A 57,671-nucleotide genomic window follows, 5' to 3' on the forward strand; every position below is an offset into this window, starting at 1 on the left:
AGCCGGGAGGGCAACGCTACTTCGAGCAGTGCAAACCCCTCTTGAGCCTCTCCCCGCCCTGGGGCGACGCCCGGGCCGCGCAGGCCAGATGAGAGCCACACGACCAGCGTGGGCAGCCGCAAATAGAGCGACAGCCCGGGCGCCTCGACCGAAGCCTGGCCGGGCCACGGTCGCAGGTCAATGAAACAAGTAGCCGCAGATCGCGCGACTCCCGCGCTCGGTACGGCCGTCCGCGTAGCCGGCGATCTGGCGTGTGGGCTTAGCCTGAATCCGTGGATCGGGCTTCTGAACGAGTTTGAGCTGATCTTGCCGGTTTGAGGGTGTGGTTGGTCCGCTGGTTGTGGTCCAGCTTGCTCAGTGCTACTCGTCGGGCGGCGGTGGGTGTTGCGCGTGGTGCGTTCAGTGGTGGTGGTCGAGGTCAGGTGAACACGGACTGCCAGAGGGTGGACCATGCGTTGGCGCGGGGCCAGTGGGTGGGTAGGTGCAGTACGGGTCGGCGTTGAGGTCGAGCCAGCCGGGCGGGCACGTTGATCAGGTGGGTGCGCAGGGTGGCGCCTCGGGCGACGGTGTGGCGGGTGGTGCCGCTGAGGGTGCCGGCAGCGCGGAGCAGGTTGTGACAGATCGCGGCGAGGATGCTCCAGGCGGTGTTGGCGGGGAACGAGCCGGAGGGTTGGTGGGCCCAGGGGCCGTCGATGAGGTCGGACCAGACGGTTTCGCAGATGGCGTGTCGGCGGCGGGTGATGTCGGCGTGGTCGAGGGGTTCGGTGTTGTTGGTGAAAAACGGGTGGTAGCGCCAGACCGGGAACAGCGGGTCCTGGGTGTTGGCGTCTAGGACGCGGCGCACGATGAGCCGGCCGGTGATCTGGTGGCGGGTGCCGGCGAACGCGGTGTATTCCACTTCGGATACGTTGGCGTTGGAGATCAGGTGGCCGGTGTCGGGGTCGACGACGGCGCCGGGGTAGTGCACGGGGGTGTACTGCTCGTCGCTGATGTCGCTGATCGCGGCGTCGACGGCCGGGTTGCGGGTGATCGCGAACGAGAATGCCGCACCGGCGGTGACGACCTTGCCGCTGCAGTACGCGCTGTCGCCACGTACCAGGATGGTGTCCGCCTGCGCGCCGGTCTCCTTGGTGGTGTTGATCGCTTCGGTGACCATCGGCGCCGCGCCTTTGGCCGATCCGGCGCGTCCGGCCCGTAACCGCACCCCGGCCAGCACCGGCGCCGCGATCGGCGTGCTGATCGTGACGGCCAGGGGTGACAGGCCGCGGCGTAGCACCGTCTTGCCCGCGATCTTCGTGTGGCCGAACGAGGCGCCCTGCTTGGCGTGCCCGTATACCGGGCGTAGCAGCGAGTCGATGTCGATGAACGCACGCTGACCGATACCGGCCAGTACCGGGGTCCCCTGCGCGAGGGCAACCAGGTGCCGCCGCAGCACCGCCGACAACTGCCGGGCGTGGCCGTGGGTGAACTCCCGCTACAGAATCCCCAACGTCGAGGCGGCGTAGACCCCACCGAACAGCTTCTTCATCCCACCGGCGCGGATGACACCCAGGTCATCGATGCTGTCCGCGCCGGTGAGCATCCCCGCGATGATCGAGGTCAGCTTCGGCGTCGGGTTCGCCGCACCCGACGTGACCTGCTCGTCGGTGAACCGGACGTGCTCGTCGAGCAGCCGGGACAACCCGGCCCGCTCAGCCAGTTCCAACACCGGCACAAGGCCCGCGTGCGACACGATGTTGTCTTCGTCGAACACCGCGCCGTCCGCGCGTCACCCATGAGATCGTTGCACCGAGAGTGTCCTTCCAAGCCGCGCACATCAGGTCCTAGACAAACCCGATCATCGCAGCCCAGAAGGGCACTTTCGTTATCTACACGCCAACTCGGACACCGCTACAAGCCGACCCGATCCACGGATCCAGGCTAAGACACTGATCCCACCCGCGAAGCGGTGACCCGCGCATCCGCTGTGGTGACCTCGTCGCCGAACCCGAAGTTGTTGTCCTCGATTGAGCGTGGGGAGCCTTGGGGTCGGTTCGTCGTTTCCGACTACCCTGATTGCGCTGACGTGATCCATGGATGTCCGAGGACCACGGCGTTCTCTAACGTGCGTGGGTCGATGCTCCATTGACCTGCGATCGTGAGCACGGTTTCCTCATCCGGCCACAGTGAAGTTTCGTCGTCATCCCACGGTTCGTCCTCGTCGTAGGCGGTGCCAACCCCGAGCGCTTGCTCTTCGACCGTGCGCTCGCCAAGGTCGAACAGCACCTCGCCACGTTCGCCGAGGTAGGCGAATGCTCGCTCCACAGAGCCGTCCCTGGCGCGTCCCCACCCGTGATATTCGACGACGCGGTGAGTTCCGAAGTACTGCACCTCGCCCAGTAGAAGGCTTAGCGCCGCCAGCCAAGCGGCAAACCGGTCGTCTTCGGGTACGGGAACGTCTCTCGAAGCGGCGAGCGTCCAGTGATCGAGCGGCGGTGTGAGAAGCCAGTGGCCGTGGTCGTCGTAGGCGGCGGCGACCGCATCCCGCCAGTTGGCTGGAGTGGGACGGCTAAGGTTCAGTGCGGCAGCGACGGCGTCGGCGTCTCGGTCACGCACAGCGAGCCACTGGAGTTTGTAACCGAAGCCGAGCGCGGCGTTCGTCATCGCGTCATCGTAGGTGACTGCAGAGAGGGCCTCGCGCCATCCACTGCCGGCTTCGCGACTTCATCCGTAGCTGGGCTCCGCTCGGCAGGTGTGTGTTGTCGAGGTGAGTGCCCGGTAAGGGCTACGCCCATGGCGGGACGTATCGGCCGACGTAATCGCGAGCACGGGGGAGCGGATCACGCCAGTACTGGTTCGGCATGCGGTGGTGGTACTTCTCGCAGAACTCAGCGAGACCTTCTGTGATCTTGAGGCGCGTGAGCGGTTGGCCTTCGAAGTCTGCGTTGACCGCCAGCAGTTGCGGCTCGGGATTCCAGCCTGAGTGGTCGAACGCCCAGCCGTCCCAGGCGGCGTAGGTGTGGAAGACCTCCCGCTCACCTGGGAGGTGCACCGCGGTTATCTCGATAGACCTGTCTGGATAGGAATCCCGGCAGACCCAGGCGAGGATGTGACAGGCTCCGGCAGCGAAGAAGGCTTGGTCTGTCCGGTCCCATGCGACCCGCTGGTCTGACCGCTCGATCGGCGTCCGACGAAACGCTCCCGCTGCGATGGCTGCCATAGCCCGGACGGTAGTGGATGAGCCGACACATCCGATCATGCCGCCGCCCGGGAGTCGCGATGAGTAACCGGCTGTGGCGCCGAAGCCGTCCGGTCATGTCGATGGGCGGATGCTGTCCCGGTCAGGTGCTCGAGGGACTGCCTAGCCCGTTGGGGCGTGGGCCCGTTAACCGTCACCGAGCAGCAGGCGGGCGCCTTGGCGGACAACGTTCCAGTCGGTCTTCTGGGAGCGGTGGAGGTTCTTGGTAAGCCAATGCCGCCGGTCTTCGTGTTCCCGCCGCAGTTGGTCGAGGTCGAGGTCCACGCCAGGTAGCCCGCCGCGGCTTTCCAACTCCTCGACCCGCTGCCCCATGGTGTCCATCAGCTCGCGGTTGAGGGTGTGCACGGCCTCAAGGTATGCGGTGGTCGGGACGCTGAGCCGGACTGTGGGGTTGGCGGTGAAACCGATCTCGCCGTCGTCCTCGTGCCGCCAATCCACGGTGATCTCGTCGCGCTCGTCACGGGTGGTACGCCAGCACCGGAGCTGGGGAGGATTGCGCAGGTAACCGAAGTCCAGGTAGTGCTCGCCGTGCCAGATCGCGGCCGTGACGACTGGATGGTCGGGCACGTCCGCGTTCCCATCGTCAGTCCGTTCCTCATCCGGTTCGGCCACGAACTCGAGCGGGTCACACGTCCACTGCGTGGGGTGGGAGGCGATGAACGGCTGCAGATCGTCGGGCACCGGCTCCAGCACCTCGGGCGTAAGGGCGATGACGTCTTCCCAGAGCCGGGCCAGGTAGTAGTCCACGTAGGGGATGCGGGTGGACTTGCCGGCTGCGGCGCAACAGTTCCTGCCCGCTTGCCTCGAGCCAGTACCAGCCCTCGGTGAGCCCGAACCAGTGGAGCCTCGGCTGGTCACCGCCCCACGGCGACACCTCGTCCAGTGGGTACAGCTCGAACTGGAACCTGATCATGGAGACAGTATCCCGTAACGTCCGGCGGTCGATCGAGAGCCCGGATTGCCGCGTTCCCTGCAACCCCGCCGCGGCCGCGCGCGCATGGCGATCCCCGCAGTTAGTCCTGACCGGTGCCCGCCTGGGTCGAGATGGCAAGCTGCTGTGGTGTTTGCGGAGCCGCGCGGCGACTACTCCTAGCTGTTTGACCTGGTGGCGATCGATCCGGTCATGCGCCACCATGCGCTTGCTCGTCATCAGGCACTGCTCGTTGCGGCGAGCGACGCATTGCACCGGTCGAATGGCCTGTGGGCCGCCCATTACCGGTCGAGGTCCAGCCAGACTCGGCTCGCCGCGGCGGTAGACCAGGCGCACGCCGACTTCCGGTGGCATGAGGAGCAGACAATCTACGGACCTCTCCATGCCTTCCGGGACGCTACGGACGGCGATCGTGCCGCCCGCGCGCTCTGGGCGCCGTTCGCCGCCCTGTACCTGCGGTGGGAGGCGGATGCCCTAGCGGCTGCGGTACCAAAAAGAACGCTGACTGGGGCGCGGAGAACCACAAAACTAGCACCAAGGCCAAGCGAGGCAAGTACGGGCCACAGTCGACGTCCATGGTTGACCTAATGCTTGATTCCATCGGTCGCCGGAACCCCAAACCCAAGATTGACCTTACGGTCGATGCCATTGGCCGAAACCCCCGTATAAACAAGGCGTTGCTAGATACCTCAGGCGGGCGTCAGCAGGTGCCTCCTGCCGCTTCCGAGGGCTGCTGGGCGGCTCGGCCAACTGATTGCGACGCCATGGAACCTCTGTTTGGCAATGTGAAGATGCAGGGTTTATGCCTGACTGGATCTGCAGCTGCATTCCTGGGTGGCGGCGGAACGGGATGCGTCGTGTACGACCGAAGGGGAGTGGGTTGGACCTTAACCAAAGGCGTCGACGTCGGCCCCAACGCTGGGTGGTTCGTCGGTCCTGGCTCGGTCGCATCTAATGGAAACATTGATGACCAACCTGGTAAATCGTTGCACGGGCAGATGTCCTCTGGATTCGAATACTCCGGTAACCTGTCATTTTCAGTCGGTACGGGTGCGCAAGGCCAGCCAGTGCACAGTTTCGGAGCTGCTGGTGGTATAGGATTGGGTGGTGGCGATGCGGACGGAAACTCGTATACTTCGTCGGGGCGTTGGTTTGATTGGTGATATCGCGACGGGTCTGTGGGGATGATGACAAGCTCATATCGCCAAAACATCAGGGCGACGAGGAATCGTAAGTCCTATCGTCTGCTCGTTCTGTCATGGCGAATCATGTTCCTGGCGGCTGCTTTCGGCGCTCTAACTCAGATCGTCTGGGCCAATCGTCTGATCACTCACCCAGTCTTGGTTGCCTTGATCGTGCCGATGATCATCGTTTTTTGCGCCTCCATGATAACGGTAGTTATAACGGGTGCTATCCAGGTCGCCCATTTTTCAGTCAACCCACTCGGGAGAGGACCGATTCAACGTCAAATTCGGTTCGTTCGCATGTTCGTCGTAGACCTAATTACGTTCCCGTGGAGCCTAACCGAGAGCCCTGAGGGGATCTCGGATCCGCGCGACTTGTAAATGTTTCGAGAGCCGGCCCAGGTGTTGGCCTGGGCCGGTTCGGCGTCGCTGGTTAGGTGGCGACCCGGCGGAGCGCTTCAATGTCGTTTAGCGCATAAATGGGGCATCCTGACAGATTTCAGAGTCGGGCTGTCTCGCTAACGGCTCTGTTTCGCTATTCGGGGTGGCGGTGTATGACGCTTGACTGATCAGGACACGGTGTCGCAGCAGGGTGAAGCTGGGCATAGACGCTTTTGTGGGTGCCGCGGCGGATTTTCTGGTCGGTAAGGAAGCCGAACCAGCGTTCAACCTAGTTGATCCATGATGAGCCGGTCGGGGTGCATGTGGAACCGTGGGTGCTTTGCCAGCCAGGCGCGTACTGCCGGCGTTTTGTGGGTGCCGTAGTTGTCGCAGATCAGGTGCACGTCGAGCTCGGCCGGGGCGCTCTTGTCGATGGTGATTAGGAATTTCTTGAACTCGGTCGCCCGGTGCTGACGGTGCAGCTCGCTGGTGACCGAGCCGTCGGCGATGTCGAATGCGGCGAACAGGCCGGTGATCAGGTCCCCGGCAAAGTGGTCAGGTGATGCCGAGTAGTGCCAGCGGGCGGGTGCTGTCGCAGGGCAATCGCAAGGTCGGGGTTTGACCGTTTGGTGATGTTTGGTGTAGTCACGCCGGTTCGGGCCGATACGTAGAAGAGCGCTCTTCTGGCGATCATTCAGGTGTCTAGGCTGGATGATCGAGAAGGACCGCGCTCGTGGAAGCATCATCGTTGATCGGCGGGTTGTCCGCACGTTTGCACGGCGTGTCGCTCCTTGAGGAGCAGGACACATTGGGGTTGTTGCAGGTACTGGCGCAGGTGCCGGACCCGCGGGACCGGCGGGGCCGGATCCATTCATTGCCGGGCCTGCTCGCGGTCGCGGTCGCGGCGGTGGCGTCAGGGCAGAGCCGGATTGTGGAGATCACCGAGTGGGAGGCGGACCTGCCGGACGCGGTCTGGGACCGCCTCGGCGCGGCCCGGGATCGGTTCACCGGCGCCCGGCGGGTGCCTGATGACAGCACGCTGGGCCGGGTCCTTGCCGGTATCGACGCCGACGCCCTGGATGCCGCGGTGTGTCGTTGGCTGATCAGCCGGGCAGGCTTCGGCGGTCCGGGCCGGCGGGTGATCGCCGTGGATGGCAAGACGTTGCGGGGCAGTGGTCCGGCCGGTGCGCAGGTGCATCTGCTCGCCGCGGTGGATCACCAGGACGGGATCGTCCTGGCCCAGAGCGACGTCGACGGCAAGACGAACGAGATCACCAGGTTCGTACCCATCCTGGACACTCTCGACCTGGCCGGGGCGGTCATCACGGCGGATGCGTTGCATACCCAGCGAGAGCATGCCCGCTGGCTGGTCGAGAAGAAAGCCGGTTACGTCTTCGTCGTCAAAGGTAACCAGAAACGTTTGTACCGGCAGGTCAAGGCCCTGCCTTGGGCGAAGATCGAAGCCCTGGACCAGACCCACGACCGTGGACACGGCCGCCATGACATCCGCCGGTTGCAGGCGGTCACCTGTCTGGGCGCCCTCGCCCTGGACTTCCCGCACGCCAGCCAGGCCCTGCGGATCCGCCGCCGCCGCTACAACCCAGGCACCGACCGCTGGTCCACCGTCACCGTCTACGCGATCACCAACCTCACCGCCGAGCAGGCCGGACCCGCCGATCTGGCCGACTGGCTCCGCGGTCACTGGTCCATCGAGGTCCTGCACCACATCCGCGACACCACCTACCGCGAGGACGCCAGCCGCCTACGGACCGGCAACGCACCCCGAGCCCTGGCCACCCTACGCAACACCGCGATCAGCCTGCTCCGCCTGGCCGGCATCACCTCGATCGCGCAAACCCTGCGGCGAAACAGCCGGAATCCGTACCGATCCCTACAACTACTCGGACTCGACTAAACGGGCATACCTCTACCTTGCGAACGCCCTGTCCCCATGGTGGGGGAGTGGGGCGCGGTGGGACCCAGCGCTGTCCTGTCGACCGGCCCCCGTTTACCCCCCGAAACCCCCGCCTGCCGTTGACAATCAGTGACAAGAGGCGGCCAGTGTTTGATCGTGTCTGTGCAGCTCAACGCTTATTTCTGACAATCAATGACAAGGTCGGGATGATTACGGACGGTAACAAGGGTTCGTCGGTTCGAATCCGGCCGTCCCGACAGCGTGAGGGTTTCCGCAGGTCAGTGACTTGCGGAAACCCTCAATTTGTTGTTCTGGCTCTATGAAGTGGCGTGCGAGGCGCTGCTGGAACCCTTAACTCGGGTGGTTTTGCGAGCCGATCTTGGTTGCCTTTGCGGTGAATCGCCTGGTAGGCGCGTCCTCTACGCCGTTCTCTTCAGCGCTCTCCCGCTTGTGCTGCATTGCAGGAACTGGTTTTCGGTCGAAGTCACCGGTCCGGCACTTGGGCTCGTCGAGAAGGGGCGATTGGCCGTCCTCCCGTGGCAGGCGATCCAGTCGGCGACGGTCCGCCGTCCTGGCCCGTTCGCCGTCCTCCAGGTCACTCTGCGCCCAGGATCGGTCGCGCCGTCCGCCACGACGCTTCGTCCACCGACCCGTGCCGGTGAGCCTGTCCACACGTTGTTGCTCAGGAGTTTCGCTGAAACGAGGGTACCCCGTCGTACTCGCCCGATCCGGTGCCGGTAAGTCGTACTTCATCAAGCTCGAAACCCTGCGCTCCCTCTACGACGGAGTGCAGGTCAACGTCATCGACCCCGAAGACGAATACCTGCGACTGGCCGAAGCGGTCGGCGGCACCGTCATCCAACTCGGCGCACCCGACGTCCGGCTCAACCCGCTGGACATCGCCGCCGACGACAACCGACCCGACGCCCGCAACCGGCGCGCCCTGTTCGTGCACACACTGATCAACGTTCTGCTCGGCGCGTTCACTCCAGAGCTGGCCCATCAACTGGATGCTGGCGCGGGGTCAGGTCTGTCCGGAGACGTTCGAGGACAGTGCTCGTTACGCTCATGCTCATGAAAACGTGCAGGCTTGTGGCCGTTGCCTGCCTGGCCTTGCTGGTCACATCGGGTTGTGGCTCCGAGCGGTTCACAACCGCTGCAGGCACCCCGACGACCTACACGTGTTGCGATGGCGAGGACGTCGATACGGTCTACCAGCCTGGCCAGGACATGACGGTTAACTGGATCGTCAGGCCGGGGACTGACCCCGCCGCGAAGCCGGCACAGGTCGAGCTGACAGCGCGTCTGACCGGCCCGTACGGGGATTTCAGCGAACTGAAGAGCGCTGCAGGGGGTACGGTGCGGCCCGCTTCGGGAGAGGTGACGTTCGAGGCCCGGCCGGTGCGGCCATCCGGTGCGGCGGGCGAACGACCGGTCAGCGTCATTCCCATCGCGGAGGACGCGCCGCCCGGTTATTACAACCTGATCTTTGCCGTACATGAGGATGGCGGAGTCGTGGGCGGAGCGAGCGTCGTCCGGGTGGCACCCAAAGCCTGAGCCCATCGCATACTCAGGCCGGGGCGGCGCTGTTCTGTCCGGTCGGCGGGGTACGCCACGGGTCGTTGCGTTCGTTCCTCCTGCTGTTGCGGGCCGTCGCCGACGATGACCCGTCGCGGGTTCGCCTCGACTGCCGTTGCTCCACCGCCATCTCGCGTCGCCCGCGACCCGCGGCAGATCAGGACGCTTGACTCGGGAGGGGGTTCATGACGAGGCAAGCTGGCGGCACGCGACCCGGCTGTGTGGTAGCCCAGCTTGCGTAAAGACCAAGCGGCAGCTTCCGTTCTTCGGATCCCAGAGGTGGTCGTTGGCGGCCAAGGCCCGAAGCAGCGCACGCTGCGGGTCGGTCAAGGGGCGGCGCTGTCCGTACGGCTCGGCGAAGGCGAAGCGCACCAAGGCGCCCCACCCCTTGTCGAATCCGGTCCAATCGTCCCGCCTGGCAACCTCGCAAGCGGCCGTTTCGATCATGTCGAAGGTGGAGGCGACGCGAATCGCGGCGGCGACGATTTCAAAGTGATGCAGGCTTGGAGGCGGCGGATTGCCCAGCGCGGCGCGGATCAGGTGTTGGCTTCGCGGATCGTCTTCGTGGGCCAACGCGGCTCGCAGCCGGACCGCAGGGTCTGGGTCGAAGAGCAGGCCACGGACGTCGACACCGAGCTGGCCGAGGCAGCAGACCCACGGGGCTCGCGGGCCAGGCCCGCGTTGCAACCAGACATGGATCAGGGCGGCAAGTTCCTCGCGCCGGTCGACCAGTGGCGCCAACTGGGCGATCACCACAAGATTTTCCGCGTAGAGCCGGGCGTGGTCCGGGATCGATGTCTGCAGTAGCGGAAGCACCACCGGGTATGCCGCCACCACGGCATCAGCGACGTCCGGCAGATCCTCGGCGAAGTACGGGTTCACCCCCAGATTGGTCACACTCAAGGCGGCGTCACCCAGGAACTCCACGAGTGATCCGACCGTGGCCGGGTGCGCCCGACCCTCGGCGAGCAGTACGGTCACGGCCCGTATGGCCGGCGCGGTGGCTGTCTCGGGGAAACCCTGGTGCAGCACCGCGACTTGGAGATGGTCCAGTGCTGCCTCACGGGCTGCGGTGTCACCGAACTCAACGCGTGCAGATGCCCCGGGGTGTCGGTAGCTCGGCCGTACGCGTGCCGCAGCCCCCCACCAGTCAACCGTCATCTTGGCCCCCGAGTCGCTGAGTGAACACCGATATTGGCAAGGACCCTTCAACCATGCCAATCCGTTAACGCGCGTTCCTCGCCACGTGTGCGCGTCGCCACCCACCAGGAGCTCGCTCCGCGACGCGCGGCTCGCGGCCATGAGTGCGTTCGCCGCGGCCGGATCCCGCATCGCGCCGAACGGTCGGCGCCCGACGCTCCCCCGCAGAGGGCTGCCGTGAGGAGGTAGATCAACGCCTCTCGAGCTCAGTGGCGGTGCCGGCGGTCAACGCCGACCGGGTCACCTTGTGCAGCCGGCCCGCGCCCGGGTCACCGGGCAGCGAAGTGTAGCTGAGCTGCCACGGCTCCTCGGCGACCGGCTTGATGACGCTGAGGATCCGCTGGCGGTGTAGTCGTAGGTGTCCCAGAGGTGCCGCATGGTGCCGGCGTCGTTCCAGTCCAGGCGTGGGTCCCAGCTGGCTCGCAGCTTTCCGGCGTTGGGCGACAGCCAGGTGCCGCGTCGGGAGGCGAAGATCGCGTCGTGGGGGTTGTCGGCGGCGACGAGCTTGCGGGCCATGATCATGCCGACGGCGAACCGGGGCAGCACGACCATCCGCCAGCCGGCGTCGCTCTTGGTCCAGGGTTGGCGGAAGAAGTCCTGGCCTTTGACGAAGACGAGCGTGCCGCAGATCGTCACGGTGGGTCGTTCGGCGCCGAGGTCGAGGTGCCTCCTTCCGAGCGGACAAGCACATGTGTACGACAGCAGCCTGCCTGCCCACGCTCGCATGTCCGGGCTGGATTCGATGCGGAGACGTGCCGGCAGCCGGCGCCGCAGGAACGGTCTCTGGATTGGACGATCACGCCGCTGGGGCCGGAACCCTAGACCATGATCACAGTGTCGGGTAGGTGATGCTGGACGCGTTGCCCCTAATTATCACCAAAGCTAGTCTGCTTCCGGGTTTGCGGGCTGATGCCGCCAGAAATCACCGGTTCACGCGCGACCATCCACGATGGTCGGTTTCGCCGTGGCCACGGAGGGTGCAGTCGAAAGTGCCTGGCGGCTTCGTTCACACAATCATCGAACAACGAGAACTGTGAGGATCAGTGGAAACGTCACCAAACGGTTCCGGGGCCCTGCTGGTGGACGTCACCAGCCCGGAGGCGTCGCGCCAGACCCAGCAGGGGGCCGAAACGGTGGCTCGCATCAAGCACCATGTCCAGGTCATGCACATGGCATGGGGACTGGCCTGGCTCATCGGGTACGGGCTGCGCTTCCTGGACGACGGTCCGGGCGGGCGCGTCTTTGTGGACCTTCCGGACCGGTTGCCCCTGATCGTACTGCTCGTGCTCCTGGCCGGAGCCGGTGCGACCACCGCGATCCTCGGTGTCCGGGCATTCGGCCGTGGTGCGACCGACCCTCGATCGACGCAGCAGGCCAAGCGGTACGGCACCGCCTGGCTCGTCGGCTTCGTGGGCTTGATCATTACGATCGGTAAGATCAGTAGTGATCTCTCGCCGCACCAGTCCGAGCTGCTCTGGGGTGCCACCACCACCGGCCTGGTCGGGGCACTGCACATGAGCGGCAGCGCGATCTGGGGAGACCGGGAGCAGTTCAGGATGGGGCTCTGGCTGACCCTGGTTAACGTCATCGGGGTCATCGCCGGGCCGGGCTGGCAAGCCTTGATCATCTGCCTCGGCGCCGGTGGAGTCACGGTGGTCCTCGCTACCCACAACCTGCTCCGGCTCGGCCGGAATTCGTGATCTCCGCCCAATAGTCCCAGCCCTCAGGTGCCGCGACCGCTTTCCACCGGAGCCGACACCCACCGCCCTCGAAAGGCAAACTACGAGAATGCGTCTGATCTTCGCTTCGATAGGCGCGTACGGCCATCTCATTCCGCTGCTTCCGCTGGCCGTCGCCGCCCGCGACGCGGGACACGAGGTGACCTTCGCCACCGACAAGCGGTTCCACCCCATGCTGCACGACGCTGGCCTGACTCCCGTCGCCGCCGGATCCACCGTTCGGGAGGCGATCGCCACGGTGCGGGCGGAGGCTCCCGCCGGTCAACCGTTCGACGCTTCCCCCCGGGCGTTCGGCAGCGTCCTGGCCCGACGCATGGTCGCCGACCTCGCGCCCGTACTCAAGGAGCAGCGGCCCGATCTGATGATCTACGAGGTGCTGACTCCGGGCGCGGGGATGGCGGCGAAGCTGGCCGGTATCCCCGCGATCTGCCACAGCATCGGTCGGCTCACCGGCGGGCCGATGTGGAATGCCATGTCTGCCGCATGGCTCGCCACGGCCGCCGAGTTGGGAATCGAAGCCCCCACCCGGGACGCCGATTTTCTCGGCAACCGATACCTGGACGTCTGCCCGCCCTCTTTCCAGCTCCCCGGGTTCGCCACCTCGGCCGAGCGGATCCTGATGCGGCCGGGCACCTGGCGTCAGTCTGCCGATCTTCCCGCCATGGTGCGGGAGCGTGACCGGCGTCGTCCGCTCGTCTACCTGACGCTCGGTACGGCCTTCGGGACCCCGGAACTGTTGCGACAGACCATCGCCGGGCTCTCGAAGCTGCCGGTCGACCTGCTCGTGGCCGCCGCCGGCCCGACCGGCGGGAAGGGCGCCCTGGGTGACCTGCCGCCGAATGTCGTGGTCGAGAGTTGGGTGCCGCAGGGCGACGTGCTTCCCCACGTTGACCTCGTGGTGAGCCACGGCGGCGGCAGTACCGTCCTCGAGGTGCTGGCGAACGGACTGCCCCATCTCATGCTGCCCCAGGGTGCCGACCAGTTCAGCAATGCTCGGGCGGTGGCGGACATCGGGGCTGGCCGGCAGGTGCTGCCGGGCGAGTTCAGCGCCGAGGTGGTGTTCAGCCAGGCGGAAGCGCTCCTGGCCGACGAGCAGGCGCGGGCCTGCGCCGACAAGGTGGCCAGTGAGATCGGCGGAATGCCGTCTCCCGAAGAGACGGTCGGCCGGCTCGTCGACGCTGCCGCCTGATCGGCCGTCGGTGATCGAGCCCGGTGGGACGTCGTATGGCTCGGGTCCTCCGCTGCTGGCCATCGACCCGACGGCACTGACAGTAGATGCCAGTGCCGAGGACCAGGGGGTTCAGGCGTGTGAGGGTCTCAGTCCAGATCCATCGCACGGCTGAGCTTTTCCCACCGGGTCAGATCGCCGCGCAGCAGTTCATGGTGGGCAGCGATGCTGTCGACGGCGTCGCTGCCCAGCGCCAGGCGCAGCGGCGGCTCAGGGCTGTCCAGGACCTCCAGAATGGCCCGGGCCGCCTTACGTGGGTCGCCTGGCTGAGTGCCGTTCATGCCGTCGACCGCAGCGCGGGTCGGACCGGTCGACTCCCCATACGCTTCGATGACCAGCGACCTGTGCATCCGCTGCCCACCGAACTCGGTCCGGAACGCACCGGGCTCCACGATCAACACCCGGACGCCGAACGGCGCAACCTCCGCCGCCAGCGCTTCGGACAGACCTTCGAGCGCGAACTTCGCCGCGCAGTACGCCCCGAAGCCCGGCATGCTCAACTGTCCGCCCATCGAGCTGAGCTGGACGATTGCTCCGCTGCCCTGTGCGCAGGTGCGGCAGGACGGCCTTGGTCACCGCGACGGCGCCGAAGAACATCACGTCCATCAGGGCCCGCAGGTCTGCGAGGTCGAGTTCCTCGACGGCGCCGACGCTGCCGTGGCCGGCGTTGTTGACCACCACGTCTATCCGGCCGAACTCGGCCAGGGTCTGCGCAACCGCGGCGGCCACCTGCTCCTCGTCGGTGACGTCCAGCGGCGCGGACCGTACCCGCCCCCCGCCGGCCGCGACGAGATCCGCGAGCCGCTGCGGTTGCCGTGCCGTCGCCGAGCACCTCACCTTCAGCCGCGCCGCAAAGCACCTACACCTCGCCCAGCAGTCACTGTCGCAGCAGATCGGCGCGCTCGAACACGGTCTCGGGGTACACCTGTTCGACCGTGACACCCGTGGCACCCGCCTCACCGACCTGGGACGGGCGTTCCTGCCGGAGGCCCGCGCCGTCCTCGCCCGTGCCGACGCCGCCATCGCCGTCGTGCAGCGCGCCGCGCGAGGCGAGGTCGGCCACCTCAGCCTGGCGTTCCTCGCCTCCACCGCCAACTACATGCTGCCGCCGGTCGTGCGAGCCGTCCGGGAACGGTTCCCCGACCGGGACTTCGCCGCCGCCGGGTTCACCCCGCGGGTCGTCCAGCGAGCCGGCGGGGCGTCGAACCTGCTCGGGCTCGTCGCCGCCGGCGTCGGGGTGACCCGGTTGGCCCGCTCGGCCAGCAGCATCCGCCGCACCGGGGTGGTATTCGTGCCACTGGCCGGCGACCGAGCCGAAACCGTCGTCGCCTGGCTGCCCGCACGCGACGGGCCAGCGCAATGCAATCTGCTCGACATCGCTGCTGACCTCGCCGCAACTGGCGACCTGACATGCTGGGGCTGACATCAGCCGTCGACAATCGACATCCGGACATCGGCCATCAGCGTGCACGTGATCGCGTCGTGTGCAGCCGGACCACCCCTCTGTCATGCGCGGTAGCGGACGACGAAGTTGACGTAGGCATTGTCGGGACGCGTTTCTGCGTCGCCGCCGGAGGTGATGAAGTGCTGGTGTGACCCTGCGGAGCCGGTGTTCCCGCCGTTTTCGTTCCAGATGGCGCGGTGCGATCCGGCGATGGGGGTGGACGACTTGTCCTGGGGCACGCCGTAGACCTCGTGGCTGTGGTCACCGTCGCTGTCCAGGGTGAACGCCTGTCTGGGCCGGCCGGTGGCGGTCTTCTGCGTGGAGCCGCAGCGGTCACCGGTGGCACCGCCGGGCGCTGGCTCGCTGCGGCTGCCCGCGTCCGGGTCACGCCCCGCGCCGTCGTCGACGCCGCGCAGCAGGTAGCCGCGGAAGTCGGGCAGGTTGAACGTGGTCGTTCCGTCCCCACCGCCGTGCAGGGTGCCGATCACCGCGAAGAGATCAGGGTAGTCGGCGCGGCCGACCAGCCGTCCGTCGCAGTACATCCAACCCTGCTCTTCCAGCCCGTACTGGTCGAGTGGGTTGCCGGCACCGTAGGCCAGCACCGCCCCGATGACGAAGTGACCTGTCGGCACGACGGGCAGGTCCTGCTCACTCATCTGGTGCTCCTCACGAAGGGGTGCCGTAGAAGATCAGGTAGTTCTGGTAGAGGTTCACCGGGCAGCTGTCCTGGTCGCCGCCGCTGAGCCCATGGGTGTGCCAACCGTTGTTGCTGGTGTTGCGGCTGCCGTCGTTCCAGTCGGCGTAATGCGATCCGGCGGCCCAGGGGTGGGAGTTGTCGTCCGGCAGGTTCGGCACCCAGTGGTGGTGGTCCTCGCTGTGATTGGTGGCGAAGCAGTCGCCAGCTGGCAGGCCGGTGGCCCTCGGTTGGACCGAGCCGACGCGGTCGCCGCTGAGACCTCCGGGGTTCGCGGGGGTGCGGGTGCCGGCGTCGGGGTCGCGCCCGCTGCCGTCGTCGACGCCGCGCTGGAACCGGCCCCGGTAGTCGGGCAGGTTGAAGGTGCTGGTGCCGTCCCCGCTGCCGTGGATGTCGCCGAGGATGCTGTAGAGGCAGGCGTACGTGGTTCGGGACACGGCGCTGCCGTCGCACAGCAGCCAGCCCGGTGGGGCGGGATCGTTGCCGGAGACGACGGCCCCGTAGCCGACGACCGTGCCGACGAGCACACCGGAGACGCCGATCACCCCGGCCGGTTCTGTTTTCGAACTGGTTGTCATGGTCACCTCATCCGTCGAACTTGATGACGAAGTAGACGTACGTGTTGGTGGGGCGGGTCTCGGCGTCGCCGCCGGCGTCGACGTAGTGGGTGTGCACGCCGGTGCCCCAGATCCACCGGCTGTCCTGCCAGATTCCGTAGTGGCTGCCGGTTACCGCCGCTCCCGTCGTGTCGGCCGGCATGTGCTCGACGGGGTGCGTGTGGTCCCCGCCGCCGTCGACCGAGAACGCGGTGCCTGGCAGGGCGGTGTACCAGTCCTGGGCGGAACCGGGATTGTTGCCGGCGAGCCCGCCGCGCCCGGAAGGGGCGCGGGTGTTGGCGTAGGGATCCCGCCCGGCACCGAGATTGACGCCCCGGGCGAACCGCCCGCGCAGGTCCGGGAGGCGGAACCTGCCGTTGCCCGCGCCGTAGTTGCCACCGATCACGGCGTACAGGGCGGGATAGTCCGCCTCATCCAGTTCGGCGCCGTCGCAGTAGAGCCAGCCCTGCGGCCGCAGCCACGAGACGTCGAGCCGGCCGGCGAAGGCGGTGATGGTGCCGATGGGCACCGGTGACGGGTCAGCTGGCATCCAGGAGTCCTCTTCTCACGCTTGGTTCGGCATCCGCTCGCCGATGGTCGTGGCCCACAGCTGCAGCAGCGTGGGAGAGCGCACCCACAGCGGCGGGTGCAGGCCCGCCTCCCGGAGCACTCCGCTGGCGTAGGTGGTGCAGTTGTTGGTGAAGACCGAGAAACGACCCGCCGCCGCCTCCGCGCTCCTCTGCGCGAACTCGTCGGCGGCCTGCACGTTCTGTCCGGGCAGGTGGATGCGGCGTACGTAGCGGCGGGGGATGCCGTTTCCACTCATGGGTTCGTAGTCCACGTTCCGGACGTTGATCGTGGTGCGCTGCCCACCACGGAAGGTCGCCTTGACGTTGCCGAGCTCGGCGTTCAGGTCGCTGATCCTGGTGGTGGCCGCGCCCGGCGCGCGGGTGCCGATCTGCGCGTGCCAGACGCTGCCCTGGTCGTAGTTCATGACGTAGGCGGCCCCTGCTTCGCCGGCAGCCTGTGCCCGACGACCGGCGCTCACCGTCATCCGCGTGCGCAGCATGTTGCCACGGCCCAGGACACCGCCGAGGGCCCCGCCGGCGGCTCCGCCGAGCGCGCCCAGCACGGTCGACAGGCCGGCGCCGGCGCCAAAATCCTGGCCCTGAAGGTGGTTGGTGACGCCGTTGCTGATGAATCCGTCGAGGGCGCCGAGACCGGTGCCGATGAATGTCTCGATGCCGAGCGACGCGGCCACGCTGGTGGTGGCCGCCGCCGACACGAATCCCAGCCCGGCAGCCGCCAGGCCGAACGCCGCTCCCAGGCCCACCGAGATGCCCCACTCCTTCCAGGTGGCCTGCGGTCCTTCGGCGTTGGCGTGGCCCAGTCCGTAGGCGGCGCTGGCGATCCCGCCGCCGATGAGGAGGCCGCCGAGCAGGGTGCCGCCCACCATGAGCGGCCAGGCGAGTCCCGCGGTTCCGATCGTGAGCGCGAATCCGGCCAGGGTGACGGCGACGCCGCCGAGGACCGCGCCGAATGCCGGCCAGGACCAGGCGAACCCGCCGCTGGGGTCGTAGCCGTTGACGGGATCTCCGCCGGCGTAGAGGTAGGGGCTTGGATACTGCCCGGCTGGGTCCATGCTCAGGAAACGCCCGGTGTCCGGGTCGTAGAGGCGCTGTGGGAAGAGGTAGAGGCCGGTGCCCGGGTCGCGCTCGGCGCCGGTGAACAGGTACGGGTAGGTGGCGCTCGCGCCGTGGTCCACAGGGGTGCCGAGGAATCCACCGGCGGGCAGGTAGGTGAACGCGCCGATGAGGCCGGTCGAGTCGTAGACGCCGCGGGTCGAGCCGAGCCGGCCGCGCAGGACGTACGCGGTGCCCTGCGGTGACCAGACGGCGATGATGCCGCCGGGTCCCGGGATGAGGTAGCCGACCCGGCGGGTCCCGTCCGGGTCGACGTGGTGCAGCGCCAGCGGCACCGCGTCAGGGCCCGGTACGGAGAGCCGTTGCCGGTCGTGGGTGGTGCGCAGCAGCAGCGTGCCGTCGGCGTCGCGGGTCAGGCGGAGCGCTCCAGCGGCCCCGGTCAGGCTGGTGGGAAGCCCGGAGACCGCCTCGTAGCGTAGGTCGCCTACGCTCAGCGGCGGCGCGTCGGTGACGTTGCCGTCCCGGTCGTAGCCGAACGCCTCGCTTTCCACGTCGTCGTCGCCGATGGTGCACAGCCGGTTGGTGCCGTCGCGGTAGTGCAGGCGCTGGGACACGCCGGCGGCGGTGCGGGTCGTCAGGTTGCCGTTCGCGTCGTAGGTCAGTCCGCTCATCCCGAACCGCTCACCCGCGCTGCAGTCGGCCACTGCGAGGCGGCCCAGCGGGTCGTAGCCGTAGCGGACGGTGACATCGGTCAGGAAGCCATCCTGGCGTACGCCGGTGAAGCGGGTGCCGGTTCGGGCGGCGCGGCCGTCGTGGCAGCCGCTGTCGTCGTATCCGCCGCTGGTGTAGTCGGTGGTCTCGGTCAGGTAGCGGTCCTCGACGCGGGTCAGCCATCCGGGTGGGGTGTAGCGGTAGGCGCGGGTGAGCTCCGCCGGGGTCCCGGGAGCGAACACCTCGGTGGCCAGCGCGCCGCCGGGGGTGTAGGTGAACCGGGCCAGGTCGGTGTCCTGGCCGGCATGCTCGCCGGTGACCGAGACCAGGTTGTTGAAACCGTCGGTGGCGAGGCGGGCGGTGAACGCGTTCGCCCCGAGCTGGGCGTCGTAGGTGATGGCGGTGACCGCGCCCGTGACGTCGTGGTCCAGTGCGACGGTGTGCTGGGCGTCGTCGTCGTAGGAGGCGACGTGGATCGTGCGGGTGGTGACCAGGCCCCGCTGGTTGTAGGTGTAGGTGCTGCGCGTGGATGGCGCGTCGCCGGTGGCGGGGCCGGTACAGGTCTGCCACAGCCGGCCGTAGAGCAGCGGGTCGGTGCCGTCGCCGTCGTAGCAGTAGCGGGTCAGCCAGGTGCCGGTGGCGGGCAACCAGGTGGGGTCGTCGGCATGTCGTTGCAGGTCGTCGCGATTCCAGGCCGCGACGCAGGTGCCCTGCTCCACGAGCCGGCTCAGGCTGTCGTACCGCCGGTAGCTGAGGTAGCCATCGCTGGCGGCCTGCGGGCCCTGACTGAACCGCAGCCGCCCGAGGGTGTCGTAGACGTGGTTGACGGTGCCGTCGAGGTCGGGGCCGGTGACCGACACGGGGTTGCCGACGAAGTCGTACTCGAATCGTTCGACGAAGCGGTCCGGGTCGGGCACCCGGGTGTCGGTGACGTTGGGTTGGTCCGTGCGCACGAGGTTGCCGTAGGGGTCGTAGTGGTTGCGCACGAGCGCGAAGGTTCCTGGTTCGCCGGTCAGGTCGCCCTGAGCGACGGCGACGGTCTGACCCAACCGGTCGCGCCACAGCCGCATCACCCGGCCGTCGGGGTCGGTGCTGACCTCGAGCGAGTACTGCCCGGCGGGCAGCTTGGGCAGGAGCGGCTGCCCGGTGTTCAGGCGGTAGTCGGTACGGGCGGTGTGCCGCTGTCCGACGGGAATCGACTCGACGATGGCGAACGCGCGGCCGGGCCGTCCGAATTCGACGGGTCGGCCCAGTGGCGAGGGCTCGAAGAGGGTGCGGGAGAACGGGTAGCCGCCGTCATCGGGGTAGGCGCGGGTCAGCTCGCAGTCGCCCATCGCCCCGGTCTCGGGATCCAGGTCGGTCATCAGGCCGGGTCGGTAGCCGATCGGCTCACCGTCGACTTCGATGGTCTTGGTGGTGAGCGCCGCCCGGCCGGCGCAGTCGTAGCCGGTGGCCGACAGCCGCACGCGGGTGTCGTCGACGCGGTGCAGTTGCCGGGGGCGGCCGGCGTTGTCGGTGAAGCAGATCCCGACCACCGGGGCGGTCCCGAACGCGATCCATCGCAGCGCCAGCGGTCCGTCGGTGGCGAACGCGACCGAACCGGCGAAGCCGTCCGGTGCGACCCGCTGAAGCAGCAGCTCACCGTCGACGTACCAGAGCATGCGGTGTGGCCAGACGATGAGCATCAGGTCGGTGCCGGGTTCCGCCGGTGCCGCAGCCGCCGCCTCACCGTCGGGCTGGTGCAGCGTCCAGCAGCCGTCGGCCCAGCGTACGCACCACTCGCCGAGGGTGAGCCGTACCGGTCGCCGCACGGCCGGGTCAGCGGTCAGGGCGATACGCAGCAGGTAGCTGCCCTCGGGCGTCTCGGTGAGGGCGAGCGTGCCGGTGCCGTCCTGCGCGTAGCGCAGCAGGCCCGGTTCCTGCTGCCAGCCGGCGTCGGCACGCCACTGCGCGCGCCACTGGTCGCCCTGCCGGAAGTCGGTGAAGGTGCCGGGGCCGCGCAGCGACGCCACCAGGGTGGCGTTCGGCCGCGCGGGGTCGAAGGTGTCCCGTCCGCAGCGCCAGACGTACTCGGCGGTGGCCGACAACGGCCAGTTGTCGAAGCCGACGTCCAGCACGGGTCGGGTCAGCAGGTCGTAGCCGATGTGCCGGGTGTCGCTGAGCATGTCCACCGTGGCGCGCAGTTCCTGCCCGTCCGGGGAGTACACCGAGGCCTGCAGGCTGGCTGTGACCGGGGCGAACGCGAGGTCGTCGACGAGAAGGTACCGCCGGTCCTGGCGGCTGGTGAGGGTGAGTGCCACCGACGCGATGGCGCCCAGGTCGAGCGCCTGCGGGTCGATCAGCTGGTGCAGCCAGCGCCACCGGTCGTCGGTGGCGGGGATGGACAGCACGACCTCGGCCGTGCGGCCCTGCTCGTCGCAGACCGTGGTGCGCAACGCGGCGAGATCCGGGTCGTCGACGAACCCCGGCTGGGTGCAGACCCAGCACGACAGTTGATAGGGCCGGTCGCCGCGGGCCGGGGTGAACTCGTTGGTGATGCCGATGGCGCAGTCGGGGTCACCGGGGATGGCCAGTCGCCGTGACCCGGAGTGCGCCGGGCCCTCGGTGATGTACCCAGTCGGGTCGAGGCCGGCGGGGGTGAGCGTCCAGCCGCCGTCGTCCTCGTACTCCTCGAAGCCGTACCAGCAGACCTCGCCCTGTCGGGGGTCGGCGTTGGCCGTGGTGGCGACCGCGAAGCGGCGCTCGCGGTCGTAGATGGCGGCGGCGACGTGCCCGCTGGCGTCCAGCGCCGCCAGCGGCTGGGCCCGCTCGGTGACGTCGAGGACCTGGCGGGCGCAGAGCCAGCCCGGTCCGGGTTCGGCGTCCGAGCCCCACGCCGGGAAGGTCGGATCGTCGACGCCCAACCACTGGTAGCCTCGCTCGGCCGCCCAGGGCCCCCACTCGTTGCGGAAGGTGGTGACCTCGCTGGCGGTGACCACGTCCGCCGTGAGGTCGCTGGTGGTGACCTGGCTGGTCGGGACGAGGCAGTTGAGCTCGCGCAGGCCCGGGTAGGTCTGCCAGGCGTAGGACGTGTCGCGGCGCAGCCGCCGCCGCGTCCCCTGGTCGTCGGTGTTGTCACGGATCTCGCGGCACGGCTGCCCACGGTCGTTGTACTCGTGTTCGGTGGCGTCGACCAGCCACCCGTACACGGTGAGCCGTGTCCCGTCGGCGACCACCTGGTACTTCGTGCCGTTTGCGTCGGTGAGCCGCCAGCGCCGGTCGGGCTGTTCCTCGTGCACCGTCACCGGGTCGGTCAGGGGTAGGCCGTGTGCGGTGAAGTGCGTCAGTAACGCGGCCCGCGCTCCGGGCTCGCGGATATCGGCGCGGTCCGTGTCGGCGGTGAAGAGCTCACCCGCGGTCGCCTGGGTCTGCCTGCGCACTCTGGTGTAGGCGCCAACGACGCGCAGGTCGCTGTCCTGACCCGTGTACGCGTAGGGGTAGCTGACGCTCTCGCTGACCTGGCGACCGTCGGCGTCGAAGGCGCGGGTGCGGAACAGTTGCCCGTTGAGCTTGCTGAAGTACGCCCGGGCGTTGCTGTACTGGTCGGACACCGGGTAGAGCACGCCGGGCACGCTCGGGCTGAGCCCGTTGAAGAACACTCGTTCGACGCAGCCCTGGCCGCCGTCGTCGGGCGTGGCACGGACCGTCACGTACTGGGTGACGAGCCCGTACGGGTCGTAGGTCGCCGTGGCGAGGTCGTAGTCCAGCGTCGTGTGCCGGGCCTGGTAACCGGTGTCGCTACCGACGCGGACCACCGGGTAGGCCACCAGCCGGGTGGCGGTCCGGCCGCCGACGACCCGGTACAGGGCAAGGCTGGTGGCGTGGTCGAAGTCAGGGCCACGGTAGGTGACGACCGTCTCCGGGCCGGTGAGGATCTGGCCGGGCTGCGGGTCGTGGACCACCACCCGTTCGCCGGGCAGCGAAACCGACTCCCGCACCGCGGCGTCGACGAGCGTGACCAGGTGAGTCGAGCCGTTGCGGTCCTCATAGCTCAGATAGCCCGGCGCGGCGTTGGTCAGGGTCGCCAGGTCCGCGTCGGCCGGCAGGGTGTACACGCTACTCCAGGCGCCCTCTGGTGTGCGCCAGAGCAGGTCGCGGCCGACCGTGCGATAGCCCTCAGTGAGGGTGGGCAGCCCAGGGTTGGTGCCGTTGGTCCGGGTGGGGGTGCGCCACGCGTTGCGGTAGGGGTCGTACTCGTACAGCTCGGCTGTCCACTGGCCGCTGTCCTGGACGGTGATGGCGTAGGCGGTGTCGGCGGCGTAGTGGTAGGTGTAGCGGGGGCCGACGGTGGGGCGGGTCGAGGCGACCTGCTGCCAGCGGGCGCCGTCGAAGCGGAACAGATGCTCGCCGTTGGCGGCGGTCGACCCGTTCACCGTCGCGTATCCGACCGGGTTGCGGACGTCCACGGCCTGGCTGCCGTCGGACTTCAGGACCTGCCCGAACCGGTATGCCGCAGACCAGGTGACCAACCGGCTGGCGTACCGGACGGTCCCGGCGGTGTCGTCGAAGGCGGTCACGAAGCCGAGCACGGCGAAGGACGCGCCGATGGCGAGTAGCCGATCGGTCGAGGTGGCTGTCCAGTCGATGTCGACGGTTTCGCTGACGGTGTCTCCGCGACGCCAGTGCCGCTCCGCGTCGCAGTGATGGACGGCAACGCGCAGCGTTCGGCTCTGCTCGGCGTAGGTGACTGCGACGCAGACGCCTGCGCCGCTGGCCAGCGCAACGCGGTCCACTCCGCTCAGCCCGAAGTCCTGCTCGACCCAGCGCCGCTCGACCGGATCCCACGTGACGATCTTCAACTGCTCGGCGCGGGCGTCCGCGACGGCGACGAACCCGCCGCCGACGCTGACCGCCGGCTCGGCCATCGGCTCATCGAGCGTGACCGGGTACGCATCACGTTCCCACTCGCCGAAGCGGAACGGCTCCGCGCGGACCAGGTGGACCCGGTACTGACCGGTGTGCGCGTCCTGGTACCAGACGACGAAGAACTCGTCGGTGGTGAGCACCCGAAGGGTGGTGGGCGTCGCCGCCCACTGTCGGGTGTCCTGTTGCGCGGACCAGCTGCCGTGCCAGGAGTACACGCCGGTGGTGATCTGACCGGTGGAGCTGTTTTCCCAGGTCAGGACGGTGTAGGTGGGGCCGTGCCAGACCCGGGGTGTCCCGCCGGCGGCCGGTCGTTGGATCGCGACCCGCAGCGCGGTGTTGGGCAGCTCGGCGGCGCGGTACTCGTATCCCGCCTGCCCGCCCTGCGGCGTGCGCGCGCCGCACATCGCGCCCGGGTTCGAGCTGTCGGCGCCGTGGTAGTCGAACTCCAGCTCCGGCAGGGCCCCACCGCCAGCCAGCTCCTGCCCGACGGCGATGAGATAGCGCTTGAGGTACCGGCTGTCGTCGGCGTGCCGGGATTGGTTGCGCAGAGCGTAGCGCAGTCGCGTGGTCAGCACGGTGCCGCCGGTGCTGTCGCACACGACGATCTGGTCGAGGTAGTGGTCCTCCAGCTGGAACTGATAGGCGTTCTGGCCGCCGTGCGGCGGCACGTACGGAGACGGGGTCTCGCAGGGCTCCTTCGACAGGTAACGGAAGTCGACGGTCTGCCCGAACACGTCGACGATCCGGCGGAGCCGGCACGAGCGGGTGCAACGCGCCTGCGGGCTCGCCCCAATCAGCACGTCGTCGATGTCGTACTCGAACGACACGGTGTCGCCCGCCAGCGAGCGGATGTGCAGGAGGTTCCACGCCAGCGGAAAACTCATCCCCCCCGGAACTGTGGACGGGCCGATCCAGTTGCCCCACCGCACGCCGCGCTGCACCGCCCCCAACCCGTACGTGGAGGTGCTGCCGTCGTCCCTGACGATGGTCCAGTACTCGGATTCCGGGCAGGTGGGGTCAGGGTGGTAGGTGATCTGCCAGAACGGCTGGTCGACAAGTTGGAAACGCTGTGCCGGCCCGTCGACGCCCACTCGCACGAGCTGTCGCGCAGCACCGCCGGTGATCAGGTAGTACACGTCGTCAACCGTCGTGCCACTGGTCTGGGACTCGACGACGACCCGTTCGTACGGCAGGGACCAGCCCAGGCCGAGCACCCCGGTGGGTGAGGTGAGGTTGGACCGCTGCACGGAATGGTGCACTCCGCTGCCGTAGAAGGCGGTGACGGTGACGTCCAAGCCGCCACGGCCAGTCAACGAAACCAGGTCCAGGGGCAGGTTCACCTCCCCGCGGAACATGTTCACCACGTCAGCGACGTCACCACCGACGAGCAGCTGCGACGTCCGTACCCCTGGCGCGGCCGCTGCTTGCGCCACGGCCATCGTGGCCACCCCCGTCTGCCGACAGCCGATTGCACTCGCGTCGACTGGGCTGGCGACGCAGTACCGAGAATATCGACCAGACCTCGCATAGGATGACAAAGGCCGTAAAGCACATCAAAGGGTGTACAGCTGCCGCTCGGTTCAGGCAGCGGTCCATCGTCACCCACCCCACCGGCGCCCCGGCGTCCAGGGCCCAAGCCAGCATGTCCCGGGCCATCTGGACCTTCGTGGCGAACTGCACCTCGTCGGGGATCCCCGCGGCCCGGCACCGGTCCCGGTCATCGGTGCACGACGTCGGGAGTTGTGCCGGTTGATCAGTGCTCGACCGCGTGATGACCACCCTTGCCGACGTCCAAGCCGAGGTAGACGCCGTATCCGTCGTGCACCGCACCCGCCTCGCGCATCGTTCCCGTGGCCCCGGCCGCTGGTTCGAGCGTCGGACTGCCGGCAGCCACGTTGCGAAGAGACTTACCCCGCCACGGGTGGCCGTGTCCCATCAGCGGTGCACCGACGCCACCCGACCCCGGCGGCAACACCCCCGTACGACGGGGCAGCATCCTGGCGAAGCGGCCGGTGACGGGTGAGGGTCAGCGGCCGGCGCTGCCGCCGAACCAGGAGATCCGGCGGGTGGGTGGCTCAGTTGACGCGGAATGTGGTGAGCACCGCGGCGTGGTCGGAGGACCAGGCGTTGGCGGACGGGTTGGACTGGGACGGGGTACCCGTCCACAGGGCATCGGAGGACAGGACGGTGAGCGGACCCCGGTAGTGGATGAAGTCGATGCGGTCCTGAGGCTCCGGATCGCCCCGGTGGGAGTCGTAGCCGTATCCGCCGGTGAAGGTCTTGTAGACCGGGGACCAGGTGTTACCCGGATCCCGGGCCGGGTCGGGCCGGGCCTGACGGTAGGAGTCGACCATGCCGGCGTTGGCGGGTGCCGTGGAGGTGGGCCAGGCAACGGCACCGTAGCCGCAACGGGAGTTCGTGGCCGTCCAGTCCAGGTGCGACGGGGCGTTGAAGTCGCCGGTCAGCATGACCGGCGTGGTCGGGGACGCGGCCAGGTCGGCTTTCATCGCGGTGAGGATGCTGTTGATCTGGCCGGTCCGGCCGGCGGAGGCTTCCCGGCTCATCAGCTGCTGCACGCTCAGGCGGCCGAAACAGGCGTCGTAGGGGCCGTACGGGGTGTAGCCGAGATGGGCGCTCCAGAGTCGTAGGCTGCGGGAGCCCAGGTTGATTGTGGCGGCGACGGCCGAGCCGGCCACGGTGGGCGTGGTGGCGGTGATCGGGTAGCGACTCAGGACCGCGGTGTCCGGGTCCTGGAAGTACGACCAGCCGAGCGCGGCGGCGAGTGTACGGGCGGCGCCGCCTTCGTTCTCTTGAATGCCGACCACGTCAACGTCACGTTCGAGCAGGAACTTGAGTTCCTTCTCCAGCCCGTTCGAGACCGCCGTGCCGCCGTGCCACAGGTTCCAACTCAGCGCCCGTAGCTGCGGGACGAGCGCGCCGGACTGAACGCGGATGGTCACCGTGGCGGTGGCGGTGCCCGCGGCCGTGGTGGCGCGCACGCCGAGCGTCGTGGTGCCTGCTGCGGGCGGCGTTCCGGTGATCGCGCCCGTGGCGGTGACCGTCACCCACGATGGTCCGGAGGTTTTGGCGAAGGTCAGGCCGGTGGTGTCGCCGTGCACGAGCCCGCCGACCGTTGCCGAGTAGGCGGTGCCGGCCTTGGCGTTGCGCAGCGTGAACGCCGCGGTGGGGAAGCGCGGGGCGCCGGTAGCGGTCAGCCGCACCGGAACCGGCTGGGCCAGCCAGGTGTACCCGTCGTTGTACAGGTAGTAGAGGATGTATGCGCCCGGGGCGAGGCCCGCGGTGGGCAGCGTGCCGGAGCCGCTCGCCGACGGCGTGTAGACCCACTTGGTGGAAGGTCCGACGTATTTCTCCTGGACGGGCCCGTTGCCGGGGTCAGCGTAGAGCCCCACCCAGTTCATCGCGGTATGGCGCGGAGTCGTGTAGCTGAACCGGATGTCGGAGCCGATCGTGACCGACGCTGCCGCGACGGTCAGGGTGCCATCGGGTGCGGCTAGAGCGGGCCGGGCAGGCGAGAGGAGCACCGAGGTGGCGGCGAGGACGGCCGTCACCCAGGCCAGGATGTGACGCATCAGAACTCCAGAGATCGAAGAGCGGCCATTTCGCTGATCATCGGCGTCAGGTTCTGCCCGCAGCATGGCCGCGCGTGAACAGCCGGTGAAAACGCAGCCGAACAACAGCTCACGGGATCCGGTCGAGCAGGGCGACCAGCCGCATCGCGGGGCAGCAGTCCGGCTTCAGGTCCGGCCGGGAGTTGGCGGCGCAGGCCGATCAGGTCCAATACGGCTGAGAGCGGGCTGAACACGGCTGCTCCGGGTCCCCGGATGGCCGGCTACGGATACCCCACGGCCGGCATGACCTTCGGATTCAGGACGTTCACCTCGATGGCGTTCAGTTCGTGGGGGATAGCCGTCCTGTTTCGTCGCCGTCGGCGTCGAGAAGCACGAGAACCTTGCCGTCGAGACCGGCTCGCCTGGCCGTCGTGAGCCATTGCCCGATCGGCACGCTGTGGGCGCAGAACGTCAGCGTGGTTGCTCTCGGGGTGGCGAGCAGGGTGCCGCCGGCAGCGGTGATCCACCGACCGCTCTGGTCGTTGCAGCCGTCGGATCCGTGCCACTCACCGTCTGCGGTGAACTCCAGGTAGGCCGCCTTGTGCCCGCTTGCGGGCGCCCAACGGCCCACCGGCTGACGCTGGTCCGCGGGTACGAGCGTCGCCGGTAGTGCGACGGCGGGTGCCAGGGCCCGTCGAGCTTCGTCGGTGACCGTCGGCGGTTGCAGCACGGAGTCGGCCTTGTCGGGCTCGGGGGTCGGTCTCGCCCCGGGGATCAGCCGGGCGACCGCTTGCCCTCGCCCGTCCAGGAGTACGGGGTGGCCCGTGCCGTCGAACTGGTATGCGGTCACGCTCCGTAGCCACGGGGGCGTCTCTTGACTAGCCTTCGCGCAGCCAGGGGTGCCCTCGACGACGGCGGTGGAAGCCGACGAGATGTCGGCGAGGAAGACACCTTCGTCGTTGGCTCGCCAAGACCCGCCCAGGGTGCCGCAGTGGCTGCCGATCAGGTGCAGCTCACTGTCCGCGAGGCGCAGGATCGTGCCAGCGCCGGGGTCGGCAACGTCAACGAGCGTCCAGGAGCCGATCAGCCTCTCCGGCGCCAACGGCACCACAGCCCCCGTGGCGCCCCCGACCGGCGGCTTTGGGACTGCGGACTCCGGGGAGCCCTGCCTCGCGCACGCGGTGAGCAGCACGCCCACCGCAACCAACGTCGCGAGGCGACGCCGATGTGCCGTTCGGCTTCTCATGCTGCTTCTCCCAGCTTCTCCGGCCACCTTCGGCGCCGCGCTGCACGACACCGGGCGAGGAACAGACACACCCCTTCCTACCAACGGCTGGTATGAATGTTGGATGCGCCCCGCGTCCATGACGGCACGCTGTCTTCAGCCCGCCGGACACGGATCGTGGTGGGCCCTGGTCATGATGGCAAGGTGACGAAGCTCTTGGACTGGATCGGGCGCCGCCTGGCCCTCTCGTTCACCGCCAGCGCACTCGTGGCACTCGGGTCGATGTGGTTCATCGCGGCGTTCTACCGGGCGCCGGCCGTTTCCTGACACGGCGACGTCGAGCTGGACGGCGATGTCGAACCTTGGGAGCATATGCAGGTCGCCGCGCCCGTAGCGCGGGATCGCGTTTGTGTTCTAAACCGGCATTCTGGCAGCTCGCCCTGGTCGCGTCACATTGACGCTCTTGACACGCTGCCGATGGCATCGTTAACATCATCGCAACATTGTTAGCGCTAACAGCCGTTGATCGATGGTCCGGCTTGGACGAGACCGAGCCGATGGACGTGTGCGCTGGAAGCTCAACCGGTCGAGCGGACAAGCCTTTCTCCCACCCTTCGTGCATCGAAGGATGCCTCACACCCAGCAATTAACCCACGCCCGGCCGGTCATCCGGAAAGTCGGACACTTCTGCCCGTTGTTAGCGCTAATACGCCTAGACGGAAGGTAGGACCTGATGGTTGTCGAGTGGGCTCCCGGCAAACGACGTCGAGGTTTAGCGGCTATTGGCCTTGCTCTCGTGGTCGGAATGGGGGTGGGTCAACTGGCACCGATCGTGCCGGCCTCGGCGGAGAAGCCCGTGCCGCCGCCGGCGCCGGGCGTTGGACCGCAAACCCCGTCCGCCAAGGTGCCACTGGCCGGTGTGGACATGACCCAGACCTACGTGAACCCGATCAATCTGCCCGGGATGGCCGTGCGCAACATCGTCGGGACGATGCCGCCCACCGACGAAAATGTCGCAAACACGTCGCAGATCCCGGCCAGCTTGAACCTGGAGACGTGGACGGCAGCGTCCGGGAGGACGCTCGCAGGTCGATCCACCGTCGGTTTCACCAGGATTTCGGAGAACTCCGCACGGACCGGGGCGGACTGGTCCGCGCTGAACGTCGACGGGACCATCTATCTCTATGCGTCAGGTGCCATGCAGAATGCACCGAACAACAACCGCACTGTCTGGTCCACTACCGACTACCTCACCTGGACGCCCCATCGGATGAACCTGGGCCTGGTCGCGCCAACCGTCGTGCAGCTCGGCGACAAGTTCTACATGGCCGGCAACAACACGCCGGTCTATCAGGCGGACTCTCCCACCGGGCCGTGGACCAGCATGGGGAGTTTCCTGCGCCCGACCGGCCAGACCCTGAGCGTTGGCGACGTGCAGTTCTTCCTGGACACGGACGGTCGACTGTACTTGACGTACAACATCGGCTCACCGATCATGGGCGCCGAACTCGACCCGAACAATCCTCGGCAGCTCATCAGCGACCCGGTCGTGCTCTGGACTTTTGACCCGCGCCAGGAGTGGCAGCACATCGGTGACAACAAGGCGACCTACACGCATGGGTACGTGGAGGGTTCACAGCTGTTCAAGGTGAGGGACACGTATTACCTCTCGGTCGCGTCCGGTGGCACGGAGTTCACCACGTACGCGACCGGCGTGATGACGTCGGACAAACCGCTGTCCGGCTTCAAAGTCACTCAGCAAAACCCGATCGGATACGGAAACAACCACCCGAGTGCGGTGTATCCGAACGCTGGGCACGGCAGTTTCGTACTCGACAAGTCCGGCAACCTGGTGTTCTTCTACACCTACGTCATCGCGTACGAGGAGTTCTTCGAGCGGCGACTGGGAATGGACATCTGCAACGTGATTCCCGCCGGCCCGAAACGGGGAGCAATCGATTGCGAGTTGTCCAACACGCCGCAACTGGCCCCTGGGAAGAAAATCTCGGGCAGGGACGACGTCGGACTCTACAATGTGGCCACCAACAGCCAGGCGTACTGGGCAAGCAGCTACGCGCCCGGGCGCAACCCTTACTACGGAGGGGACCGCTCCCTATCCACGTGGTGGGAGCCGGCTGACAGCGATACCGCGCCCACGTACATCAGGGGCTTCGGGACCGTATTTCACATCTCCGCCGCGCAGATCCAGTGGAAGGAACTCGGGCGCACGTTCACCGAGGACAACGCGGTGCAGTACACGCTGGAGTACAAGGATATCCCCACCAACACGTGGCGGCCCCTGGTCGACAGGAGTACGAACACCACCGCGTACACGGCTGAGTACGTCACCTTCGACCGGGTGCTGACGAATGCAGTCAGGTTGAAGGTCCTGGGTACGACCGAGACCGTCAAGGTCGGAGTCCACGAACTCAACGTGTTCGGGGAGAACTACAACCTGGTGGTCGAGAAGGGCATGATCACTCCATAGGCCGGTTGCTGAGCATGCAGTAGGGAGCGGGCGAGATCGATTGATCTCGCCCGCTCCCTACTGTGGCGCGTTTCAGCGGGTCTCGACGTCCCTCTGCTGGCTACCGCACCGTCAACTTCTGGTAGGTGGCGGCGTAAGGCCGGTAGGTCGGGTTGCCGGAGTAGGCAACGTGGACCCGGTAGGCTCCGGGGCGCAGATCGGCGGTCCGCAGTTCGACGACGGCCTTGCCGGCCACCAGCGGCACGACTTGCGCCGTGCCGCCGAAGGTGACGGTGACCTCGCCGGTCGGGGTCGGAGCGTGTTGCTTCGGCCCGCCCGCCGGCTCAACAGCCACGTTCAATCTGAACGTTCCCCCGCGGACAACCGACGCCGGTGCGGCTTTCGCCTGGACCTTGACGGCGGCCGGGCCGGAGGGCACCTCGAACGACGCCGTACCCTCCGACGCCTTCAGGTAGTCGAAGCCGAGGTACTCGGCCTTGACCGTCCGAGCACCCGCCGGCAGACCCGTCGGCAGCGTGACCGTGGCGGCGCCGTCGCTCAGGTGGGCGAGCTTCGACCACGAGCCGATGCTGAACCGCACCTGACCGCCGGTCTCGAACCCGTCAGCCGCCCTGACCGTGGCGGTGGCCGTGGTCGTCTGGGCGCCGCTCGCGTGCGGCTCGACAGCCACCTCGGTGGTGGTCGTGACGTCGCTGTTCGGGTTCCCACGGATGTCGTTCCACTCGCGGACGGTCAGCGGGATCACGGTGCCGTGACGCGGACGGACGACACCCGCGTTGGTCATCGTGATCGCCTTGGCGTTCCAGGTCGGAGCCTCGACATTCTCGTGGCACGCGGCCTGGTACCCGCCTCCGTTCGTGTACCGGTCACCCCAGAGGTAGAACTGGCCGGGGCAGGAGGTGTCACCGGGGTTGGCCTTGAAGATGACCGGTCCCTCGTACCCCTGGTTGGCGACCCACGTCGTGCGCCCCAGAGCCGGCGCGACCAACGTCCAGTTGTCGATGTTGTTGTCCAGGAAGTCGGTGTGCTTCTCCGAGAAGATATCCGAGCCCTGGTTTCCGGCCTCGTTCTTGGTCACCCGGTAGTAGTAGTCACCGACCCGGATCGCGGTCGTGTCGATCCGCGACAGCGGGGCCGGGTCCTGCCAGACCCGCGGAGCGGAGAACGTCTGGAAGTCTCGCGTCGTGGCGTACCACATCTGCGCGTTCCCCTGACCGGTGCGGTTCACGGGGTTGCTCCACAGCGACTGGGCCCAGAACACGACGTAGGCGCCGATCTCCTCGACCCACAACGACTCCGGTGCGAAGGCGTTGCCCGCGTTGTCGGGCGCGACCTTCACGTGCCGCTGAGGGGTCCAGTGCACAAGATCGTGCGACTCGAACACCTCGATGTACTGGGTGTCATTAATGGCGTACCCGCCCTGGTCGTACCAGTTCAGGTCGGTGGCGATCATGTAGAACGTGTCGCCATCGGGTGAGCGGACGATGTGCGGGTCACGAAGCCCCTGGTCGCCCAGTTGGGAGATGAGTGACGGCCGACCTCCGGTCAGACCGGTCCAGTCCAGAGCGGTGTTTCCGTTGGATGTCGCGAACATGATCTGCTCGCCGTCGGCAATCCCCTCGCCCTTGAAGTACCCCATGAAGTACCGCTGGTACTCCTCGGAACGCGGCATGGCGGCGATGGTCACCGGGAACGACTTCTGCTGCGAGGCCATACCCTTGGTGATGGTCGCCGTCAGGGTGGCGGCAACATCCTCATGGCCGAAGGCCGGGCGGGTGACCTCACCCGTGGGGGTGACGAGGCCGGTGGTCGATTTCCAGGTGATCGTGGATCCGAACTCGCCCTTGGCAGCGAGGTCGAGGTTTCCGCGTACCTCGTCGGTGGCGTTCAGGGCCAGGTCGAAGGTGTCACGGTCAACCGCCCGCGCATCGTCGAACTCGGCCTTCACCACGACGGGGATCTCCCGCGTGGTGACCTCCTGGGTGCCCTTGCGAACAGTCGCCGTGAGCGTGGCTGTCGCGTCGGGCTGCCCCTGCGCGGGCCGGCTGATCCTGCCGGTCACCGCAACCTTGCGTGCGCTGGCAAGGGCTGGCGGGGTGTAGACCTCGACGACCGACGGGTCCGAACTCGTCCAGGTGATGGCCGAGCCCGCCACGGAGCCCACCTTGGGCAGAACGATGTCGCGTACGACCGCACTGGTCAGGCCGAGGTCGATGGCGGCGGCGTCGGCGCGAACGCCATCGGAGACGGTCCTGCCCGCCAGGATGAGGGTCTCGTCCAGACTCACAGCCCGGTCGTACACGCGGAAGTCCCGGATCGATCCGCGGAACGAGTAGTGGCCCGAGGTCTGCGAGCGACCGAGGAAGTTGCAGTTGGTCCCCGCGGCGTTCACCGACGGCGCCGTGGTCAGGTCCGTCGATGTCGCGTGCAGCACGCCGTCGAGGTAGAGCCTGCCGGTCCAACTCGTCCCGTTCGAATTCAGTGACTGGGTGTAGGTGACATGCGTCCACGCACCCTCAAGCATGCGGACCCGGTTCTGTTGCAGGTTCGCCGGACCCACCGCCACGCGGAACCGCTGGGTGTTCGACGCGAAGATGGAACCCTGGGCGCCGGTGTCGACGTCGCACGAGCCGGACTTGCGGCCAAAACCCCACATCTGGTGCTCGCCGACGTTCGCCGGGTCGATCCACACGTCGTAGTCGACGGTGAGGTTGGACATGCCGGCGGTGATGTCGTTCGGCAGCGCCACGTACGCGCCGTCGAGGGCGCTCTCGTAGGAGTCGGGGTTGAACCTGACTCCTTCGCCGGTCAAGGTCGCCTTCTCTGGATTCACGAGCGTGGCGTTCGCCGCCGAGCCCGCGCTACCCGAGTTGACCAACGTCGTCCCACTGGTCTCGTCAAGGGCGAAGTGGTGGACCAGACCCGCATCGAGCTGCTCCTCGGCAGCGTGCGAGGGCGTCGCCGCGAACGAGACCGAGAGAAGCGCACCCAGTGCCAGGACCGCGACACCTCTACCCCCCCGACTCCGCCCGAGACGGGGCCTTCCCTGTCGCAGTCTCAATGGATCCTCCTTGACCGGGTGGGGCTCTCTCTCAAGTGGAGGGAGGCGTTAACGCTAACTACGGGGTGCTGCCAGGTCAACGCAGTGCGTGCGGCCCGAGGCCACACCGTCAACTCGCGGTCGTGCCCGCGCAGAAGTCCTCACCTGGCGGTGGCCCGGGTCGGACCGGACGGGCCGGAAGGGCTGCGCCCCTCGGACCGCGATTCGTATCCACCGCCCGCCCGGCAGGTCCACGATCTCCGCGAGCAGGGGCTGATGCCCGACCCGGACTGATCCGACCGGTGGGGATCGGCGCACCGCGCAGTGCACGCGCTGGGACGGGCGGCCGTCCCCGCTTTACGTCATCGTGGATTTACTCATCACCCGTTCATGTCACGTACGCGTGCACCTGAGGGCCTCCGCGACCCCCCGACGCTGCCGCTTCTTGACGATCTGGGGTTCGAAGGTGCCCGCCTGATCCTGTGGCACGGCATTCTGCGCCGGCCCGGTGCTGTTGGTCAGTACCGTCCTCGAGTGGGTGCTGTTGCGGATATTGCCCGTCCCGGCACCCGACAGGTCGGGGGTCGGCGATGCCTGCCAGCTCAACCGTCCGTCCGTGCCCGCCCATCGCGAAACATTCAAGATCCACAGCCGAAACAAACGGCCGGAACATTAGCATCTGCCTTTGCTGTGTTGATCAACTTGAGGAATCGTGTTGCTACTTCCACGTCTTCGCGGACGAGGGTCGATAGCGCTGTGCACCGCGCTCGCGGTGCTCGCCCCGTCGCCCGCCCTGGCCTCGCCCGGCCCCGCTGCCCCCTCGGCCTCATCCGCCCTCCCGTCTGCCTCACCCCCGGCTCCCGCGACCACCTCCACCGTCACCCTGATCACCGGGGAGAAGGTCACCGCCACCAGGCTGGCCGACGGAAGTCTCAGCCCTCAGGTGCGAGACACCGAGGGTCGGCTGACCGGGTTCACCTCGGCCCGGGTAGGAGGGGACACCTACGTCTACCCACACGGCGTGCTGCCGTACGTGAGCGCCGGGCTGCTCGACACGCAACTGTTCAATCTCTCGGAGCTGCTGGCGGACGGGTACGACGACGCGCGGCGCGACCAACTTCCGCTGATCGTCACCTATGACGCCGCCGCCCGTTCCCGTAGCGCCTCGGCGCCCGCGGGTGCCCGCAACGTGCGCAGGCTGGACAGCATCCAGGGCGACGCGCTGAACGTCGACCGATCGAAGACCTTCTGGTCCTCGATCACCGGCGGCGGGGAGGCGACCGCCCGTTCCACCGGCAGCCGGCTCGCACTCGGCGGCGGCATCGCGAAGATCTGGCTGGACGGCAAGGTCGAGGCTGACCTCGCCGACAGCACCGCGCAGGTCGGCGCCCCCCAGGTCTGGGCATCCGGGAACACTGGCAAGGGTGTCGACGTCGCCGTCCTGGACACCGGCATCGACATCAACCACCCCGACCTCGCCGGCCAGATCGCCGCCACCGAGTCCTTCGTTCCCGGCCAGACGGTGAAGGACGTCTACGGTCACGGCACGCACGTCGCCTCCACCCTCGCCGGCACCGGTGCGGCCTCAGACGGCAACGAGAAGGGCGTCGCCCCGGGTGTGCGGCTGCACGTCGGCAAGGTCATCGGCGACGACAACGCCGGCCAGGAGTCGTGGATCATCAGCGGCATGGAGTGGGCCGTCCGCGACCAGCACGCCAAGATCGTCAACATGAGCCTCGGCGCCGACCCCACCGACGGTACCGACCCGATGAGTGTGGCGCTCAACGAGCTGAGCGAGGAGACCGGGGCGCTGTTCGTCGTCTCTGCCGGTAACGCCGGTCCCGGCCAGTACACGGTCGGCACCCCCGGCACCGCAGACGCCGCGCTGACCGTCGGCGCCGTCGACGGCAACGACACCCTCGCCGACTTCTCCAGCCAGGGCCCGCGACTGGGCGACCGGGCCCTCAAGCCCGACCTCACCGCCCCCGGAGTCGGCATCCTGGCCGCCCGCTCCCAGGACTCCGCCGGCGAAGGCTGGTACCGCCTCGGCGACGGCACCTCGATGGCATCCCCGCACGTCGCGGGTGCTGCCGCGCTGCTGGCCGCCCAGCATCCCGAGTTCACCGGGAAGCAGCTCAAGGAAGCCCTGGTCAGCACCGCGAAGGCGGTCGGTGGGCTCAACCCGTACCAGGGCGGCAACGGCCGACTGGACATCGCCGCGACCACTGCCGCGTCCGTTGTCGCCACCACCAGCGCCGACTTCGGGTACCCCGAGTGGCCGACCGCCCCCGAGGGCACCGCCGAACGGGAGGTCCGTTACACGAACCTCAGTGACAACGCTGTCACCCTCGACCTCGCGGCGACCGTCGACGGCGGCCCGGAGAACCTCTTCACCCTGTCGTCCCGGCAGATCACCGTCCCGGCGCGCGGCGTCACCTCGGTGACCGTGGCCACGGACTTCGACCGCGTACCGGCCGACAACCCCTTCTCGGGCTTCCTCACCGCCACCGACGACTACGGCACGGTCCGCACCCGTACCGCGCTCGCCATCGGTCGTGAGGGCGTGCGCCACCGCCTCACCTTCAAGGCCAAGGACCGCAGTGGCAAACCGACAGGTGGAGATCTCCTCCTGCTCGGGCAGGACAACACCGTCCTGCAGCAGCAGATCGACGCCACCGGCACCCTGGAGCTGCGGCTTCCCGCGGGCACGTACGCGGCGTGGCTCAAGACCGAGGTCGAGGGCGCGAACGGGCCGAACTCGCGGGGGCTCGCGGTGCTGCCGGTACCGGAGATCACCCTCGACCAAGACCGCACCGTCGACTTCGACGCCACCAAGGCCCGCCGGGTCACGCTGACCACGCCGCAGGAATCAACCGTGGACGGTGCCCGCCTCGAAGTGTCTCGCGAATTCGGCGGCAACGTCTGGACCGACGGATGGTTCCTGGATTCCGCGCACGACAGTGTCTGGGTGCTGCCCACCGATCGCAAGGTCACGACGGGCAAGTTCAGCTTCAGCACCGAGTGGCGCACGGTGCAGCCCGCACTGACGGTGACGGTCGACGGCCATGACTACGACGACCTTCGGGTACAGCGGGCCGGAACGCCGCTGCCCCAGGGCAATCAACACCTCGACGCGGTCTTCGCCGGCGACGGGGACAGCAGCGGGTACACCACGCTGAACGCCCGTGGCAAGGCCGCCGTGGTGCGCCGCAACGACGCCGTACCCGTGGAGAAGCAGGCCGCGTCCGCGGCGTCTGCCGGCGCCCGTCTCCTGCTCGTGGTGAACGACAGCACCGGGCGCCTGACGGCGTGGCCGGGTTCGGCATGGGCGCCACAGGACCCGCCGCCGGTCACCGTGGCCACCCTCAGCCGGGACGAGGGCGAACAATTGATCGCCCGGATCAAGCGCGAGAAGCGGGTCCGGCTCGATATCACCTCCCACCCGACCACCGAGTACGTCTACGACCTGATCCGCGACTACACCGGTGCGATTCCGGCGGATCTTGCGCAGCGGGTCACCTCGCGCGACCTGGCCCGCATCGACATGTCCCTGCGCAACTGGCGTCCCGGCCGGGCGGTGGAGACTCGCAGCGGTGTTACCGCGTCGGGATCGACAATCGGCCTCGAATACCACGAGGTCCCAGCGCGCGGCGAACGCACCGACTGGGTCAGCGCCGGGACGCGATGGACCACGAACGTCACGCTGCCGGATGAGCAGATCCAGCAGACGGCACCCACCGCCTACCGGGCCGGCTCGGTCCAGCAGGAGCGGTGGTTCGGCCCGGTGCAACGGCCCCGGCTGCTGACGACCAGCAACGTCTTCCGGGGGGACGGTGACGCGATCTCCGCACTGATCCCCGGCTGGGGCGACTCGGGCACCGCGCACGAGGGCAGCAACCCCGGCAACCTGGCCGTCGACAACAGCCTCCGGCTCTACCAGGGCAACAAGCTCGTCGGCGAGGCAGACCGTTCCCAGCCGATGTTGAGCAGCAGCGTCCTGAGCCCGGAGCCGCTGCCGTACCGACTCGTGTCGGAGAACAAGCGCGACGGCTGGGCCGGGCCGTACTCCACCGCCACCAGGACGGAATGGGGCTTCACCTCCGCCAGGATCAAGCCTGGCGTCCTGTGGTGGGAACCGTCCCTGATCCAGCTCGACTACGCCGTCGACACCGATGTCGACGGCAAGGCGAAGCGCAACGCCGAACTCACCGTCACCCCGGTGCATTTGCCAGGGGCGACCGAGGCGTCCGCCATCGGCACGGTGACGGTGGACGTGTCCTACGACGACGGTGTCACCTGGCACCACGCCAAGCTCAAGCGCAAGGGTGACGGTTGGCGTGCGCGGATCGACGCCCCGCGTACGGCAGGTTTCGTCACCCTGCGCACCACGGCCCGGGACGCCCGGGGAAACAGCGTCGAGCAGAGCATCACCCGGGCCTTCGGCCTGCGGTGAGCTGGGGCGGCGGGTGGGGGCCGTCATCGGTCGCCTCCCGCCGCCCGCTTGCGATCGACCCGGCGAAGACGCCAGCACCGAGGTCCGTCACCGGTCGAGGGACGTCTCCACGGCGGGCCACCCGCAGGTCCCCACTGGGGTCTACCTCAGCCCGCCCGCCATCCTCGAACCCGGAACCCGCACCGGGACGTACCAACGGGGGACCACGAGGCTCATCACCGGTGCCGACGGTGCGTCCCGGATCTCCGGGGACGACCTCGCCGTCGCCGTCCTCGACGAGCTGGAGAGTCCGGGCGGGGACAAACACTTCACCCGTGGATGAGATTCACGCACGCGTGCCGCGTACGGACGTGGAGCAGTCTCCATGGCGATCATCGACATCTATCGCTACGATCCGATATCGAATCATTACCGAGCGTCGATGTGTGCTGTCCGCGAGCCCCTGGACGCGGGCAATCGGGCGCCGCTACGACGTGGTGCCAGCCCGATGATCACGCCGTCTCGACGAAGGGAACCCGGATGACGGAGAGCGCGCAGACCACCGAGAGCCGCACCGTTCCGCCCGCGCGGCCGTACCCGTTCAGTGTGCCCGACCGCCTCGTCGTCGATCCGACCTATGGCGAGCTGCGCGAGAACGAGCCGATGACCCGGGTGAAGCTCCCCTACGGCGAGGAGGCGTGGCTCGCCACCCGGTACGAGGACGTGCGTACGGTCCTCGGCGATGTACGGTTCGGCCGCGCCCCGGCCGTGCAGCGCGACGAGCCCAGGCTCACCCCGCGCCAGCAGTACAGCGGCATGCTGACCATGGACCCGCCCGATCACACCCGGCTGCGCCGGTTGGTGGCGAAGGCGTTCACGGCACGTCGGGTTGAGGCGCTGCGGCCCCGAACGCAGGAGATCGCCGACGCGTTGGTCGACGACATGCTCCGGCTCGGTCCTCCGGCCGACCTGGTGGAGCATGTCGCCACGCCGCTGCCGATCCAGGTGATCTGCGAGTTGCTCGGGGTCCCGTACGCCGACCGCGACCGCTTCCACATCTGGTCCGAGGCGATCGTCTCGACCACCTCGCTGCCCGTGGAAACGATCGAGGAGTACCTGAACAATCTCTGGGGCTACATCGGCGCTCTGGTCGCCGAGCGCCGCCGCGACCCGGGGATCGACGACCTGCTCGGCGCGTTGGTGCGGGCCCGCGACGAGAATCAGGATCGGCTCAGCGAGACCGAGCTGGTGGAGCTGGCCGCAGGGCTGCTCGCGGCCGGCCACGAGACCACGGTGACCCAGATCCCCAACTTCGTCTACGTCCTGCTGCACAACCCGGACCAGCTCGCTCGGCTGCGGGCCGACCCGTCGGTGGTGCCGGCCGCGGTCGAGGAGTTGCTGCGGTACGTGCCGCTCGGCGTCGGCTCCTCCTTCGCCCGGTACGCCAAGGAGGACGTCGAGGTCGGCGGGGTGCTGGTCCGGGCCGGTGAGCCGGTCCTCGGCTCACTGTCGTCGGCGAATCGGGACGGAACCGTCTTCACCGACCCGGACCGGCTGGATTTCGACCGCGAGCAGAACTCGCACCTGGGCTTCGGGCACGGTGTCCACCACTGCGTCGGCGCGCAGCTGGCCCGCATGGAGTTGCAGGTCGCCGTCGCCACCCTGGTGACCCGCCTACCCGGGTTGCGCCTCGCCGTACCGGAAGCCGAGCTCAAGTGGAAGCGGGGCATGTTGGTGCGGGGCCTGCTCGGCATGCCGGTGGCCTGGTGAGCACCGCGTGGCGGATCGGGGTGGACTCGCGCCGCTGCATCGGCACGAGCATCTGCGCCGGCACCGCGCCCGAACACTTCCGCCTGGTCGGCGGCCTGTCCACGCCGCTGGCCGACGTCGTCGCCCCGGCCGAGGTCATCCTCGACGCCGCCGACTCGTGCCCGGTGGAGGCGATCACGGTCCGCGACGCCACCGACGAGCGGCTGATCGCGCCGCAGGAGTGACCCGAGATCGAGCCCGGGCCACGAGCGAGCGCGGCGACCGCGTACGACTGCCCGTGGGCATGATCCACCACGCCTACGTCGTGGCGCAGGTGCAGCAGGGCGCCGGTCTTCGACGACCAGCGGGACGCGTCAGAGGCGAAGGCGGGGATGTGTCAGGGCAGGGTGATCGGGAGCGGCACACCCTCGTGGCCCCGCTCGCAGGCGCAGCCGAACGGTTCGGGTGGCAGCGCCGGAACCGCCTGGTAGAGCACCTCGCGTAGTCGCTCAACATTCGCGGCGAAGATGCGTAGCACCTCAGCGTGGCTGACCGCGTCGGTCGCGTCGACCCCGGCGTCAAGGTCGGTGACGAGGGCGATCGGGGTGTAACACAGCTCAAGTTCACGGGCGAGGACCGCTTCCGGGTGCCCGGTCATATTGATCAACTGCCAGCCCTGGTGGGCGTACCACTGTGACTCCGCCCGAGTGGAGAAGCGTGGGCCTTCCACCACCACCATCGTGGCGCCAACGACGGGTTCGAATCCGACGTCGCGGGCCGCGGCGGCGACGACGGTGCGCCCATTCGGGCAGTACGGGTCGGCGAACGACGTGTGCACCGCACCGTCGTCGAAGTAGGTGGCGGCCCGTCCGCTGGTCCGGTCGACCAGCTGGTCGGGGAGGACGAGCACCCCGGGGGCCAGCGTCGCGGTGAGCGATCCGACGGCGCAGGGTGCGAGGATCTGGCGTACCCCGAGCGCGCGCAGAGCCCAGAGGTTGGCCCGGTAGTTGATTCGGTGCGGGGGGTACCGGTGGTCGGTGCCGTGCCGCGGCAGGAACGCCACCGCGCGGCCGTCGACGTGCCCGACGGTGACCGGGTCGGAGGGGCGACCGTACGGGGTGGAGACCTCGACCGCCGTGCCACCGTCCACCAGTTGGTAGAGGCCACTGCCGCCGATCACGCCCACGTCGGCCCGGGGCAGGTCCGCGTACCTCGTCATGCTCGTGCCTTCCTGGGGACAGCGACGGGGAATCACCCGTTCAACGCGTGGAGGCGTCGACGCGTCGCCAGCGGATCTGCCGCACCAGGTACCAGACGCCGCTGACCAGGAACAGCGTGGCGGTGATTGCCAGCCAGCGGGCCAGGTACGGCTGCTGATTCTGACCGGTGGCCGCGAGATAGGTCTCCCGGCCCTGCCGCAGGATGCCCGGGAGGTACACCAAGAACAGCAGGCCGGCGGCGAGTGCCGGCACCCGGATGTGGTTCAGGGGTGAGGGTCGTCGCAGCGGCGGCTGCCCGGCGCGAGCCGGCATCCGGTGGTGTACAGCCGGCGGCAGGCCATCTCCGTCGGCGGGACCGGAGTGCCTGAGCGCGCCGCGCAGCAACCGGTCGGCCGATGCGTAGATCGGAAAGAGGATGAGGTCGTGGGCGACGGCTGCGCCGACGAACCAGAGCAGCATTCGACCCGCCGTGGCCTCTTCGCTGAGTCGGAGTGCGACCCAGCCGGTGAGGCTGAAGCAGGCGATCATGACGACCAGGTGCTGAAGGGACGATCCGTAGGCCGCCTGGAATCGGGGGATGGGCTCAGCCATCGGCGCCGGTCCGGAAGGTGATCTCGGTGACCCATTTCGTGCAGTGCACGCCGGGCAGGGCGGGCACGATCACCCGGGCCGGAAATCCGTGGTCGGCCGAGAGATCGGCACCGTTGACCCGCAGCGCGAGCAGAGAGTCGGCGTCGAGCACCTGGTTGGCCTGGAGCGTCGCCTGGTTGAACAGCCCGGACTTCTCCAGTGACCGCACCCGCGCCGACGCCGGATCGTCCACACCCACCAGGGCGGCGAGGTCGCGCAGTCGTACGCCGGACCAGGTTTGTCGGGTCGACCACCCCTCCACGCAGGCGATCGGCAGGCGGGCGGTGTGCTGGCCCATGGCGAGCAGGCGGGGACGGTCGAGGGTGACGAGGCGGCCGCCGCCGCGCACGGTCAACCGCCACCGGTGCCCGGTCTCGTCCGGTTGAATGCCCGCCGCCGCGGCGGTGCGGTTGATCGGGAAGCCGTTCGGCCCGGTGCCGGGCTCACGTCCGCGCGGCAGCAACAGTGCGGTGCGACGCCAGCGACCGTCGAGGGTCTGCCCGATCGTGAGGGCGCCGAGCAGCAGCGACAGGCCACCAACCAGGGCTATCATGCCGCGTCGGCTCATCGTCGGCGCGCCGGGTGCGGTGGCTACCAGGTCGTCCGGATCGGCGGGCTCGGGTCGGGTCTCGGCACGTGGGGTACGCAGTTCGGCCCGCAGGGGCTGGCGCTGCCCCGGTCGGCGGCGGTCTCGCAGAGCCGGCCGGGATCGGAGTGCGCTGACCAGCCGGGGCAGCTTCAGTGTCACGTGTGCCACGAATGCTGCGATGAAGACCCAGGCTCCGAAGTAGTGGGCGGTGTAGAAGTCGAAACCGAACAGGTACGCGTACTGGATGTTGAGCAGGCCGGTCGCGATCTCGAAGAGGATGCCGCCGACCAGCAGCAGCAGGGACAGCCGCTCCAGCACCTGGGCCAGCGAGCGGGCCGGTGGCCAGCTGAAGAGCTTCGGGATGACCGACCAGAGCTTCGCCAGCACCACGGGAATCAGGACGATGCCGAGCGTCACGTGCAGCCCCTGGGTGACCCGGAACAGCCAGGACGGCCGAGTCGGCCAGTCGAACGGTGGCAGCCGTAACCAGCCCACCTCGCGGGGTAGGGCCTGATCGAACTGTGGGCCGTAGGCGGCGTAGTCGAGCAACCCCGTGATGATGACCAGCGGGAGTCCGACGAGGAGCGCGGCGCCGTAAACGGCGGTGAGCCATGGACCACGCAGCGGGCTGCGCCAGCGGTCCCCGGCCAGACCGGGGATCGGTGGGGGGTGCCGTTCCAGGGCACGCCACCACCGCTGCGGGAAACCCGTCTGCCGGTCCGTTACGCCCATATCCCGCGACGCTAGACGCCGCCGGCGGCAAATTTGGTGCATACCGGGATACCGATCGCCTGGCAGGCGGGCGAAGTGACCTCGACCCGGCCGAGCGCGGTCTACGGTCACCGGGATGCGGGTACTGCTCACCGGCGCGGCCGGTTTCATCGGATCGCAGATCGCCGACCTGCTCGTCGCCGAGGGCCACGACCTGGTGTCGCTCGACGCGTTGCTCCCCCAGGCGCACGGCGGGGAACTCCCCGAGTGGTTCCGGCGGCACGACCCGGTGGTCGGTGACATCCGGGACGCCAGCCTGCTGGACCGGCTACTCACCGGTGTGGACGCGGTGTGTCACCAGGCGGCGATGGTCGGCCACGGGCTGGATCCGTCCGACGCCCCCGACTACGTGAGCCACAACGACTACGGCACGGCGGTGCTGCTCGCCGCGATGCACCGGGCCGGTGTGACCCAGCTGGTGCTGGCCAGCTCGATGGTTGTCTACGGCGAGGGTCGATACGTCTGCGCGACGCACGGCACGGTACGGCCCACCGCCCGCAGCGTCGCCGACCTGGCCGCCGGCCGGTACGAGCCAACCTGCCCGGACTGCGGGGGCGACCTTTCGTCAGCTCTGGTGCCCGAGGACGCGCCGCTCGAGCCACGAAGCACGTACGCGGCCACCAAGCTTGCCCAGGAACACCTGGCCGCCGCGTGGGCGCGGCAGACCGGTGGAAGCGTTTGGGCGCTGCGTTACCACAACGTCTACGGTCCCCGGATGCCCCGGGACACCCCGTACGCGGGGGTGGCTTCGATTTTTCGGTCCGCACTGGCGGCGGGCCTGCCGCCCAGGGTGCTGGAGGACGGCCGGCAGCGCCGCGACTTCGTCCATGTCACCGATGTCGCCCGGGCCAACCTGCTGGCGTTGACGGCCTCACCACCGCGGGGTCTCGTGCCGGTCAACGTCTGTTCCGGCGAGCCGCACACGGTCGGTGAGTTGGCCGTCGCCCTCGCTGAGGCGATGACCGGGCCGGCGCCGCTGATCACCGGTGGCGGGCGGGCGGCCGACGTCCGACACGTGGTCGCCGATGCCCGGCGGGCGGCGGAGCTGCTCGGCTACACCGCCCGGGTCGGGTTCGCCGAGGGGGTGGCCGCCTTCGCCACCGATCCGTTGCGGGACCCAGCCGCCCTCTCTGTCTGAGACCGTCGTGCGGCCCGTCGGCGGATCAGGACACCGTCCAGAGCAGGTGACTGACCGCGAGAGCGGTGAGCACCTGCCCGGCCAACCAGACCCGTCGGGCCGGCGAGGGCAGGTGGGCGGCGGCCACCAGCAGCCAAACCACGAACGGTAGCCAGATCCGTTCCACCTCCGCCTTGCTCAGTCCGGACACGTCAGCCGCGACGACCGCCAGCACGGCGGCCAGCGGCAGCAGTCTCGTGGGCCCGGCTCCCCGCAGGGCGTCGAACCAGGCGATCGCCGGGCCTCGGTCAGGCCCGCGCCATCGCCTCGCGACGGTCCGCGCCGGAGCGTCCGACGCGAGCGCGGTGCGGAGCAGTGCGGGCCCGAGCGCCGGGCCCGCACAGAGCAGAAGCGCCGCCACGTTCGCCCACACCCAGTAGCCGTACGGGCGATCAGCGGCCCAACCCTGGTGATACCGCTCAACGACCAGGTGGTAGCCGTCCAGCCACCAGAAACCGGCCAGCGTGAACGCGGCCACCACCGCAACGGCCCCGACCAGTGCCGCGAAAAGCGCCGGCCACCGGTCCCGCGGTCGCAGCACCACCACCGCCAGGGCCAGGACGCCGACCAGTACGAAGCCGTACGACAGGTAGAGGGCGCAGCCGAGCAACAGGCCCCCGACCGCGGCAGCGACCAGTCCGCGCACCGCCAGCAGGGCCAGCCCCGCGGCGACCACACCGGTGAAGATGCCATCGGCCGAGACTCCCACCCAGATCGCGCCGGGCAGCAGCACCAGGAACGGCAGCACGCGGCGGGCGGCTTCCACCGCACCGAGTGCCCGCAGCGTCACCGGCACGGACACGGTCACCGTCGCTCCCACCAGCACGCATGCCGCGGCGGCGGCGGTGGGACCGCCGAGGCCGATCCGGTCCAACCCGACGAAGAGCAGCAGAGCCCCCGGTGGATGGCCGGCGGTGTGGGTGGACCACGCGTCCGGCTGGAAATCGAGGATCCGGGCGCTGAAGCCGACCAGCATGGCCGTGATGTCGGTGATCCCGGGCACCTCGTGCAGGTATTCGGCCTGCGGGGTGAGTCGCCGGGTGAAACCGGCCGACCAGCCGTCCACCAGCGCCAACGACATCGTCCAAGCGACCGCCGCGAGGTAGGCCGCGACGAGCAGCCGGCCCCACCCGGCGGTCCGGGCCCACCGGACGCCCCAGCCGAGCACCCCGGTGGCGACCAGCAGCGCGGCCGGGGTACCCCAGCCCAGGTGCGGACGCCAGATGGCGTAGAGCGGCGCGGCGTCGGCGTGCAGACCGACACCGTGCGCGTTGAGTACCGCGCCCACCGCCACCGCAGCGGCGACCAACGCCACCTCGACGCCGAGCACCACCAGGTCGGCGTCGACACGCCGGGCGGGCACTTCCGGTCCCCGGCGCAGGGGCGTGAGGACTTTCATGACGACCGGACGGTACGGCTGCCGCCGGCCCGGCGGTGTGAAAACAGCCAGGACATCCCCGTTCGATAAGCGGGCGAAGCCGGCAAGGACGCTGATGGCCCGATTTCGTCTACCTCGGCGGGTTTCGCGTCCTAGCGTTTCCGGTATGCCAGCACTGATCGACGTGGTACTGCCGTGTCTGGACGAAGCCGCGGCACTACCCGGCGTACTGACCGCTCTGCCGTCCGGTTACCGGGCCATCGTGGTGGACAACGGCTCCCGGGACGGCTCGCCGGAGGTCGCGGCCCGGCACGGCGCCCGGGTCGTCCACGAAGCGCGCCGGGGGTACGGCGCCGCCGTGCACACCGGTCTGGAGGCGGCCGAGGCCGCACTGGTCTGTGTGCTCGACGCCGACGGCTCGTTCGATCCCACCGAACTCCCGGCACTGGTCGCGCCGGTGGCCAGCGGATCGGCTGATCTGGTGGTCGGTCGTCGTCGGCCCGTCGCTACCGGTGTCTGGCCGTGGCATGCCCGAGCCGGCACCGCGTTGATAGCGGCGCTGCTGCGGCACCGGGGCGTACCGCTGCGCGACCTCAGCCCGATCCGGGTGGCCCGCCGTGAAGCGCTGCTCGGCCTCGGAGTCACCGACCGCGCCTTCGGATACCCGTTGGAGCTGCTCATCAGGGCAGCAGCTGCGGGCTGGCGGATCCGCGAGCTCGACGTGCGGTACTCGCATCGAGCCGCCGGCACCCGGTCGAAGGTCTCCGGCTCGGTACGCGGCACGCTGCGCGCGACCCGGGACTTCGCCGGGGTCCTGCGCACGGTGGAGCGATCGCGGTGACCGTCCTGCTGGTGATGGCGAAGGCACCCGTGCCGGGGGCGGTGAAGACACGTCTCTGCCCACCGGCGAGCCACGTTCAGGCGGCCCGGATCGCCGCCGCAGCACTGCTGGACAGTCTGGACGCCGTACGCGCCACGCCCGGCGTGACACCCGTCCTCGCTCTCTCCGGTCGGCTGACCGACGCCGAGGAGGCCGCCGAGCTGGCCGCCGCGGTCGCCGGTTGGCAGACCCTGCCGCAGCGCGGCACCGACCTCGGCCACCGTCTCGCCAACGCCCACGCCGACGTGGCTGACGCCTACCCGGGTCGACCGGTGCTCCAAATCGGCATGGACACGCCACAGTTGACCCCGGCGCAACTCGATGCGGCCGTCCACCGCCTCGCCCTGACCGACGCCGTGCTCGGCCCTGCCCTTGACGGCGGGTGGTGGGCTCTCGGTCTGCGTGACCCCCGGCACGCCGCCGTGCTGGCGGCCGTGCCGATGTCCACCGCACTGACCGGACACCACACCACGGCGGCCCTGCGCGAGCAGGGCTTGCGCGTCGATTCCCTACCCCTACTCCAGGACGTCGACGAGTGGGCCGACGCGCTGGCGGTGGCCGCGTCGACTCCCGGCGATGCGTCGGCGTGGTCGATCGATGTGACTGCCGCTGGTCGTCCTGGGCAGGCCGCGGCAGGCTTGCCCGGGCAGCCTGGGCAGCCTGGGCAGCCTGGGCAGCCCGGGGGCCAGGAAGCGGCCCACCTGGAGGCCCGTCCGGTTCGGCACGGCCGCCGCTTCGCGCGCCAGGTTGCGACGGTTCGGCGCAGCCTGACGCCCGGGATTCCGCGATGAGCCGCGTCGTTCGAGCCAGATCGACCGAGGCGTTCGGCAGCGCGTTGCGGCGCCGCACCCACGACCACTGGCTGGTGCACGGCGACAACGGTTGGCGCACCCGCCTGCCGGTACGCCGGTGGCACGGCCCTGCCGAACCGGCGGTGGCCGCACTCGTCGCCCGGTGCGTCGGGCCGACTCTCGACCTGGGCTGCGGCCCGGGCCGGCTCACACTGGCACTCACCCGGGCCGGGCTGACAGCGGTCGGAATCGACATTTCCGCGCGGGCGGTGCGGTTGACCCGAGCCCGAGGCGGGATCGCCCTCCAGCGGGATGTCTTCGCCCCACTGCCCGCAGAGGGACGCTGGGCGCACGTGCTGCTGATCGACGGAAACATCGGCATCGGCGGTGACCCCGTCACCCTGTTCGGCCGGTGCCACGACCTGCTGCGCCCCGGCGGCACCGTGCTCGTCGAACTCGAACCACCGGGCCCCGGATTGTGGCGCGGCCAAGCCCAACTGGCCATCCAGGCCCCCGGCGGTGGTTCGCGGCTCGGGCCACTGTTCCGGTGGGCCCGGCTCGACATCGTGGCGGTCAGCGGGGTGGCCGCGGCCGCCGGGCTCACGGTACGCGAGGTGTTCCGCCGCGATCGCCGTTGGTTCGGCGAGCTGACCACGGACAATTCTGGCGCGGCCACACCGATGACGTGAGGTCGGCGCCAGGCGCAGCCGTCGAGACGTGGGCTGCGGCTGCGGTGCGTCGGAGTGCGACCCAGCCGGTAAGGCGGAAGCGGGCGATCATGACAACAGGTACTGATGGGCGGGCCCGGCGTGTCGCCGAGCCCGCCCATCTTCCGTTCGTCAGGTGAGGGGTGTCAGCCGGAATTGTTGGTTGGTTTGACCGTGGCAGTCGTAGAGCTGGATCTGGGCTCCGTTGTTGGTGCTCCAGACGTCCAGGCACCGGCCGGACTGCACGCCGGTGATGGTGCCGTTGGAGTTGATGTTCCATTGTTGGTTGGTTTGGCCGTGGCAGCTGTAGATCTGGACGGCGGCGCCGTTGCCGGATCCTGCCGCGTCGAGGCACATGTTGCCGTAGACCTGTAGTTGCTTGCCGGAGGTGTAGGCCCAGGTCTGGTTGGTTTGTCGGTTGCAGTCGTAGAGCTGGACCCGGATGCCGTTGGTGCGGGAGGCGTTGGGGACGTCGATGCACCGGCCCGACTGTGTGCCGATGATCTGGTTGGTGGAGCCGGGTGGCGGGGTGGTGGGGGTCGGCGTCGGCGTACCGGTCGGCGGCGGCGTGGTCGGCAGCAACGGGCACGTGCTGCGGTAGGTGACGACGCCACTGTTGTCCAGCAGCGGGCAGAGGAACTGGCTGTACCGGGCGTCGTTGTCGATGAACATCTTGACGAACGGCAGCATGGTCCGGACCATCACCGGGTTCGACCGTCCGACCATGAACCCGTGATCCGCGCCGGCGACCTCCAGGTAGACGCTCTCCGTCGTCGTCGGGAGGCTGTTGTACAGGCCGGTGGCGTAGGACGGGGTGACCACGGTGTCCGCCTGCCCAGCAAAGATCATCGTGGGCACGCGGTCGTTGGCCAGGTTCGACGACGGTGAGTACGGCGCGATGCCGACCACTGCCTTCAACGACGGCCGCCGGATGGCAGCGCTCAGCGCGCCACCGCCGCCCATGGAGTGACCGGCGACCGCCAACCGGTTGGGGTCGACCCGGTCGCGTACCGGGCTCTGCTGCGTCAGGTAGTCCAGCGCGGCGAGCAACTGGGTGCCGCGGGCCGTGTCGAAGTCGTTACGGCTGTTGGTCTCGATACCGATCACGACGAAGCCGTGGGAGGCCAGCCACGGTCCCATCCAGGCGAGTTCGGCGGAGAACAACGCGGTGTAACCCGGCGAGATCGCGATGGCCCCGAAGGTGCCCTGGCTGGTGTCGGTCGGGTAGTAGATTCTGCCGCCGTTGAAGCCGTACCCGGTCGGGACGCTGACCGACGTGTTGGCGAAGGGGCCGTTCACGGCGGTGACGCTGGACTGGGTGGGGTCGGGGCCCCGCTGGTACGGGTTGTCGGCGGCCGACGCCGAGCCGGTCGCCACGGTGATGGTGAACAACCCGACCGCGGCGGCGATCCCGGCCGCGGCGAGTTTGAACAGCCGTCCGCGCAACGGGGAAACCCGCTCAGCACGGGCGCTCCCCGAGGGCGGGGGGTGGTGGGCATCTCCTCGCACTGTCGTACCTCCTGGTGCTGGGTGGGGGAGGGAGGGGCGGGGGGGGGGCCCCGCCGCGCCCCCCCCCCCCCCCCCCCCACCCCCCCACCCCCACCCCCCCCCCCCCACCCCCCCCCCCCCCCCCCCCGCCGGGCCCCCCCCCCCCGCCCGGCGGCCCCCCGCGGGGGGGGGGGGGGGGGGCCCCCCCCCCCCCGGGGCCCCCCGGGGGGGGGGGGGGGGGGGGGGGGGGGGGGGCCCCCGCCCCCCCCCCGCCCCCCCCCGCCCCGGCGATATCCGATCGTCAGCGTTGCAGCGTCAGCAGACCCGGCCGGTACGGCAGCAGGCCGTAGTCGCCGCCCGAGCTGGGGGAGCGCCCTTGGTAGAGCAGCCGCAGGTTGCAGGCGTCAACAGTCATGGTCTGATCGGCGTTGCTGCGGATCAGCTCACCGTGGCTGATGTCGTTGGTCCAGGTGGCGCCGCTGTTGGCCTTGCCGGCGAACGGGTTGCTCTCGGACGCGGCCTGCGGCGTCCACGTACCACCCAGGCTGGTGGCCGTGAACGACCGGAAGTAACGCCCGTTCGCGCCGATCGCCTCGACGAGCATGAGGTACTTGTTCTGGCCCTGGAGCTTGTAGACCTGAACCCCTTCGAACAGGTTGTTCGTCGAGTCCGTCATGATCGTCGTGTAGTTCGACCCGAAGCTGCCCGGGAAGTTCCCGATGGGCATGCTGGCCCGGTAGATCCTGCCGTTGTCCCCGGCGAAGAACAGGTACATGTTCTGGTCGTCGCCGATAATGGCCTGGTCGATCGGGCCGGTGCTGGAGTTGGAGATGCTTCCGGTGAACAACGTCTGCGCCGACGACCAGCTGTTCACGTTGGTCGGATCGGTCGACGTCCGGTACGAGAAGGCCGGCCCACCCCACTGATAGGCCAACACCCAGAGGTTGCGCGGCGCGAAGTAGAACAACGACGGGGCCACCGCCGCGAACGGCATCTGATTCTGCGACGCCGAACCCATCTGGTTCCAGTTCGAGAAGAGACCGAAGTTCATCGAACCCCACGTCGTACCCGTGTCGTGCGTCGTCGCGTAGACCAGCTGCTGGCCGTTGTACGGCGCGTGGGTGAAGTCCTTCAGCGACACCCACCCCGACCTCGGCTGCGCGAGCGCGCCCGTCGACGACCACCGGTACGAGGAGGGAAGGTCACACGTGCCACCGGTCGGCGGCGGCGTCGTCGGTGTCGGCGTGGGCGTCTGGGTGGGGCCGCCGAGGGAGGCGAGCCGGAACTGCTGGTTGCTCTGTCCGTGGCAGTCGTAGAGCTGGACCTGGGCGCCGTTGGCGGTGCTCCAGACGTCCAGGCACCGTCCGGACTGCACACCGCTGATGGTGCCGTTGGAGTTGACGTTCCACTGTTGGTTGGTCTGGCTGTGGCAGCTGTAGATCTGGACCGCCGCACCGTTGCCGGTGCCCGCCGCGTCGAGGCACATGTTGCCGTACACCTGGAGTTGTTTGTTCGACGTGTAGGTCCAGGCCTGGTTGGTTTGTTTGTTGCAGTCGTAGAGCTGGACCCGGGTGCCGTTGGTGGTTGCGGCGTTGGGCACGTCGATGCACCGGCCGGATTGCGTGCCGACGATCTCGCTGGCGGAGCCCGGTGGCACGGTGGGGGTGGGACCCGGCGTGGTGGGTGTCGGAGTGGGGCCGGCGCTGTTCAGCGCCTCCAGGGTGGCCGTGTAGGCGGCCTTCTTGTTGCCGTTGCACTCGAAGAGCAGCGGGGTCCCACTGGACCGCCACGAGTCGCAGTCCCGCACCCCCCACACGGTGACCCCATTGCAGCGAGCCACCGCCAGGCAGTCGTTGACCACGTTGCGGTAGGTGTTGGCCTGCGTCGTGCCGGAGCCCTCGATGTCCAACTCGGTGATCTGCACGTCCACCCCGAGGGCGGAGAAGCTGGACAACGTCGTGCGGTAGTTGCTGTTGTACGGCGAGTTGGCGTTGAAGTGGGACTGGAACCCGACGCAGTCGATCGGCACGCCACGAGACTTGAAGTCGCGCACCATGTTGTAGACGGCCTGGGTCTTGGCCCAGGTCCAGTTGTCCGTGTTGTAGTCGTTGTAGCAGAGCTTCGCGTTCGGGTCTGCCGCGTCGGCGGCGCGGAACGCCGCCTCGATCCAGTCGTTGCCGGTACGTTGCAGGTTTGAGTTACGACGTGCGCCGCTGTTTCCGTCCTCGAACGCCTCGTTCACCACGTCCCACGAGTGGATCTTGCCGCGGTAGTAGGTGGCCACCCGAGTGACGTGGTTGAGCATCGCGTTGCGTAGCGCGGTGCCCTCCATGCCCTGCATCCAGCCCGGCTGCTGCGAGTGCCAGGCCAAGGTGTGGCCCCGGACTTTCCAACCCCGGGAGGTGGCGTGGTTGACGATCCGGTCCGCGTTGCTGAAGGTGAAGTTGTTCTGCTGCGGCTCGGTCGCGTCGATCTTCATCTCGTTCTCGGGAGTGACGCTGTTGAACTCCCGGTTCAAGATCGTCGTGTAGGCGCTGTCGCCGAGCTTGTTCGCGGCGACGGCGGCACCGAAGTACCGGCCAGACTGGGCCGCAGCGGCACCGAGGGTCGTTTCGGCGGCCTGGGCGAGATTGGGCAGCAGGGACACGACGAGGGCCGCAACTATCGCGACCGTTCCGGAAACACTGACCGCCCATAGTCGTCTATTTCGGGCGGGACGGGTACGGGAATTCATGCTGATCCTCCGGTGGTGGCGCAGGAAATCTCTGTCCTGTTCGGGTGGAGACCTCGCTCAGATGGCGGCGGTCCCGATGGTGAGCCCGCCCGGCCGGGCGGAGACTCGGGTCAGGCGTCCGCCCGGGAGCGAGTTCGCTCGGGTCGCCTGACCAGCGGATGGAGTGTTTCGATGAGTCGGCCCGGTCACTCGCCGGGACGCGGTTGCGGGCGTTCGGCTCCCCAGGTGTTGGACGTCGTCACCCGGCGGGCCGGTGGGCCTGATGTCGGCTGAGGCACCTCCAGGGGGTGGACTATGTGAGCGTTCACACCTATCGATGGCTCTCAGGCTGGCAGAAGATTCCAGGTTTTTCAACCGGTAGTTTCGGGCCTGTTACGGATCAAGAACCGGTGACCTCTCGGTTCGTCTGGCGCCGTCGGCTGCCCTCGGTCCATCCAGGATGTTCGTTGGCGATGGCGCCGTGGTCTTTCAAAGTGAAAGCTCCGGTCCCCGCCGGTGACGCCGTACGGGACGATTCGGCTCCACCGATGTGCGTACGGGGGAGGTTCGGTCGCATGGCCTTCACGCGGTTGTCTGTGGCGGCCGACGGTGGCGAGGTCGGGCGTGGTCTGCTTGCCCGCACGATGCTTGGTGAGCCGCTGAAGCTGTGCCGCGCCGGCGCGGCGGAGGCGGTGGCGCGGCGATCGGCGCTGCCCGGCAGATGGGGCGCAGGCTGACGACGTGGTCAGCGCGCCCGACGTGCTCACCACCACGCATCGCGCCCGACGGGCTACCCGACGTCGCAGACCAGCGTTATCGCCTGGTCGGGGATGAGTGACCCGAAAAGGGTTGACTGCTGCTAACACATGGGCTGCGACGTCGGGCGCGATGCGTGCCGCCCAGCGTGGGGCGGGGCTCGCCGTCAGGTGAAAGGCCGGTCACTGTCTCTGCTCGGAGTCAGGGCGTGTCGGGTCCGGTCCCCGGTCCAGGCCGCTTCGAGGATCGCGGTCAGGCTGGCGGTGTCGGTCCGGCCCGGATGGTTCTGGATCAATCGGGTGACGCCACCGGCCAGCTCCGCGAAGCGGGGGAGGTCGGCGCGTGCCACGCCGATGTCCGCCAAGGTGGGAGGGATGCCGATGTCGGCAAGGAGCCCGTCGAGCCAGGTGAGGAACATATCTGCGGCCTCGGCATCCGAGGCGTCGGTCACGTCCAGCCCGCACACCCCGGCGAGGATGGCCAACCGGTCGCTGATGGCATCCCTGGCCGCGTCCAGCGCGTAGGGCAGGAGCAGCCCGACGCCCAGGCCGTGCGGCGTGTGCGTGGCTGCGCCGATGGGGTACTGGAGAGCGTGCGGGGCCGCGGTGCCCGCGTGGGAAAACGCGAGCCCGGCGAGCATGGACCCGTAGGACATGTCCGCGCGCGCGTCCATGTCGCCTCCGTCCCGGACAGCACGCCGCAAGCTACGGGCGATCCGCTCCGCGGCCAGGAGCGCGTAGTGGTCGGTGATCGGGTTGCGGCCGAGGAAGACCTGCTCCACCGGGTCGCGCGGTCCGTGGGCCCGGGGTCGGGCGGTGTAGCTCTCCACCGCGTGACAAAACGCGTCGATGCCGGAGTGGGCGGTGACGGTCGCCGGGCAGGTGTACGTGAGCTCGGGGTCGACGATGGCGAAGTCGGGCACGATGTGGACGCTGGAAACCCCCACCTTCAGCTCGCGGTCCGGGTCGGTCAACACCGAAACGGGTGTGAGCTCGGAGCCAGTGCCTGACGTCGTCGGGACCGCGACGAGAGGAATCGTCGGCCCCGGCACCTTCGACTCGCCGTAGAAGTCGCGCGGCGTCCCACCGTGACGCCGGATGACGCCGACGATTTTGGCGAGGTCGATCACCGTGCCACCCCCGATGGCGAGGATCACGTCGGCGTCCACCCTGGCGGCGACCGAGACGGCCCGGGCGACATCGGCGAGTGGCACGTCTGGAGTCACGTCGGAAAACACCTCGACGACCTCGACCTTCTCCCGCACGGCGGCCACGATCTCGGCCACGCCCGGCTGCCCGAGAAGAACCTGGTCGGTCACGATGAGGACTCGCGAGCCACTCTCGGCGACCACTCGTGGGATGTTCTGCGCGACCCCTTCGCCCACGATCAGTTGGCGTGGTCCCCGGACGGTCTCAAGCATGTCGGTGCCTCTCCGGAACGTCGGCGGCGATGTGCGGGGCGGGCGCCCGGTGCGGCAGACCAGTCACGGTAGGTCGATCGCCGCGTAGGTGAGGTCGAGGTACTCGCGGATGCCCTCGTGCGACCCCTCTTTGCCGATCCCGGACTGTTTCACGCCTCCGAACGGCGCCGACGGGTCCGATATCAGGCCACGGTTGATGCCGACCATCCCCGTATCGAGCCCCTCGGTGAACCGGAGCGCCCGCTGGAGGTCACGGGTGAAGATGTATCCGACCAGGCCGTGCTCGGTGTCGTTGGCCTTCGCCAGCACCTCGTCGTCGGACGTGAACGAGATGATCGGCGCCACCGGGCCGAAGATCTCCGCCTTCAGCATCCGCGCATCGTCGGGCACGTCGACGAGGACCGTAGGCGGGTAGAAGTGGCCCGGCCCATCCGGACGCTCGCCGCCCACCACGACCCGGGCGCCGCGATCGACCGCGTCGGTGACGAGCTCGTCGATCTTGGTGACCGAGGCCTCGTCGATCAACGCTCCGACGTCCACGCCGGCGTCGAGACCATGGCCCACCGAAAGGGCGCCCATCCGCTCGGCGAAACGCGCCGTGAACTCCTCGCGCACCGGCTCCTCGACGTAGATCCGGTTGGCCGCGATGCAGGACTCCCCGATGTTGCGCATCTTGGCCACCATGGCACCGTCGAGCGCGACGTCCAGGTCGGCGTCGGCACACACGATCAAGGCCGCGTTGCCGCCCAGCTCCATGGAGGTGCGCAGCACGTTGTCCGCAGCCTGCCGGAGCAGCACGCGCCCGACCTCGGTCGACCCGGTGAAGGAGAGCTTGCGGGTCCGACTGTCGGCTAGCAGGGCGGAGACCACCTTGCCGGCACGCTTGGTGGTCACCACGTTGACGACGCCCGGGGGAACGCCGACCTCCTCCATGATGCGGGCCAGGAACAGCATGGTGAGTGGCGTCTGGGCTGCTGGCTTGGTGATCGTCGTGCAGCCCGCCGCCAGCGCAGGAGCGATCTTGCGGGCACCCATGGCCAACGGAAAGTTCCAGGGCGTCACGAGGACGCACGGCCCGACCGGCTTCGGCACGGTGAGGATGCGATATCCCCCTGCGGGAGCGGTACCGTAGCGCCCCTCGACGCGCACCGCCTCCTCGGCGAACCAGCGGAAGAACTCGGCGCCGTAGGCCACCTCTCCCCGAGCCTCGGCGAGCGGCTTGCCCATCTCGAGCGTGATCAGCCGGGCGACCTCCTCGGATCGCTCGGTCAGTGCCCGGTACGTCGCGGTCAACAACTCTGACCGTTTCCGCGGTGGCGTCGCCGCCCACTCCGCCATTGCCTTGCTCGCCACGTCCAGAGCGGCGAGCCCGTCAACGACGTCCGCGTCCGCCACCTCGGCGATGGTCTTGCCGGTGGCCGGGTCCTCGACGGCAAAGGTGGCGCCGCTCGCGGCGTCGCGCCAGGAGTCGCCGATCCGGAGCCGCCGGTGCTCCGGGGCCAGGACGTTCATCGGGTCACTCATTGCGTCGCCTCCTGCGATCTTCTTGGTGCGGTCCGGCGTGCCTCAGCGGTCGCGCTGTGCGCGTAGACGGACGGGTCACCCGCCCTCGTCAGGGGCGAGGTTGCCGAGCGGGTCGAAGGTGGGCCTGGCCCGGTCCGCAGGGCGACGCCCCGCGAAACCACCGTCCTCGCCGGCCACGGCCGTCTCCGCGTCGTCAGGCCGTGCTCACTGGTGACGGTCCGCCGAAAATCGGGTGCCACGTGCGGGCGCATGATGCCGTCGCCGCCCGGTGCGGTTACCGCCCGGCCTCGGACAGCGACAGCCCGGTGTCCGCATCGAACAGGTGCGCACGGTCCAGGTCGACCGTGACAAGCAGCCGTTCGCCCGGCGTACCGGTGACGGTGGGTCGTGCCTTGACCTTCAGGATCTCCGTCCCCACTTTGACGTCGACCACCGTTCGGTCACCGAGCGGCTCTAGCCCGTAGAGCTCACCCGACAACGACGCGTGCCCACGCTGCTCGACGGACAGGTCCTCCGCGCGCAGGCCCAGCAGGAGCGCGCGACCGTCCTCGGCCGTGGTCCAGCGGGGCCGCGGCAGCGTCCAGCCGTCCGCGCCGACCAGACGATCTCCCTCGGCGCGGCAGGCGAGCAGGCTGATCGGCGGGCTCCCGACGAATCCCGCGACCCACTGGTTGGCTGGCCGCTCGTACACCTCGGTCGGCGTTCCGACCTGTTGCACCTTGCCCTCCTTGAGGACCGCGACCTGGTCGGCCATGGACAGGGCCTCGACCTGATCGTTGGTCACGTAGACGAAGGTCGCTCCGAGGCTCCGGTGGATGCGGGTGAGCTCGGTGCGCATCTCGACGCGGAGCTTGAGGTCGAGGTTCGTCAGCGGCTCGTCCATGAGAAACGCGCGCGGGCGACGGACCAGCGCCCGGGCGAGGGCGACACGCTGCATCTCACCGCCCGACAACTGCGCGGGACGACGCTGCAGCAGACGTTCGATGTGCAGCAGGCTCGACATCTGCTCGACGGCAGCGGCGATCTCGCTCGACGAACAGCGGCGTGCCCGCAGCGGCGAAGCGATGTTCTCGTACACCGTGTGTCGCGGGTAGAGGGCGTAGCTCTGGAAGACCATGGCCAGGTCGCGTGCGGCCGGGGCGTCGCGGGTCGCGTCCCTCCCGTCCAGATGCACCGACCCGGCGTCAAGCTTCTCCAGGCCGGCGATCGCCCGCAGGGTCGTCGTCTTGCCTGCACCGGAGGGCCCGAGCACGACGAAGAACGAGCCGTCCGGCACGTCCAGCGTCACCCCGTCCAGGGCCTGGACCTTGCCGAAGGACTTGCACAGTCCGTGTACTGCCACGGTTCCCATCAGGCCACCAGCTCTTCCGTGCGCACGTCGTAGACCGCCGGGGTCCCGCCGGTGTGCCGCAGCCCGACCTTTGCGTCAGCGGCGAAACGAACAGTCGGTGGCATCCGGACCCGCACGTCACGCTGGCCGCTGTGGTCGACCACGTAGATGATCTCGTCGCCCAGCCACTCGACCGAGACCACCCGGGCCGGGATCGAGCCCTCCGCCCCGGGTGCGGTGACTTCCAGCGCCTCCGGCCGGACGCCGGCGACCAGGGAACGGTCGCGCGGCAGGCCCGGCGGTGGCGTGAGGACCAGTCCGCCCTGACCGTGCAGCTTCCCGTCGGCCACCTCCACCTCGATCAGGTTCATCGGCGGGGAGCCGATGAACGCGGCGCAGAAGAGACT

37 protein-coding genes and 7 pseudogenes (1 of these 44 running past the window's edge) are annotated in these 57,671 nt (G+C 68.8%); 16 read left to right on the forward strand and 28 right to left on the reverse strand.

The window, feature by feature from the left end; genetic code table 11:
- Window positions 1–418: 418 nt before the first annotated feature.
- The 5 genes and pseudogenes from ACIBF8_RS27740 to ACIBF8_RS27760 form a co-directional block, all read right to left on the reverse strand.
- Window positions 419–1,753, reverse strand: a pseudogene (locus ACIBF8_RS27740) (IS1380 family transposase).
- Between the two features lie 293 nt (window positions 1,754–2,046).
- Window positions 2,047–2,643 (reverse strand): hypothetical protein, encoded by a 597-nt coding sequence (locus ACIBF8_RS27745; RefSeq protein WP_396786862.1) that lies wholly within the window; start codon window positions 2,641–2,643, stop codon window positions 2,047–2,049.
- Window positions 2,644–2,764: 121 nt separating this feature from the next.
- A complete protein-coding gene (locus ACIBF8_RS27750) occupies window positions 2,765–3,199 on the reverse strand; it encodes a hypothetical protein (protein WP_396786863.1) in 435 nt (144 codons plus the stop codon).
- Between the two features lie 165 nt (window positions 3,200–3,364).
- A pseudogene (locus tag ACIBF8_RS27755) lies at window positions 3,365–4,553 on the reverse strand (DUF5984 family protein).
- Window positions 4,554–6,018: 1,465 nt separating this feature from the next.
- Entirely contained in the window at window positions 6,019–6,480 is a 462-nt protein-coding gene (locus tag ACIBF8_RS27760) for a hypothetical protein (protein WP_396786864.1), read from the reverse strand.
- Window positions 6,481–6,515: 35 nt separating this feature from the next.
- Between ACIBF8_RS27760 and ACIBF8_RS27765 the strand changes: the two genes are divergently transcribed.
- From ACIBF8_RS27765 to ACIBF8_RS27775, 3 genes and pseudogenes are all read left to right on the forward strand, one after another.
- Window positions 6,516–7,649, forward strand: coding sequence for an ISAs1 family transposase (locus tag ACIBF8_RS27765; protein WP_396786865.1), 1,134 nt, complete (start codon window positions 6,516–6,518; stop codon window positions 7,647–7,649).
- Window positions 7,650–8,361: 712 nt separating this feature from the next.
- A pseudogene (locus ACIBF8_RS27770) lies at window positions 8,362–8,640 on the forward strand (helicase HerA domain-containing protein); the annotation flags it as partial.
- 83 nt (window positions 8,641–8,723) lie between these two features.
- Entirely contained in the window at window positions 8,724–9,206 is a 483-nt protein-coding gene (locus ACIBF8_RS27775; RefSeq protein ID WP_396786866.1) for a hypothetical protein, read from the forward strand.
- Window positions 9,207–9,410: 204 nt separating this feature from the next.
- Here the strand turns inward: ACIBF8_RS27775 and ACIBF8_RS27780 are convergent, their stop codons facing one another.
- Together ACIBF8_RS27780 and ACIBF8_RS27785 are read right to left on the reverse strand one after the other, a co-directional pair.
- Window positions 9,411–10,208 carry a hypothetical protein gene (locus ACIBF8_RS27780; protein ID WP_396786867.1) on the reverse strand — a complete coding sequence of 266 codons (798 nt, stop codon included), beginning with the start codon at window positions 10,206–10,208 and terminating at the stop codon, window positions 9,411–9,413.
- A gap of 650 nt (window positions 10,209–10,858) precedes the next feature.
- A pseudogene (locus tag ACIBF8_RS27785) lies at window positions 10,859–11,132 on the reverse strand (hypothetical protein); the annotation flags it as partial.
- Between the two features lie 374 nt (window positions 11,133–11,506).
- On the opposite strand from ACIBF8_RS27785, the gene ACIBF8_RS27790 reads away from it, so the two are divergent.
- A complete protein-coding gene (locus ACIBF8_RS27790; RefSeq protein WP_396786868.1) occupies window positions 11,507–12,127 on the forward strand; it encodes a transporter in 621 nt (206 codons plus the stop codon).
- Window positions 12,128–12,215: 88 nt separating this feature from the next.
- On the forward strand, window positions 12,216–13,355 hold the full coding sequence (locus tag ACIBF8_RS27795) for a glycosyltransferase (RefSeq protein WP_396786869.1): 1,140 nt from the start codon (window positions 12,216–12,218) through the stop codon (window positions 13,353–13,355).
- 128 nt (window positions 13,356–13,483) lie between these two features.
- On the opposite strand, the pseudogene ACIBF8_RS27800 reads toward ACIBF8_RS27795, so the two are convergent.
- A pseudogene (locus ACIBF8_RS27800) lies at window positions 13,484–14,231 on the reverse strand (SDR family NAD(P)-dependent oxidoreductase).
- Between ACIBF8_RS27800 and ACIBF8_RS27805 the strand changes: the two are divergent.
- The gene (locus ACIBF8_RS27805; protein ID WP_396786870.1) at window positions 14,137–14,817 is read left to right on the forward strand and encodes a LysR family transcriptional regulator; all 681 of its coding nucleotides are present in this window, start codon (window positions 14,137–14,139) and stop codon (window positions 14,815–14,817) included. The pseudogene ACIBF8_RS27800 and the gene ACIBF8_RS27805 sit on opposite strands and share 95 nt — an antisense overlap.
- 83 nt (window positions 14,818–14,900) lie before the next feature.
- Here ACIBF8_RS27805 and ACIBF8_RS27810 read toward each other — a convergent pair whose 3' ends face one another.
- The 7 genes from ACIBF8_RS27810 to ACIBF8_RS27840 all read right to left on the reverse strand — a co-directional run bounded on the left by ACIBF8_RS27810 (window position 14,901) and on the right by ACIBF8_RS27840 (window position 28,064).
- Complete coding sequence (locus tag ACIBF8_RS27810) at window positions 14,901–15,494, reverse strand: phage tail protein (RefSeq protein ID WP_396786871.1); 594 nt, start codon at window positions 15,492–15,494, stop codon at window positions 14,901–14,903.
- A 10-nt stretch (window positions 15,495–15,504) separates the two neighbouring features.
- Window positions 15,505–16,110 carry a phage tail protein gene (locus ACIBF8_RS27815; RefSeq protein WP_396786872.1) on the reverse strand — a complete coding sequence of 202 codons (606 nt, stop codon included), beginning with the start codon at window positions 16,108–16,110 and terminating at the stop codon, window positions 15,505–15,507.
- Window positions 16,111–16,117: 7 nt separating this feature from the next.
- Window positions 16,118–16,678: a phage tail protein gene (locus tag ACIBF8_RS27820; protein ID WP_396786873.1), complete on the reverse strand. Its 561-nt coding sequence runs from the start codon at window positions 16,676–16,678 to the stop codon at window positions 16,118–16,120.
- A gap of 15 nt (window positions 16,679–16,693) precedes the next feature.
- Window positions 16,694–24,826, reverse strand: coding sequence for an RHS repeat-associated core domain-containing protein (locus ACIBF8_RS27825; RefSeq protein ID WP_396786874.1), 8,133 nt, complete (start codon window positions 24,824–24,826; stop codon window positions 16,694–16,696).
- Window positions 24,762–25,217: a transposase gene (locus ACIBF8_RS27830; RefSeq protein WP_396786875.1), complete on the reverse strand. Its 456-nt coding sequence runs from the start codon at window positions 25,215–25,217 to the stop codon at window positions 24,762–24,764. The genes ACIBF8_RS27825 and ACIBF8_RS27830 overlap by 65 nt, the downstream gene beginning before the upstream one ends.
- Before the next feature lie 245 nt (window positions 25,218–25,462).
- Complete coding sequence (locus ACIBF8_RS27835; RefSeq protein ID WP_396786876.1) at window positions 25,463–26,977, reverse strand: endonuclease/exonuclease/phosphatase family protein; 1,515 nt, start codon at window positions 26,975–26,977, stop codon at window positions 25,463–25,465.
- Window positions 26,978–27,296: 319 nt separating this feature from the next.
- Window positions 27,297–28,064 carry an META domain-containing protein gene (locus ACIBF8_RS27840; protein ID WP_396786877.1) on the reverse strand — a complete coding sequence of 256 codons (768 nt, stop codon included), beginning with the start codon at window positions 28,062–28,064 and terminating at the stop codon, window positions 27,297–27,299.
- A 321-nt stretch (window positions 28,065–28,385) separates the two neighbouring features.
- Between ACIBF8_RS27840 and ACIBF8_RS27845 the strand changes: the two genes are divergently transcribed.
- Window positions 28,386–28,508, forward strand: a complete 123-nt coding sequence (locus ACIBF8_RS27845) for a hypothetical protein (RefSeq protein WP_396786878.1) — start codon at window positions 28,386–28,388, stop codon at window positions 28,506–28,508.
- 406 nt (window positions 28,509–28,914) lie between these two features.
- Window positions 28,915–30,669, forward strand: a complete 1,755-nt coding sequence (locus ACIBF8_RS27850; RefSeq protein WP_396786879.1) for a family 43 glycosylhydrolase — start codon at window positions 28,915–28,917, stop codon at window positions 30,667–30,669.
- 100 nt (window positions 30,670–30,769) lie between these two features.
- Here ACIBF8_RS27850 and ACIBF8_RS27855 read toward each other — a convergent pair whose 3' ends face one another.
- On the reverse strand, window positions 30,770–33,481 hold the full coding sequence (locus ACIBF8_RS27855; RefSeq protein ID WP_396786880.1) for an immunoglobulin-like domain-containing protein: 2,712 nt from the start codon (window positions 33,479–33,481) through the stop codon (window positions 30,770–30,772).
- A gap of 657 nt (window positions 33,482–34,138) precedes the next feature.
- Window positions 34,139–34,288: pseudogene (locus ACIBF8_RS27860) on the reverse strand (transposase); the annotation flags it as partial.
- A 364-nt stretch (window positions 34,289–34,652) separates the two neighbouring features.
- On the opposite strand from ACIBF8_RS27860, the gene ACIBF8_RS27865 reads away from it, so the two are divergent.
- The 3 genes from ACIBF8_RS27865 (at window position 34,653) to ACIBF8_RS27875 (ending at window position 40,135) form a co-directional block, all read left to right on the forward strand.
- A complete protein-coding gene (locus tag ACIBF8_RS27865) occupies window positions 34,653–38,162 on the forward strand; it encodes a S8 family serine peptidase (RefSeq protein ID WP_396786881.1) in 3,510 nt (1,169 codons plus the stop codon).
- A 519-nt stretch (window positions 38,163–38,681) separates the two neighbouring features.
- A complete protein-coding gene (locus ACIBF8_RS27870) occupies window positions 38,682–39,911 on the forward strand; it encodes a cytochrome P450 (RefSeq protein WP_396786882.1) in 1,230 nt (409 codons plus the stop codon).
- The gene (locus ACIBF8_RS27875) at window positions 39,908–40,135 is read left to right on the forward strand and encodes a ferredoxin (RefSeq protein ID WP_396786883.1); all 228 of its coding nucleotides are present in this window, start codon (window positions 39,908–39,910) and stop codon (window positions 40,133–40,135) included. Before ACIBF8_RS27870 ends, ACIBF8_RS27875 begins: the two co-directional genes overlap by 4 nt.
- 26 nt (window positions 40,136–40,161) lie before the next feature.
- Here the strand turns inward: ACIBF8_RS27875 and ACIBF8_RS27880 are convergent.
- From ACIBF8_RS27880 to ACIBF8_RS27895, 4 genes and pseudogenes are all read right to left on the reverse strand, one after another.
- A pseudogene (locus ACIBF8_RS27880) lies at window positions 40,162–40,281 on the reverse strand (serine hydrolase); the annotation flags it as partial.
- A 6-nt stretch (window positions 40,282–40,287) separates the two neighbouring features.
- On the reverse strand, window positions 40,288–41,109 hold the full coding sequence (locus tag ACIBF8_RS27885; protein ID WP_396786884.1) for an S-methyl-5'-thioadenosine phosphorylase: 822 nt from the start codon (window positions 41,107–41,109) through the stop codon (window positions 40,288–40,290).
- Window positions 41,110–41,149: 40 nt separating this feature from the next.
- The gene (locus ACIBF8_RS27890) at window positions 41,150–41,701 is read right to left on the reverse strand and encodes a hypothetical protein (RefSeq protein ID WP_396786885.1); all 552 of its coding nucleotides are present in this window, start codon (window positions 41,699–41,701) and stop codon (window positions 41,150–41,152) included.
- Window positions 41,694–43,061 (reverse strand): molybdopterin-dependent oxidoreductase, encoded by a 1,368-nt coding sequence (locus ACIBF8_RS27895; protein ID WP_396786886.1) that lies wholly within the window; start codon window positions 43,059–43,061, stop codon window positions 41,694–41,696. Before ACIBF8_RS27895 ends, ACIBF8_RS27890 begins: the two co-directional genes overlap by 8 nt.
- Before the next feature lie 115 nt (window positions 43,062–43,176).
- Between ACIBF8_RS27895 and ACIBF8_RS27900 the strand changes: the two genes are divergently transcribed.
- Window positions 43,177–44,238 (forward strand): NAD-dependent epimerase/dehydratase family protein, encoded by a 1,062-nt coding sequence (locus ACIBF8_RS27900; protein WP_396786887.1) that lies wholly within the window; start codon window positions 43,177–43,179, stop codon window positions 44,236–44,238.
- 25 nt (window positions 44,239–44,263) lie between these two features.
- Here the strand turns inward: ACIBF8_RS27900 and ACIBF8_RS27905 are convergent, their stop codons facing one another.
- The gene (locus tag ACIBF8_RS27905; RefSeq protein ID WP_396786888.1) at window positions 44,264–45,676 is read right to left on the reverse strand and encodes a hypothetical protein; all 1,413 of its coding nucleotides are present in this window, start codon (window positions 45,674–45,676) and stop codon (window positions 44,264–44,266) included.
- A 145-nt stretch (window positions 45,677–45,821) separates the two neighbouring features.
- On the opposite strand from ACIBF8_RS27905, the gene ACIBF8_RS27910 reads away from it, so the two are divergent.
- Genes ACIBF8_RS27910 through ACIBF8_RS27920 form a run of 3 tightly spaced genes read left to right on the forward strand, consistent with a single transcriptional unit; the run spans window position 45,822 to window position 48,015 of the window.
- Window positions 45,822–46,496: a glycosyltransferase family 2 protein gene (locus tag ACIBF8_RS27910; RefSeq protein WP_396786889.1), complete on the forward strand. Its 675-nt coding sequence runs from the start codon at window positions 45,822–45,824 to the stop codon at window positions 46,494–46,496.
- Complete coding sequence (locus ACIBF8_RS27915) at window positions 46,493–47,326, forward strand: TIGR04282 family arsenosugar biosynthesis glycosyltransferase (protein WP_396786890.1); 834 nt, start codon at window positions 46,493–46,495, stop codon at window positions 47,324–47,326. The genes ACIBF8_RS27910 and ACIBF8_RS27915 overlap by 4 nt, the downstream gene beginning before the upstream one ends.
- Entirely contained in the window at window positions 47,323–48,015 is a 693-nt protein-coding gene (locus ACIBF8_RS27920) for a class I SAM-dependent methyltransferase (RefSeq protein ID WP_396786891.1), read from the forward strand. The genes ACIBF8_RS27915 and ACIBF8_RS27920 overlap by 4 nt, the downstream gene beginning before the upstream one ends.
- A gap of 150 nt (window positions 48,016–48,165) precedes the next feature.
- Here ACIBF8_RS27920 and ACIBF8_RS27925 read toward each other — a convergent pair whose 3' ends face one another.
- Window positions 48,166–49,479, reverse strand: coding sequence for a ricin-type beta-trefoil lectin domain protein (locus tag ACIBF8_RS27925; protein WP_396786892.1), 1,314 nt, complete (start codon window positions 49,477–49,479; stop codon window positions 48,166–48,168).
- A gap of 343 nt (window positions 49,480–49,822) precedes the next feature.
- Window positions 49,823–52,255 (reverse strand): non-reducing end alpha-L-arabinofuranosidase family hydrolase, encoded by a 2,433-nt coding sequence (locus tag ACIBF8_RS27930; protein WP_396786893.1) that lies wholly within the window; start codon window positions 52,253–52,255, stop codon window positions 49,823–49,825.
- A gap of 554 nt (window positions 52,256–52,809) precedes the next feature.
- Between ACIBF8_RS27930 and ACIBF8_RS27935 the strand changes: the two genes are divergently transcribed.
- Window positions 52,810–52,971, forward strand: coding sequence for a hypothetical protein (locus ACIBF8_RS27935; protein ID WP_396786894.1), 162 nt, complete (start codon window positions 52,810–52,812; stop codon window positions 52,969–52,971).
- Window positions 52,972–53,156: 185 nt separating this feature from the next.
- Here ACIBF8_RS27935 and ACIBF8_RS27940 read toward each other — a convergent pair whose 3' ends face one another.
- The 4 genes from ACIBF8_RS27940 to ACIBF8_RS27955 all read right to left on the reverse strand — a co-directional run.
- Window positions 53,157–54,410 carry an iron-containing alcohol dehydrogenase gene (locus tag ACIBF8_RS27940; RefSeq protein ID WP_396786895.1) on the reverse strand — a complete coding sequence of 418 codons (1,254 nt, stop codon included), beginning with the start codon at window positions 54,408–54,410 and terminating at the stop codon, window positions 53,157–53,159.
- Window positions 54,411–54,473: 63 nt separating this feature from the next.
- Window positions 54,474–55,934, reverse strand: a complete 1,461-nt coding sequence (locus ACIBF8_RS27945) for an NAD-dependent succinate-semialdehyde dehydrogenase (protein ID WP_396786896.1) — start codon at window positions 55,932–55,934, stop codon at window positions 54,474–54,476.
- A 274-nt stretch (window positions 55,935–56,208) separates the two neighbouring features.
- Window positions 56,209–57,285, reverse strand: a complete 1,077-nt coding sequence (locus ACIBF8_RS27950; RefSeq protein ID WP_396786897.1) for an ABC transporter ATP-binding protein — start codon at window positions 57,283–57,285, stop codon at window positions 56,209–56,211.
- Window positions 57,285–57,671: the 3' portion of an ABC transporter ATP-binding protein gene (locus tag ACIBF8_RS27955; protein WP_396786898.1), read on the reverse strand. 681 nt of this gene lie beyond the right edge of the window; 387 of the gene's 1,068 nt are visible here — the last part of the coding sequence; the start codon falls outside the window, past its right edge; it ends in the stop codon at window positions 57,285–57,287. The genes ACIBF8_RS27950 and ACIBF8_RS27955 overlap by 1 nt, the downstream gene beginning before the upstream one ends.

The sequence above is a fragment of the Micromonospora sp. NPDC050276 genome (genome assembly GCF_044459545.1).
GTDB lineage: Bacteria > Actinomycetota > Actinomycetes > Mycobacteriales > Micromonosporaceae > Micromonospora.

What these genes read in the sequence shown, in the direction of transcription:
- ACIBF8_RS27745 (WP_396786862.1), bottom strand. Translation starts at nt 2,643, where the DNA reads ATGACGAACGCCGCGCTCGGCTTCGGTTACAAACTCCAGTGGCTCGCT.
- ACIBF8_RS27750 (WP_396786863.1), bottom strand. Translation starts at nt 3,199, where the DNA reads ATGGCAGCCATCGCAGCGGGAGCGTTTCGTCGGACGCCGATCGAGCGG.
- ACIBF8_RS27760 (WP_396786864.1), bottom strand. Translation starts at nt 6,480, where the DNA reads ATGATGCTTCCACGAGCGCGGTCCTTCTCGATCATCCAGCCTAGACAC.
- ACIBF8_RS27775 (WP_396786866.1), top strand. Translation starts at nt 8,724, where the DNA reads ATGAAAACGTGCAGGCTTGTGGCCGTTGCCTGCCTGGCCTTGCTGGTC.
- ACIBF8_RS27795 (WP_396786869.1), top strand. Translation starts at nt 12,216, where the DNA reads ATGCGTCTGATCTTCGCTTCGATAGGCGCGTACGGCCATCTCATTCCG.
- ACIBF8_RS27810 (WP_396786871.1), bottom strand. Translation starts at nt 15,494, where the DNA reads ATGAGTGAGCAGGACCTGCCCGTCGTGCCGACAGGTCACTTCGTCATC.
- ACIBF8_RS27815 (WP_396786872.1), bottom strand. Translation starts at nt 16,110, where the DNA reads ATGACAACCAGTTCGAAAACAGAACCGGCCGGGGTGATCGGCGTCTCC.
- ACIBF8_RS27820 (WP_396786873.1), bottom strand. Translation starts at nt 16,678, where the DNA reads ATGCCAGCTGACCCGTCACCGGTGCCCATCGGCACCATCACCGCCTTC.
- ACIBF8_RS27825 (WP_396786874.1), bottom strand. Translation starts at nt 24,826, where the DNA reads ATGGCCGTGGCGCAAGCAGCGGCCGCGCCAGGGGTACGGACGTCGCAG.
- ACIBF8_RS27835 (WP_396786876.1), bottom strand. Translation starts at nt 26,977, where the DNA reads ATGCGTCACATCCTGGCCTGGGTGACGGCCGTCCTCGCCGCCACCTCG.
- ACIBF8_RS27850 (WP_396786879.1), top strand. Translation starts at nt 28,915, where the DNA reads ATGGTTGTCGAGTGGGCTCCCGGCAAACGACGTCGAGGTTTAGCGGCT.
- ACIBF8_RS27870 (WP_396786882.1), top strand. Translation starts at nt 38,682, where the DNA reads ATGACGGAGAGCGCGCAGACCACCGAGAGCCGCACCGTTCCGCCCGCG.
- ACIBF8_RS27885 (WP_396786884.1), bottom strand. Translation starts at nt 41,109, where the DNA reads ATGACGAGGTACGCGGACCTGCCCCGGGCCGACGTGGGCGTGATCGGC.
- ACIBF8_RS27890 (WP_396786885.1), bottom strand. Translation starts at nt 41,701, where the DNA reads ATGGCTGAGCCCATCCCCCGATTCCAGGCGGCCTACGGATCGTCCCTT.
- ACIBF8_RS27895 (WP_396786886.1), bottom strand. Translation starts at nt 43,061, where the DNA reads ATGGGCGTAACGGACCGGCAGACGGGTTTCCCGCAGCGGTGGTGGCGT.
- ACIBF8_RS27900 (WP_396786887.1), top strand. Translation starts at nt 43,177, where the DNA reads ATGCGGGTACTGCTCACCGGCGCGGCCGGTTTCATCGGATCGCAGATC.
- ACIBF8_RS27905 (WP_396786888.1), bottom strand. Translation starts at nt 45,676, where the DNA reads ATGAAAGTCCTCACGCCCCTGCGCCGGGGACCGGAAGTGCCCGCCCGG.
- ACIBF8_RS27910 (WP_396786889.1), top strand. Translation starts at nt 45,822, where the DNA reads ATGCCAGCACTGATCGACGTGGTACTGCCGTGTCTGGACGAAGCCGCG.
- ACIBF8_RS27920 (WP_396786891.1), top strand. Translation starts at nt 47,323, where the DNA reads ATGAGCCGCGTCGTTCGAGCCAGATCGACCGAGGCGTTCGGCAGCGCG.
- ACIBF8_RS27930 (WP_396786893.1), bottom strand. Translation starts at nt 52,255, where the DNA reads ATGAATTCCCGTACCCGTCCCGCCCGAAATAGACGACTATGGGCGGTC.
- ACIBF8_RS27935 (WP_396786894.1), top strand. Translation starts at nt 52,810, where the DNA reads ATGGCCTTCACGCGGTTGTCTGTGGCGGCCGACGGTGGCGAGGTCGGG.
- ACIBF8_RS27940 (WP_396786895.1), bottom strand. Translation starts at nt 54,410, where the DNA reads ATGCTTGAGACCGTCCGGGGACCACGCCAACTGATCGTGGGCGAAGGG.
- ACIBF8_RS27945 (WP_396786896.1), bottom strand. Translation starts at nt 55,934, where the DNA reads ATGAGTGACCCGATGAACGTCCTGGCCCCGGAGCACCGGCGGCTCCGG.
- ACIBF8_RS27950 (WP_396786897.1), bottom strand. Translation starts at nt 57,285, where the DNA reads ATGGGAACCGTGGCAGTACACGGACTGTGCAAGTCCTTCGGCAAGGTC.